The 56,043-nt window shown below is 64.7% G+C and carries 52 protein-coding genes and 1 pseudogene (1 of these 53 only partly in view); 21 read left to right on the top strand and 32 right to left on the bottom strand.

The features are described from left to right. The 3 genes in view from VGV07_RS15435 to VGV07_RS15425 are tightly spaced (at most 28 nt apart) and all read left to right on the top strand, a layout consistent with a single transcriptional unit that may run on beyond the window. Positions 1-1,381, top strand: partial view of a dipeptide ABC transporter ATP-binding protein gene (locus VGV07_RS15435; protein WP_326869610.1) — the 3' portion only. Its footprint begins 239 nt before the window's first position; only the last 1,381 of its 1,620 coding nucleotides appear in the window; its start codon lies off the left edge, out of view; it ends in the stop codon at positions 1,379-1,381. 28 nt (positions 1,382-1,409) lie between these two features. Then, positions 1,410-2,864 (top strand): aldehyde dehydrogenase family protein, encoded by a 1,455-nt coding sequence (locus VGV07_RS15430; protein WP_326869609.1) that lies wholly within the window; start codon positions 1,410-1,412, stop codon positions 2,862-2,864. 4 nt (positions 2,865-2,868) lie between these two features. Next, positions 2,869-3,609, top strand: coding sequence for an SDR family oxidoreductase (locus VGV07_RS15425; protein ID WP_326869608.1), 741 nt, complete (start codon positions 2,869-2,871; stop codon positions 3,607-3,609). Between the two features lie 178 nt (positions 3,610-3,787). Here the strand turns inward: VGV07_RS15425 and VGV07_RS15420 are convergent, their stop codons facing one another. Next, complete coding sequence (locus tag VGV07_RS15420) at positions 3,788-4,564, bottom strand: alpha/beta hydrolase (RefSeq protein WP_326869607.1); 777 nt, start codon at positions 4,562-4,564, stop codon at positions 3,788-3,790. A 221-nt stretch (positions 4,565-4,785) separates the two neighbouring features. On the opposite strand from VGV07_RS15420, the gene VGV07_RS15415 reads away from it, so the two are divergent. Both VGV07_RS15415 and VGV07_RS15410 read left to right on the top strand, forming a co-directional pair. Beyond that, positions 4,786-6,081 carry a tetratricopeptide repeat protein gene (locus tag VGV07_RS15415; protein ID WP_326869606.1) on the top strand — a complete coding sequence of 432 codons (1,296 nt, stop codon included), beginning with the start codon at positions 4,786-4,788 and terminating at the stop codon, positions 6,079-6,081. Positions 6,082-6,240: 159 nt separating this feature from the next. Beyond that, entirely contained in the window at positions 6,241-7,245 is a 1,005-nt protein-coding gene (locus tag VGV07_RS15410; RefSeq protein ID WP_326869605.1) for a P1 family peptidase, read from the top strand. A gap of 252 nt (positions 7,246-7,497) precedes the next feature. Here VGV07_RS15410 and VGV07_RS15405 read toward each other — a convergent pair whose 3' ends face one another. Continuing rightward, positions 7,498-7,953: an L-2-amino-thiazoline-4-carboxylic acid hydrolase gene (locus VGV07_RS15405; RefSeq protein WP_326869604.1), complete on the bottom strand. Its 456-nt coding sequence runs from the start codon at positions 7,951-7,953 to the stop codon at positions 7,498-7,500. Between the two features lie 101 nt (positions 7,954-8,054). Between VGV07_RS15405 and VGV07_RS15400 the strand changes: the two genes are divergently transcribed. Next, entirely contained in the window at positions 8,055-8,429 is a 375-nt protein-coding gene (locus VGV07_RS15400; RefSeq protein ID WP_326869603.1) for a VOC family protein, read from the top strand. Position 8,430: 1 nt separating this feature from the next. On the opposite strand, the gene VGV07_RS15395 is transcribed toward VGV07_RS15400, so the two are convergent. Continuing rightward, positions 8,431-8,868, bottom strand: coding sequence for a hypothetical protein (locus VGV07_RS15395; RefSeq protein ID WP_326869602.1), 438 nt, complete (start codon positions 8,866-8,868; stop codon positions 8,431-8,433). Between the two features lie 85 nt (positions 8,869-8,953). Between VGV07_RS15395 and VGV07_RS15390 the strand changes: the two genes are divergently transcribed. Continuing rightward, complete coding sequence (locus tag VGV07_RS15390) at positions 8,954-9,406, top strand: YaiI/YqxD family protein (RefSeq protein WP_326869601.1); 453 nt, start codon at positions 8,954-8,956, stop codon at positions 9,404-9,406. Positions 9,407-9,524: 118 nt separating this feature from the next. Continuing rightward, the gene (locus VGV07_RS15385; RefSeq protein ID WP_326869600.1) at positions 9,525-10,034 is read left to right on the top strand and encodes an HPP family protein; all 510 of its coding nucleotides are present in this window, start codon (positions 9,525-9,527) and stop codon (positions 10,032-10,034) included. On the opposite strand, the gene VGV07_RS15380 is transcribed toward VGV07_RS15385, so the two are convergent. The 7 genes from VGV07_RS15380 to VGV07_RS15350 all read right to left on the bottom strand — a co-directional run bounded on the left by VGV07_RS15380 (position 10,004) and on the right by VGV07_RS15350 (position 20,151). Beyond that, the gene (locus VGV07_RS15380) at positions 10,004-10,774 is read right to left on the bottom strand and encodes a FadR/GntR family transcriptional regulator (protein WP_326869599.1); all 771 of its coding nucleotides are present in this window, start codon (positions 10,772-10,774) and stop codon (positions 10,004-10,006) included. The two genes, VGV07_RS15385 and VGV07_RS15380, sit on opposite strands and share 31 nt — an antisense overlap. 59 nt (positions 10,775-10,833) lie before the next feature. Further along, entirely contained in the window at positions 10,834-12,039 is a 1,206-nt protein-coding gene (locus tag VGV07_RS15375; protein ID WP_326869598.1) for an aminotransferase class V-fold PLP-dependent enzyme, read from the bottom strand. Position 12,040: 1 nt separating this feature from the next. Continuing rightward, positions 12,041-12,940, bottom strand: a complete 900-nt coding sequence (locus VGV07_RS15370; RefSeq protein WP_326869597.1) for an ABC transporter permease — start codon at positions 12,938-12,940, stop codon at positions 12,041-12,043. Beyond that, positions 12,937-13,869 carry an ABC transporter permease gene (locus tag VGV07_RS15365; protein ID WP_326869596.1) on the bottom strand — a complete coding sequence of 311 codons (933 nt, stop codon included), beginning with the start codon at positions 13,867-13,869 and terminating at the stop codon, positions 12,937-12,939. Before VGV07_RS15365 ends, VGV07_RS15370 begins: the two co-directional genes overlap by 4 nt. Before the next feature lie 13 nt (positions 13,870-13,882). Beyond that, positions 13,883-15,652: an ABC transporter ATP-binding protein gene (locus tag VGV07_RS15360; RefSeq protein WP_326869595.1), complete on the bottom strand. Its 1,770-nt coding sequence runs from the start codon at positions 15,650-15,652 to the stop codon at positions 13,883-13,885. Positions 15,653-15,900: 248 nt separating this feature from the next. Continuing rightward, entirely contained in the window at positions 15,901-17,508 is a 1,608-nt protein-coding gene (locus VGV07_RS15355; protein ID WP_326869594.1) for a peptide ABC transporter substrate-binding protein, read from the bottom strand. Between the two features lie 276 nt (positions 17,509-17,784). Beyond that, the gene (locus VGV07_RS15350) at positions 17,785-20,151 is read right to left on the bottom strand and encodes a transketolase (protein WP_326869593.1); all 2,367 of its coding nucleotides are present in this window, start codon (positions 20,149-20,151) and stop codon (positions 17,785-17,787) included. Positions 20,152-20,253: 102 nt separating this feature from the next. Between VGV07_RS15350 and VGV07_RS15345 the strand changes: the two genes are divergently transcribed. The 3 genes from VGV07_RS15345 to VGV07_RS15335 all read left to right on the top strand — a co-directional run bounded on the left by VGV07_RS15345 (position 20,254) and on the right by VGV07_RS15335 (position 23,395). Then, positions 20,254-20,742: an Lrp/AsnC family transcriptional regulator gene (locus tag VGV07_RS15345; RefSeq protein WP_326869592.1), complete on the top strand. Its 489-nt coding sequence runs from the start codon at positions 20,254-20,256 to the stop codon at positions 20,740-20,742. 61 nt (positions 20,743-20,803) lie between these two features. Then, positions 20,804-22,051, top strand: coding sequence for an FAD-binding oxidoreductase (locus VGV07_RS15340; protein ID WP_326869591.1), 1,248 nt, complete (start codon positions 20,804-20,806; stop codon positions 22,049-22,051). A 324-nt stretch (positions 22,052-22,375) separates the two neighbouring features. Beyond that, positions 22,376-23,395, top strand: a complete 1,020-nt coding sequence (locus tag VGV07_RS15335; protein ID WP_326869590.1) for a TerC family protein — start codon at positions 22,376-22,378, stop codon at positions 23,393-23,395. Between the two features lie 78 nt (positions 23,396-23,473). Here the strand turns inward: VGV07_RS15335 and VGV07_RS15330 are convergent, their stop codons facing one another. Next, the gene (locus tag VGV07_RS15330) at positions 23,474-24,049 is read right to left on the bottom strand and encodes an SOS response-associated peptidase (RefSeq protein WP_326869589.1); all 576 of its coding nucleotides are present in this window, start codon (positions 24,047-24,049) and stop codon (positions 23,474-23,476) included. A 14-nt stretch (positions 24,050-24,063) separates the two neighbouring features. After that, positions 24,064-25,086 (bottom strand): LLM class flavin-dependent oxidoreductase, encoded by a 1,023-nt coding sequence (locus tag VGV07_RS15325; RefSeq protein WP_326869588.1) that lies wholly within the window; start codon positions 25,084-25,086, stop codon positions 24,064-24,066. A 134-nt stretch (positions 25,087-25,220) separates the two neighbouring features. Here VGV07_RS15325 and VGV07_RS15320 point away from each other — a divergent pair, with 134 nt between their 5' ends. Further along, positions 25,221-26,024: a phosphodiesterase gene (locus VGV07_RS15320; RefSeq protein ID WP_326869587.1), complete on the top strand. Its 804-nt coding sequence runs from the start codon at positions 25,221-25,223 to the stop codon at positions 26,022-26,024. A 42-nt stretch (positions 26,025-26,066) separates the two neighbouring features. Here the strand turns inward: VGV07_RS15320 and VGV07_RS15315 are convergent, their stop codons facing one another. After that, positions 26,067-26,486, bottom strand: a complete 420-nt coding sequence (locus VGV07_RS15315; RefSeq protein ID WP_326869586.1) for a VOC family protein — start codon at positions 26,484-26,486, stop codon at positions 26,067-26,069. 116 nt (positions 26,487-26,602) lie between these two features. On the opposite strand from VGV07_RS15315, the gene VGV07_RS15310 reads away from it, so the two are divergent. Continuing rightward, positions 26,603-26,917 carry a DUF1905 domain-containing protein gene (locus VGV07_RS15310; protein WP_326869585.1) on the top strand — a complete coding sequence of 105 codons (315 nt, stop codon included), beginning with the start codon at positions 26,603-26,605 and terminating at the stop codon, positions 26,915-26,917. A gap of 199 nt (positions 26,918-27,116) precedes the next feature. Here the strand turns inward: VGV07_RS15310 and VGV07_RS15305 are convergent, their stop codons facing one another. Next, on the bottom strand, positions 27,117-27,824 hold the full coding sequence (locus VGV07_RS15305) for a gamma-glutamylcyclotransferase (protein WP_326869584.1): 708 nt from the start codon (positions 27,822-27,824) through the stop codon (positions 27,117-27,119). 234 nt (positions 27,825-28,058) lie between these two features. Here VGV07_RS15305 and VGV07_RS15300 point away from each other — a divergent pair, with 234 nt between their 5' ends. Continuing rightward, positions 28,059-28,496 (top strand): PPC domain-containing DNA-binding protein, encoded by a 438-nt coding sequence (locus VGV07_RS15300; RefSeq protein ID WP_326869583.1) that lies wholly within the window; start codon positions 28,059-28,061, stop codon positions 28,494-28,496. A 176-nt stretch (positions 28,497-28,672) separates the two neighbouring features. Then, positions 28,673-29,134: an NUDIX domain-containing protein gene (locus VGV07_RS15295; RefSeq protein ID WP_326869582.1), complete on the top strand. Its 462-nt coding sequence runs from the start codon at positions 28,673-28,675 to the stop codon at positions 29,132-29,134. Positions 29,135-29,166: 32 nt separating this feature from the next. Here the strand turns inward: VGV07_RS15295 and VGV07_RS15290 are convergent, their stop codons facing one another. The 4 genes from VGV07_RS15290 to VGV07_RS15275 are packed head-to-tail and all read right to left on the bottom strand — an operon-like array spanning position 29,167 to position 35,056. Further along, entirely contained in the window at positions 29,167-30,246 is a 1,080-nt protein-coding gene (locus VGV07_RS15290; protein WP_326869581.1) for a response regulator, read from the bottom strand. Beyond that, a complete protein-coding gene (locus VGV07_RS15285) occupies positions 30,233-30,796 on the bottom strand; it encodes a chemotaxis protein CheB (protein ID WP_326869580.1) in 564 nt (187 codons plus the stop codon). The genes VGV07_RS15290 and VGV07_RS15285 overlap by 14 nt, the downstream gene beginning before the upstream one ends. Continuing rightward, positions 30,786-31,634: a CheR family methyltransferase gene (locus tag VGV07_RS15280; RefSeq protein ID WP_326869579.1), complete on the bottom strand. Its 849-nt coding sequence runs from the start codon at positions 31,632-31,634 to the stop codon at positions 30,786-30,788. The genes VGV07_RS15285 and VGV07_RS15280 overlap by 11 nt, the downstream gene beginning before the upstream one ends. Next, on the bottom strand, positions 31,631-35,056 hold the full coding sequence (locus tag VGV07_RS15275; protein WP_326869578.1) for a response regulator: 3,426 nt from the start codon (positions 35,054-35,056) through the stop codon (positions 31,631-31,633). Before VGV07_RS15275 ends, VGV07_RS15280 begins: the two co-directional genes overlap by 4 nt. 185 nt (positions 35,057-35,241) lie before the next feature. Here VGV07_RS15275 and VGV07_RS15270 point away from each other — a divergent pair, with 185 nt between their 5' ends. After that, positions 35,242-35,790 carry an AAA family ATPase gene (locus VGV07_RS15270; RefSeq protein ID WP_326869577.1) on the top strand — a complete coding sequence of 183 codons (549 nt, stop codon included), beginning with the start codon at positions 35,242-35,244 and terminating at the stop codon, positions 35,788-35,790. On the opposite strand, the gene VGV07_RS15265 is transcribed toward VGV07_RS15270, so the two are convergent. From VGV07_RS15265 to VGV07_RS15245, 5 genes are all read right to left on the bottom strand, one after another. Next, positions 35,787-36,173 carry a GFA family protein gene (locus VGV07_RS15265; RefSeq protein ID WP_326869576.1) on the bottom strand — a complete coding sequence of 129 codons (387 nt, stop codon included), beginning with the start codon at positions 36,171-36,173 and terminating at the stop codon, positions 35,787-35,789. The genes VGV07_RS15270 and VGV07_RS15265 overlap by 4 nt on opposite strands. Positions 36,174-36,307: 134 nt before the next feature. After that, a complete protein-coding gene (locus VGV07_RS15260) occupies positions 36,308-36,649 on the bottom strand; it encodes a hypothetical protein (RefSeq protein WP_326869575.1) in 342 nt (113 codons plus the stop codon). A gap of 405 nt (positions 36,650-37,054) precedes the next feature. Further along, positions 37,055-39,127 carry a mechanosensitive ion channel family protein gene (locus VGV07_RS15255; protein WP_326869574.1) on the bottom strand — a complete coding sequence of 691 codons (2,073 nt, stop codon included), beginning with the start codon at positions 39,125-39,127 and terminating at the stop codon, positions 37,055-37,057. A 213-nt stretch (positions 39,128-39,340) separates the two neighbouring features. Continuing rightward, positions 39,341-39,772: a VOC family protein gene (locus VGV07_RS15250; RefSeq protein ID WP_326869573.1), complete on the bottom strand. Its 432-nt coding sequence runs from the start codon at positions 39,770-39,772 to the stop codon at positions 39,341-39,343. A 125-nt stretch (positions 39,773-39,897) separates the two neighbouring features. Then, positions 39,898-40,284: a hypothetical protein gene (locus tag VGV07_RS15245; RefSeq protein WP_326869572.1), complete on the bottom strand. Its 387-nt coding sequence runs from the start codon at positions 40,282-40,284 to the stop codon at positions 39,898-39,900. Positions 40,285-40,989: 705 nt separating this feature from the next. On the opposite strand from VGV07_RS15245, the gene VGV07_RS15240 reads away from it, so the two are divergent. Then, positions 40,990-41,880 (top strand): helix-turn-helix transcriptional regulator, encoded by an 891-nt coding sequence (locus VGV07_RS15240; RefSeq protein WP_326869571.1) that lies wholly within the window; start codon positions 40,990-40,992, stop codon positions 41,878-41,880. A gap of 102 nt (positions 41,881-41,982) precedes the next feature. Here the strand turns inward: VGV07_RS15240 and VGV07_RS15235 are convergent, their stop codons facing one another. The 7 genes and pseudogenes from VGV07_RS15235 to VGV07_RS15205 form a co-directional block, all read right to left on the bottom strand. Continuing rightward, positions 41,983-42,912: an aldo/keto reductase gene (locus VGV07_RS15235; protein WP_326869570.1), complete on the bottom strand. Its 930-nt coding sequence runs from the start codon at positions 42,910-42,912 to the stop codon at positions 41,983-41,985. A gap of 297 nt (positions 42,913-43,209) precedes the next feature. Beyond that, positions 43,210-44,430 carry a DUF4062 domain-containing protein gene (locus VGV07_RS15230; protein WP_326869569.1) on the bottom strand — a complete coding sequence of 407 codons (1,221 nt, stop codon included), beginning with the start codon at positions 44,428-44,430 and terminating at the stop codon, positions 43,210-43,212. Positions 44,431-44,508: 78 nt separating this feature from the next. Further along, on the bottom strand, positions 44,509-44,850 hold the full coding sequence (locus tag VGV07_RS15225) for a nucleotide-binding protein (protein ID WP_326869568.1): 342 nt from the start codon (positions 44,848-44,850) through the stop codon (positions 44,509-44,511). Between the two features lie 190 nt (positions 44,851-45,040). Beyond that, the gene (locus VGV07_RS15220) at positions 45,041-45,643 is read right to left on the bottom strand and encodes a hypothetical protein (RefSeq protein WP_326869567.1); all 603 of its coding nucleotides are present in this window, start codon (positions 45,641-45,643) and stop codon (positions 45,041-45,043) included. Between the two features lie 164 nt (positions 45,644-45,807). After that, complete coding sequence (locus VGV07_RS15215) at positions 45,808-46,545, bottom strand: hypothetical protein (RefSeq protein ID WP_326869566.1); 738 nt, start codon at positions 46,543-46,545, stop codon at positions 45,808-45,810. 123 nt (positions 46,546-46,668) lie between these two features. Further along, positions 46,669-47,298, bottom strand: a pseudogene (locus VGV07_RS15210) (DUF6498-containing protein); the annotation flags it as partial. 28 nt (positions 47,299-47,326) lie between these two features. Next, positions 47,327-47,833, bottom strand: a complete 507-nt coding sequence (locus VGV07_RS15205; RefSeq protein ID WP_326869565.1) for a hypothetical protein — start codon at positions 47,831-47,833, stop codon at positions 47,327-47,329. 250 nt (positions 47,834-48,083) lie between these two features. On the opposite strand from VGV07_RS15205, the gene VGV07_RS15200 reads away from it, so the two are divergent. The 4 genes from VGV07_RS15200 to VGV07_RS15185 all read left to right on the top strand — a co-directional run bounded on the left by VGV07_RS15200 (position 48,084) and on the right by VGV07_RS15185 (position 51,503). Further along, complete coding sequence (locus VGV07_RS15200; RefSeq protein ID WP_326869564.1) at positions 48,084-50,249, top strand: sensor histidine kinase; 2,166 nt, start codon at positions 48,084-48,086, stop codon at positions 50,247-50,249. Next, the gene (locus VGV07_RS15195; RefSeq protein WP_326869563.1) at positions 50,246-50,698 is read left to right on the top strand and encodes a response regulator; all 453 of its coding nucleotides are present in this window, start codon (positions 50,246-50,248) and stop codon (positions 50,696-50,698) included. Before VGV07_RS15200 ends, VGV07_RS15195 begins: the two co-directional genes overlap by 4 nt. A 74-nt stretch (positions 50,699-50,772) precedes the next feature. Next, positions 50,773-51,033, top strand: a complete 261-nt coding sequence (locus VGV07_RS15190) for a hypothetical protein (protein ID WP_326869562.1) — start codon at positions 50,773-50,775, stop codon at positions 51,031-51,033. Continuing rightward, positions 51,030-51,503: a hypothetical protein gene (locus tag VGV07_RS15185; protein ID WP_326869561.1), complete on the top strand. Its 474-nt coding sequence runs from the start codon at positions 51,030-51,032 to the stop codon at positions 51,501-51,503. Before VGV07_RS15190 ends, VGV07_RS15185 begins: the two co-directional genes overlap by 4 nt. A 418-nt stretch (positions 51,504-51,921) precedes the next feature. Here the strand turns inward: VGV07_RS15185 and VGV07_RS15180 are convergent, their stop codons facing one another. Together VGV07_RS15180 and VGV07_RS15175 are read right to left on the bottom strand one after the other, a co-directional pair. Then, entirely contained in the window at positions 51,922-52,293 is a 372-nt protein-coding gene (locus VGV07_RS15180; protein WP_326869560.1) for a DUF4189 domain-containing protein, read from the bottom strand. 29 nt (positions 52,294-52,322) lie between these two features. Further along, a complete protein-coding gene (locus VGV07_RS15175) occupies positions 52,323-56,018 on the bottom strand; it encodes a vitamin B12-dependent ribonucleotide reductase (RefSeq protein ID WP_326869559.1) in 3,696 nt (1,231 codons plus the stop codon). Between the last annotated feature and the right edge of the window lie 25 nt (positions 56,019-56,043).

Here is a 56,043-nt window from a genome sequence, read left to right as displayed (position 1 = left end):
GATCCGCGGCGGCACGGTCGGCATGGTGTTCCAGGAGCCGATGACGGCGCTCAACCCGGTCAAGACCATCGGCGACCAGGTTGCGGAGACTGCAATGGTGCATGGCGGCCTGGGCCGACGTGAAGCGCTCGAGGTGGCCCGCCAGACCCTCGAACGCGTGGAACTACCCACAGCGCGCTTCCCGCTCGATCGCTACCCGCACGAGTTGAGCGGCGGGCAGCGTCAGCGCGTCGTCATCGCCATGGCCATCGCCATGCGCCCGAGACTGCTGATCGCCGACGAGCCGACCACCGCGCTCGATGTCACGACGCAGGCGGCGATCCTGAGATTGCTGCAGAAGCTGGTCGCCGAGGACGGCATGGGGCTGATGTTCATCACCCATGATCTCGGAGTGATCGCCGGGCTCGCCGACAAGGTGTCGATCATGCGGCAGGGCGAGGTGGTGGAAGCGGGGCCGACCGTCCAGCTGTTCCGCAACCTCCAACACCCTTACTCCAAGGCGCTGTTCGAGGCCTCCTCGCACGTTCCGCCGCGCCTCCCGCCGGCAGTGGTCGGTGGGACACCGGTGCTCTCGGTCGAGGACGTGGTGCGTGAGTATCCGTTGCCGCGCCGCGGCCTGTTCGAAAGGCGCAAGGTGCTGCGCGCTGTCGATGGCGTAAGTCTCAGGATCGAGAAGGGCGAGAATGTCGGCCTCGTTGGGGAGTCGGGTTGCGGCAAGTCCACGCTGGCGCGTGCCATCATGGCGCTGGAGCCGACCCAGGGCGGCCGGATCGCCATTTCCGGCGAACAGATCGACCCGAGAAAGGGTGCGAGCTTCGCCACCCGCCGCCACCTGCAGGTGGTGTTCCAGGATCCCTATGGCAGCTTCAACCCACGCCATCGGGTCGATCGCCTGGTGAGCGAGCCGTTCCATCTGCTCGGCTCGGCGGCTCCGTCAGGCGCCGAGCGTGAAAGGCGCGTCGCCCGGGCCTTGGACGAGGTCGGCCTATCGGCCGCCGATGGCGAGAAATATGTGCACGAGTTCTCCGGTGGACAGCGCCAGCGCATCGCCATTGCCCGGGCGCTGATCATCGAGCCGAGCCTGATCATCCTCGACGAAGCGGTGTCGGCGCTCGATGTCTCGGTGCGCGCACAGGTGCTGGACCTGTTGGCCGAGCTCTCCGATCGGCTGCAGCTGAGCTACCTGTTCATCTCGCACGATCTGGCAGTGGTCCGCTCGATCACCGACCGGGTGCTGGTGATGCGGGCTGGCAAGATCGTTGAGGAAGGGCCGACCGAAGAGGTGTTCCGGTCGCCAAAACATCCCTACACGCAGGAGCTGCTGGCTGCGACACCGGATCTCGAAGCTGCCCTTGCCAAGCGCGAGGCCGCGGGCGCATAGCCACGGCCACGGCAGATACGAGTTTCACATGACCGACCTGAACCTGTTCTTCGACCCGACCAAATGCTTTATCGGCGGCCGCTGGGTCGCTCCGCGGGGTGGCGACTACCTGCCGATCGAAAACCCGTCGACCGGAGAGACCATCGGCCAGATCGCCCGTGGCAAGGCCGCGGATGTCGATGCGGCGGTGGCTGCGGCAGAGGCGGCACTGGCCGGCGAGTGGGGGCGGACACCTGCGGCGGAGCGCGGCCGGATTCTCACCCGCATTGGGCAGAAGGTCCTGGAGCGCGTAGACGATCTGGCGCGCATCGAGGCGCTCGACGTGGGTAAGCCACTGAAGCAGGCCAGGGCCGATGCGCTGGCGCTGGCACGCTACCTCGAGTTCTACGGCGGCGCCTGCGACAAGATCCACGGCGAGACCATTCCTTATCTCGACGGCTACACCGTCTACACGCTGCGCGAGCCACACGGCGTCACCGCTCACATCATCCCCTGGAACTACCCGATGCAGATCATCGGCCGCTCGGTGACCGGTGCGCTGGCCATGGGCAACGCAGCGGTGCTGAAGCCGGCCGAGGAAGCCTGCCTTACGGCGATCGCCTTCGCTCGGATCGCCGAAGAGGCCGGGCTGCCGGCCGGCGCGCTGAATGTCGTCCCCGGGCTGGGCGAGGAAGCCGGCGCGGCGCTGACCGCACATCCGGGTGTAAACCACATCTCGTTCACCGGCTCGGTCGGCGTCGGCAGGCTGATTCAGCATGCGGCAGCGGCGAACGTCGTCCCGGTGACGCTGGAGCTCGGCGGCAAGTCACCGCAGCTGGTGTTCGATGATGCCGACCTCGATCGCGCCCTGCCGTTCCTGATCAATGCCGGCATCCAGAATGCCGGCCAGACCTGTTCTGCCAGCTCGCGCATCCTCGTCCACCATTCGATCCACGATGAGGTGCTGGAACGGATGGCCGGGCGTTACCGGGCGCTGCAGGTTGGCCCGGCAGTGGCCGATCTCGACCTCGGCCCGCTGGTCTCGGAGCGGCAGAAGGAGATTGTCGGCGGCTTCCTTGCCGATCTCGGCGGTGCGGAAGTCGCAGGGCAGGGCGCAGTGGTGGGGGATGCCCCGAGTGGCGGGCACTATCAGGTCCCGACCCTGCTTTCCCGAGTGTCGCCGGACAACCGGCTGGCGCAGGACGAGATCTTCGGCCCGGTGCAGGTGGTGATCCCGTTCGAGGACGAGGCCGAGGCGCTAGCCATCGCCAACGGCACCGATTTCGGCCTTGTGGCCGGGGTCTGGACGCGCGATGGCGGACGGCAGATGCGCATGGCCAAGGCGATCAAGACCGGCCAGGTGTTCCTCAACAATTATGGCGCGGGCGGCGGGGTGGAACTGCCGTTCGGCGGCGTCGGAAAATCCGGCCACGGCCGCGAAAAAGGGTTCGAGGCGCTCTACGGCTTCTCGGTGTTGAAGACAGTAGCCGCATGGCACGGGTGATTTCATGAGACTTGAAGGCAAGGTCGCCGTCGTTACGGGCGGCGCATCGGGGTTTGGCGCCGGCATCGTGCGGAAGTTCGCCGCCGAAGGCGCAAAGGTGCTGATCGCCGATATCAACCTCGAAGGCGCCGAGGCGCTGGCGCGGGAGCTGGGCCAGAAGGCCGGCCATGTCGATGTGAGCAAAGATGCGAGCGTCAATCAGCTCGCTGCGGCGGCGCTGATGGCTTTCGGCAAGGTGGATATCCTTGTCAACAACGCCGGCGTCTCGCACCTGCCGGCACCGCTGGACGAGATTTCCGAGGCCGATTTCGACCGTGTCTTCAACGTCAACATGAAGTCGGTCTACCTGACCGCACGGCACCTGGTCCCGCACTTCAAGGCGCGAAAGACCGGCGCGATCCTCAACGTCGCCTCGACCGCTGCGGTGAGCCCGCGGCCGCGGCTCAGCTGGTACAATGCTTCGAAGGGTTGGATGGTCACGGCGACCAAGTCGATGGCGGTCGAGCTGGCGCCGCTCGGCGTGCGTGTCAATGCCATCAACCCGGTGGCCGGCGAGACGCCGTTGCTCAAGACCTTCATGGGCGAGGACACACCGGAAATCCGGGCCAAGTTCCTCTCGACCATTCCGCTGGGGCGCTTCTCGACCCCGGAGGACATGGGCAACGCCGCCTGCTTCCTCTGCTCGGATGAGGCGTCGATGATTACCGGCGTGGCGCTCGAGGTCGATGGCGGGCGGGTGATTTAGGCTCGATCTCTCCGTGATCCTCCCCTGCGAAGCGGGGGAGGGGGACCAGCGAAGCTGGTGGAGGGGGCGACCACAAACACCGGCGAGTCCTGCCGCCCCCTCCACCGCCTTCGGCGGTCCCCCTTCCCCGTTGCACGGGGGAGGATCACGGAGAGGGCGGTGCGCGCGCCGGCGCGCCCTATCGGAGGAACGCGTTGATCTCCCGCGCCACGGCGGCCGGCGCTTCCCAGTGCAGCGAGTGGGCGGCGTTGGCGATCCGCTCGTGGGTGAAGCTCGGCACTTTGCCGTGCAGTTCTTCGACCGCGCCCGGTGGCGCCAGCAGGTCGAGATCGCCAGAGAGCGCCAGCACCTCGCAAGCGACTGAAGAGAGATCGACGATCATGCCGCGATCGATGGCTGCCACCTGGCGGGCGAAATCGCCCGGTGACTGACGGTGCGCATAGGCCGTCGAAGCCGCCGCTGCCGCGGCGACGTTGGCCTCGTCGGCGAAGAACGGCGTCGAAAACAGCCACTGGTAGAGCAGGCGGAACCAATCCGGTGCCGGCACGGTGAAATAGAGCCGCGACAGGTCGCGGAACAGAATTCGCGCCTTGGGGCTGATGGTGCCGGCGCCGATCGTCACCAGCCGGCTCACCCGGGTGGGATGGCTGGCGGCCAATGCCAAACCGAGGAAGCCGCCAAGCGAATGTCCGATCACCTCGACCCGCTCGAGCCCCAGGTGATCGAGCAGCGCCGCGCAATCGGCGACCATCTCGGTGAGTTCGATCGGGCCTTCGACCCGCGTCCGTCCGGAGCCGCGATTGTCGATCAGGATCAGTTGCCGGTCGGGGAGCAATTCCAGCAGCGGCCCCCAGCTGGCGCCATCGCTCGCCGTGCCGGCGATCAGCAGCAGCGGCCTACCTTCGCCGAGGATTTCGTAGTGCACGGTGGCGGCGCCGTTCTGAAACTCTGGCATGCGGCAATCTCGACTGTTTTTTTGCTTGGCCGTGGCGTGGACAGGTTTGGCGCGAGGTTTATATTTGACCGGTTGGACAAATGGCTGGAGCGTGATCAGGAAGGTTGCAGACCTTTCCGGTTCGATCTCGCGACAAAACAAGGACCTGGAGCAGGAGTGCGGTTCAACGAAACGCAATCCGAATCAGTGCGAACATGGCACAGGACGCCCTCGGAAATGAAGTGAGCCGCGCCTCAGCTGTCACGCTGCAGGGCATCGACGACTTCGTCACCGGCTTCCTCGGCTACGAGAAGAAGGCGGCCAACATCATCGCCGCCGCGGACAACGAGCCTGACGCCGTGCTGGCCAATACCTATGCCGGTTTCACCTGGATGTTCCTCGAGGCCGACGGCGCCAAGGCGGCAGCCGGCAGATACCTGGCGCGGGCCGAGGCCGCTGCTGCCGGCGCCACCGAGCGCGAACGCATGCTGCTGGCGCAACTCGAGCGCTGGATCGCCGACGACATCCCCACTGTCCAGGCGATCGGTGACGAGATCGTGGTGCGCTATCCGCGCGACCTCGCCTCGGTGAAGCTGCACCAGTATTTCAGCTTCAACCGCGGCGACGCGCACGGCATGCTGCGGATCGCCAGGACAGCGGAGGCAGCCAACGCCGACAACCCGCACATCCATGGCATGCTGGCCTTCGCCCATGAGCAGTTGCACGACCTCGAGACCGCCGAGCGCGAAGCGCGGCTGGCGCTGAAGCTGAAGACCAAGGAGCCCTGGGCCCAGCATGCCCTGGCCCATGTGATGCTCGGAACCGGTCGGGTTGAAGAAGGCGTGCAGTTCCTCAGCGAGGCGCAGCGGACCTGGGTCGACCTCAACTCCTTCATGTACACTCACAACTGGTGGCACAAGGCGCTGTTCCACATCAGCCAGGGCGACCATGCGGCGGTGTTCGATGCCTATGACAACCACGTCTGGGGCATCGAGCCCGACTATTCGCAGGACCAGGTCGGGGCGGTGTCGCTGCTGGCCCGCATGGAACTCGCCGGTATGGATGTCGGCAACCGCTGGGAGGATGTGGCGAACCACATGCAGGGCAGGGCGCGCGATACCATCCAGCCCTTCCTGACGCTGCAGTATCTCTATGGCCTGGCGTGCGCCGAGCGAAACGAGGCCGATGAGTTGATGCGTGCGGTCGAAGAGAAGGCCGCAACCTCGTCGGCATTCGATCGCGTCGTCTGGCAGGAGGTGGCGTTGCCGGCCGCGCGAGGCGTCCTGGCCCATGCCCGGGGCGACCACGGCGCGGCAGCGAAATGGCTTTCGGTCGCCAACCCGCGAATGACCGAGATAGGCGGCAGCCATGCCCAGCGCGATCTGTTCGGCCAGCTATTGCTCGATGCGCACCTGAAGCTCGGCAACTGGGCGATCGCCCATCAGATGCTGGAAATTCGCCGCACCTGGGATCCCGACGGCGTGCCGGTCAATCAGGCACTGGCGCTGGTCAACGAACGGCTGGGCACGGCCGCGTAACCTCGCCGTCCACCGGGTCATTCCCGCGAAAGCGGGAACCTTCGTTTTCGTGTTCACCGCGACATCGCAAAACGGAGATTCCCGCTTTCGCGGGAATGACCCCGCGAGTGGTGTTGGCTAAGGTGATTCAGCCTGACACTCAGCTACCAAGGAGCCCGGATGCAACCCGGACCGCGCAACCTGATCACCGACGTCGCGGGCCTTCGCGTCGGCAATTCCGAGGACCACCGGATCAAAACCGGTACTACCGTGCTGGTGGCGGACAAGCCCTTCCGCGCTTCGGTCGACGTGATGGGCGGCTCGCCGGGCTCGCGCGAGACCGAACTGCTGGCGCCGGACAAGCTGGTCGAAGACATCGATGCGCTGGTGCTGTCGGGCGGTTCGGCCTTCGGGCTCGACGCCGCCTCCGGCGTGACCGACGGGCTGCGCAAGCTCGGCCGCGGTTTCCGCGTCGAGAACGCGACCATCCCGATCGTGCCGGGCGCCATCATCTTCGACCTGCTGAACAATGGCGACAAGGACTGGGACGAGAACCCCTATCGGGCGCTGGGCGCTGCTGCCTTGGCCAATGCCGGAGAGGACTTCGCGCTCGGCACCACAGGCGCCGGCGTAGGGGCGTTGACGGCCAACCTCAAGGGCGGGCTCGGTTCGGCGTCGCTGGTGATCCCCGGCGGCTTCACCGTCGGAGCGCTGGTGGTGGCGAATCCAACCGGTAGCGTCACGATGGGCGACAGCAAGCATTTCTGGGCCGCGCCCTTCGAGGCGGTGGGCGAGTTCGGCGGTTTTGGTCCACTCGCGGGGCCGATGCCATTCGAGCAAACCTCCCGGTCGAAGCGCGACTGGGTGAACCCGATCGCCAATACCACCATCGCCATCGTCGCCACCGATGCCGACCTCACCAAGGCACAACTGAAGCGCCTTGCCGTGGCGGCGCAGGACGGCATCGCCCGCGGCGCCAGCCCGGCTCACACCCAGGTCGATGGCGACCTGGTCTTTTCGGTATCGACCGGGGCAAAGCCGATCACCACGCCGGTGCTGAACGCGCTGCAACTCGGCCACGCCGCTGCGGTGTGCCTCAGCAGAGCAATGGCACGGGCGATCTACCTCGCGACGCCGGCGCCGAATGATCCGGTACCAACCTGGCGGGAGAAGTGGGGGAGTTGATCGTGGGCATGGTGGCTCCCGAGGACCCCCTCTCTTGCGAAAACTAAGGACTTAGCTGCGCTAAGCCCAAGTTTTCGCTTTCTCCCCCGCCAAGGGGGAGAGTCCCGACTGATACTCAGGTGCAAGTGGAAGGCACCGATCATCTCCCCCTTGGCGGGGGAGAAAGCAAAATCTTAGGTTTAGCCGTTTGGCTAAGCCTTAGATTTTGCAAGAGAGGGGGTCCTTGGAGGGCACAGGCCGTCCACTGCCCATTCAAGGAAAAGGCGCTTCAGCCGCCTTCACGTGATAGCAAAAGTCGCACATGCCATCGCCGTTCATGCAGGTCTTCGTCCGCTCGAGTTTCAACCCGAGCTCATCGGCCATGGCGAAGTCGCCGTTGCAGATCAACAGCTCGCCCAGGTCGCGGGCGCCGATCTGCTCCATGAACTCGGCATAGTCGCAGTGGTTGACCTGGTTGCGCAGCAGCGTGTCGGTTTGCTCCAGCGTCTCGAACTCGTAACGCACGCCTTCGCCGAAGCCGGCGAACTCGGCCGCCAGCGTCGGGATGTCGAGCAATGAGCCGCGCTTTGCGACCATGGCGCGGTTGGCCTCGTCGAGCGCCGATCGCACCAGCGCGTGGGCCCGTTCCTTGCCGAGCGCCGCCTCCATGGCGCGGACCAAGGGAATCTGGGCCCGAACCTCGGTGGTGATGCGCTCGAATGGGGTCATAGGCAGTGCTCCGGCTCCATGCGATGATGGCAGGATCGGCTGGAGCGGGAAACCCCAGCCCAGGCTGGCGCGTTGCCATTTCGTCAACGATGGAGGACGCCATGAATACTCAGAGCAGGGCCACCGCGATGATTCCGGCCCACAATGTCGAGCGGGCCGTATCCTGGTACCGCGACAAGCTGGGGATCGCCCCTGCCAAACAGGACGAGTACGGCGCGAGCTACGAGTTCAACGGGGTGCGCGCTTTTCTCTACAAGTCGGATTTCGCCGGCACGGCCGAGCACACCATCCTGTCGTTCGATACGGCCGACCTCGACGCCGACATGCGCGACATGCGCAGCAAGGGCGTGACATTTCTCGACTACGACCTGCCCGACCTGAAAACCGAGAACGGTGTCGCCAGCTTCGGCCCGGTGAAAAACGCCTGGGCCAAAGACAGCGAGGGCAACATTCTCGGCTTCGTTCAGGGCATGTAGGTCATTTCGAGCAGCGGAACACCGTGCTCGGCTTGGCGTCGCCCACCGCGATGCGGATGCCTTCGCCTGATGGACCGAAGATCGGCGTCAGTTTCAGCTCCTGCTTGTTGCAGGTAGCGCTGAACGTGCCGTCCTTGTTGTCGTTGAGCGCAATATCGCAGCTCTTGCCGGCAGCGGAGTACTTGCTCGCCGACACCACCGTCAGGCTGGTCTTGTCGGTGCAATCGAGCGCCGCCCAGCTGCCGATCAACGGTCGGGCGCCGGGCGGCAGCTTCGCCGTTGCGGCCGGGGCGGCGGGCGTCTTGCCCGTGGCGGGTGCCTTGGCGGGCGTTGCGGCAGCGGCAGGCGCTTCAGCCGAGGGCGCCTTGGGCGTGCTGCCGCTGTCGCAGGCGGCCAGCAGGGGAAGGACGAGGAGGAGAGAGAGCGGCAAAAGGCGCATCGGCGAATCCGGTGTCGTTGCTATTGTCATGGCATGGGTGCGCCGTCATTGCGGCGCGATTGCAGCGGAGTCGTCAAGTTTGGCCATGGCGCAGATCTTTGTGGATGCCGATGCCTGTCCGGTAAAGGACGAGGTGCTGCGAGTGGCGGAGCGGCATGGCATGGTTACCACCTTTGTCGCCAATTTCGGGCTGAGGCCATCGCGCGACCCGATGGTCCGCAATGTCATGGTGCCGCAGGGCGCCGATGCGGCCGACGACTGGATCGTCGAGCATGCCGGCCCCAATGACCTGGTCGTGACCTCCGATATCCCGCTGGCCGGCCGAGCGCTGAAGAAAGGCGCCGTGGTGCTCGGCCCGACCGGCAAGCCGTTCAGCGAGCAATCGATCGGCATGGCGCTGGCCATGCGTGAGCTGAACCAGCATTTGCGCGAGACCGGCGAGAGCAAGGGTTACAATGCCGGCTTCACTGCCAGGGATCGCTCCAACTTTCTCCATGCATTCGATGCTGCGGTGCAGCGAGCCAAACGGTTGGGCTGAGCAGCGCCGGCGCTGCAATAGAGTTTCACTATCAGCCTTAAGTTTGGGCGGTATGCCCTTGAATTGGGCAACAAACTGCGCTTCAAACGTGCACCGTCTTCCTGCCCGAGTGTTCCCCTTGAGCCGTCTTCTCGATTTCATCCACCGGCACGAGCCGCGCGGCCAGACTTTGGCGCACCTGAAATCGGGCATGGGCGCCGTGATCGCCATGACACTGGTGGGCGGCATGGCCGCGTGGACCGGGCTTCCGATGCTGCTGGCGCCGTTCGGGGCCACGGCGGTGCTGCTGTTCGGCCAAGCGGAAAGCCCGCTGGCCCAGCCGGCCAATATCTTCGGCGGCTACCTTGTGGCGGCGGCGATCAGCGTGGCCATTTTCGCGGTGGCGCCTTCGGCCTGGTGGGTCGCGACCATCGCCGTCGGGTTGGTGATCGCAGCGATGCTGCTGCTGCGCCTGACGCATCCGCCGGCGGGCGCCGTGCCGCTGGTGGCGTTCTCGACCCACATGCCGATGGATACATTGTTCCTCGTGGTCGTGGCCGGCGCCGCCTGCCTCGTCGGCGTGGCGGTGATCCACCACCAGCTGCCGCCGCGGGTGACTTACCCGCGCCGCCCGACGCGTCCCGGCTGAACCGCCGCGACCGCCGGCAGCAAGCCGGTTTCGATGATCATCTCGATTTCGTCCCGCACTTTGTCGAGCACATCGTTGATCGCCGCGACGGCCGCTACCGGATCGGCAGCGACGATCGCATCGGCGAGGTCGCGATGCGGCGGGAATGAATCGAGCCCGAAATCGTCGCGCCCGAACGGCGACTCGCTGGAGCGTTCCAGCGCCTCATCCAGCTTGTGCAGGATTTCGCCGAACATCGGGTTGCCCGAGGCTTCGTAGATGGCGCCGTGGAAAGCGGCATCGGCCTTGTGCCAGTTGCGGCGCGCCGCAACTTCTACCAGCAGCACGTCGCACAGCCGCGAGATCTCGGCGCGCTGCGCCTTGGTGGCGTTGACCGTCGCCTTGCGCACCACGTCTTTCTCAAGCGCCCGGCGAACCTCGACCAGGCGGAGCAGCGCCTCGCCTTCGAAGCGGATCATCGTCGGCGCAAGCCCGCGTGAGGTGCGTACCTTGGCGGCAAGGTAGGTGCCGTCGCCACGCCGGCGGCGGATGATGCCGAGCCCTTCCCAGCGGTTGAGCGCCTCGCGGATGGTGGAACGGCCGACGCCGAGCGTGGTGGCGAGCGAGATTTCCGGCGGCAGGCGATCGCCGACGTTCAGGCCGGCCCGCTCGATCATCTCGGCGAGCGCATCCAGCACGGCAACGCCGCGCGTTCGGGTCTCCAGCGGTTCGAGGTAGCTCAGTACTCCGTCCTCAGCCACGCCTGTTCCTCCCGGCCAACTGGCCGTTGCGGCACCACCATCACAATTCGGCGGTCTTGTCAGCCGTGCTGACGTGCCCGCTCAGGTTTTCCCAATTCCAGCATATCGGTCAGCGCTTCGATGAGAATGTCCATCTGCGCCTTCGAGTTATAGCCCTGCACCGAAACCCGGACGATGTGGTGGTCCTGCCATTTGAACACTGGAATCTCGATCGAGTAGCGCGCCATCAGTTCCTTGGCGAACTCGGCCGGCTCGTCGATCTCCGGAACCGGCATCGCCACCATCTGCGGGGCGCAGAACTCGGGCGTGCTGAGCGGCTCGAGGCCGGTAAGCGCCTGCAGGCGGCGGGCGGTTTCCTGCGCCAGATCGCGGCAATCGGCGGCGACCCTGGTCCAGTCGTGCTCCCTGCGGAAATCGATCGCCGCCGGAACGCTGAGCCAGGCTGCCGGATCGCGGGTACCCTGCATCTCCAGCTCGTCGATGAACGGCGAATTGCCGAAGGCGCCCTTGGCGCCGGGCAGCTTGGAATCGGCGGTCCAGCCATGGCTGATGACCAGCGGGTTGATCATGCCCTGCAGTTCCGGTCGCACGTAGAGGAAGGCCGAACCCTTGGGCGTCATCAGCCACTTGTGGCAATTGCCCGAATAGAAATCGACGCCCATGGCATCGAGGTTCAGCGGGATATGGCCGGGGGTATGGGCACCATCGATGACGGTCCAGATGCCGCGCTTGCGGGCCTCGGCGATCGGGCGCTCGATGGGGAACACCAGCGCCGTCGGCGAGGTGATGTGGCTCAGAAACAGCACCTTGGTGCGCTCCGTCATCGCCGCGAGCAGCGTATCGGTGAAGGCGGCCTCCGAGACGAACGGCATCGGCACCTTGACCGTCACGATCTTGGCGCCGGTACGGCGTGCCACATAAGTCCAGGTCTTCTCCAGCGCCGAGTACTCGTGGTCGGTCGTCAGGATCTCATCGCCTTCCTTGAGGTCGAGCGACTGAGCGACGATGTTCAGCCCTTCGGTGGCGTTGACCATCCCGACGATGTTCTCGGACGTGGTGCCGAGAAACGCCGAGAGCGCCACGCGCGGCACCTTGGTGCGCTCGCTGAGATCGCGGCCGAGGAAGGCCACCGGCTGCCGTTCCAGCTCCAGCTGCCAGGCCTGGTAGGTCTCGAACACCGGGCGCGGGCAGGCGCCGAAAGAGCCATGGTTCAGGAAGACGACATCGTCCCGGAGAAGGAAGTGTCGCGCGAGATTGGAGGACAAGTCAGCGGCCTTTCAGTGTGGGATCGAGTGCATCGCGCAGGCCGTCGCCGAACAGCGTCGTGGCGAGTACGGTGATGGCGAGGGCAGCCGTCGGGAACACGGCCATGTGCCAGTAAAAGAACATGAAATTGATGCCGACATTGATCATCTGACCCCAGCTCGGGGTCGGAGGAGCAACGCCGATGCCGAGGAAGCTGAGGCTGGCCTCGAGCATCATGGCGCCGGGCACCGACAGGACGAACCCGACGATGATCGGCGACAGCGAGTTGGGAATGACGTGCCGGCGCAGGATGTACCAGGGCGAGGCGCCGAGCGCCTGCGCAGCCCGTACGAACTCCTTCTCGCGGAAGGATTTCACCTGCGCACGCACGAGCAGGCAGACGCCGAACCAACCGAACAGCGACGCCACCACGATGATGGTGACGAAGCCGCCGCCGGCCAGCGCGCCCAGCAGCATCGCTGCCAAGAGCGGCGGCACCACCGAGAAGATCTCGATGATGCGCATGATGAACCAGTCGACCCGACCGCCGAAATAGCCGGCAATGGCTCCGATAGGGATGCCGATCAACAGGCTGCAGGTAGCGGCGGCAAAGCCGATCAACAGCGACACCCGGGCGCCGTAGACGATGCGGGTGAAGAAGTCGCGGCCGAGATCGTCGACGCCGAACCAGAACTCGGCCGAGGGGAAAGCGAGCGACTGCGTCAGGTAGAGCTGGGCGTCGGGTGCGCTCTTGGTGAACAGCGGCGCAAAGATTGCGGCGAGGATGATGATCGCCAGCACGCCGCCGCCGGTCACCGCTGCCTTGTTCGCGGCGAAGCGCCGCCAGGCGAAATAGGCTGGGCTGTGCTGGGTATGCGCGGGTGGTACGGCGAGTGCGCTGGTGTCGATTTCGGTGGTCATTTCGCGTCGTCCCCCAGGCGGATGCGCGGGTTGAGCCACGCGTAGGCGATATCGGAAATCAGGTAGGCGAAGCAGATGCCGATGGTGAACATCAGCACCAGTGCCATTTCGAGCGGATAGTCACGGTTCTCGATCGAGGAGACGAAGTAGCTGCCGAGGCCGGGGATGCGGAACATCGCTTCGACGAAGATCGAGCCGGTCGCCGTGCCCATGAACATAGGCAGGAACACCGTGACCATCGGGATGGCCGAGTTGCGCAGGACGTGCTGGAAGATGATCCGCCGCTCGCTCAGCCCCTTGGCGCGCAACGCCGTGACGAACGGGCGATTGAGCGTGTCGAGCATGGCCGAGCGGGTGTAGCGGGCATAGGTGGCAAGCGGGATCGCGGCGTAGGCGGCGATCGGCAGGATCCACCGTTCCGGCTTGCCCCAGCCGCTGGCCGGCAGCCAGTTGAGCCAGACCGCGAAGATCAGGATCAGCAGCATCGAGATGACAAAGACGGGGATGGTGAGGCCCAGCACCGACAGGGTCGAGGCGAGGTAGTCGATCCAACTGTTGCGCTTCAGCGCCGCCGCCATGCCGATCAGGATGCCGAGCGCGGCGCCGATGATGACGCCCGATCCGCCGAGGATCAGGCTGGGCACCCAGGCCTGCGACAACAGGCTGATCACCGTCTCGCCCGGGGCTTGGTAGGGCACGCCCCAGTTCCCCTGCAGCACGCCGGCCATGTAGTTCGTGTACTGCACCCAGAGCGGCTTATCGAGGCCGAGGCGCGCATTGAGCGCAGCCTTCACCGCCTCGGACAGCGGCATGTCCTTTTCGGTGAACGGACCGCCGGGCACCGCGTGCATCATCAGGAAGATGACGAGCGAAACGATGAAGAAGGTCACGGCGACCGAGAGCAGGCGCTTGATGAGATAGACGATCATGCCCGGACCTCCATCAGTTGGTGACGATGGCTTCGACGAGGTGACCCGGGGCCACACTGACGAGCTGTGGAATATCGCCGGCCGCCGCTTCAGCCGCGAGGCTGGAGCGCGTGAGGCGCGGGGTGCCGGCGGCGATGTCGTCGGCAGTGATGAATGTCCGCTGCCGACGATCGCCGGGATTGGTCACCGGGATCGCATCGAGCAGCGAGCGCGTATAGGGATGCCGGGGGGCGGCAAAGATGTTGGCCGTCGGCGCCTGTTCGACGACGCGGCCCTTGTACATAACCACGACGCTGTCGGTCAGCGAGCGCACCACGCTGAGGTCGTGGCTGATGAACAGCATCGACAACCCCATCTGCTTCTGCAGGTTTTTGAGCAGCCCGATGATCTGCGCCTTGACCGTGACGTCGAGCGCCGAGGTCGGTTCGTCCGCGACCAGCACCGAAGGGCCGAGGATCAGCGCCCGGGCGATAGCGACGCGCTGGCGCTGTCCACCAGACAGTTCGTGCGGATAGCGGTTGCCGAAGCTGCGATCCATGCCGACGCGCTCCAGCCAGCTCAGCGCTTCCTCGGTCTGCTCGCGTGAGCTTTTCACGCCGTGAATATGCAGTGGCTCGGCAATGATCTGGGCCAGCGTCATCATCGGGTCGAGCGCCGAGTAGCTGTCCTGGAAAACCACCTGCATGCGGCGGCGGAACGCCTTGAGCGCGCTGACATCGAGCTTGGAGATATCGGTGCCGTCGACGAAAATCTGTCCCGCGGTCGGCTCGAGCAGGCGCATCGCCATCATACCGGTGGTCGATTTGCCCGAGCCGGACTCGCCGACGAGTCCGACGATCTTGTTGCGCGGCAGCACCAGGTTGACGCCGCGCACCGCGGGGAAGTCGACATAGGTGGAAAAGATCCGGCCGCGACGGCGCAGCGCATAGACCTTGGTGAGGTTCCTGAGCTCGAGGGCAGGGGCGATCGGCTCGCCGGTGCCCGGCTCGGCCCGGCGTGACTCGCCGGCCCTGAGGCTTGCGAGCAGCGACTGGGTGTAGCTGTGTTTGGGGCTGTCGAAGATCTGCTCGACCGTTCCTTCTTCCATCACGCGGCCGCCATACATGACGACCACCCGGTCGACGGTTTCGGCGACGACGCCGAGATCGTGGGTGATCATGATCAGCGCCATGCCCATCTCGGCCTGTAGGCCCTTGATGAGTTGCAGGATCTGCGCCTGGATGGTGACATCGAGCGCCGTGGTCGGCTCGTCCGCGATCAGCACCTTGGGCCGGCAACTGAGCGCCATGGCGATCATCGCGCGCTGCAGCATGCCGCCGGAGAGCTGGTGCGGGTAATAGCTCAGCACATCCTTGGCGTTCTTGATCTCGACCTTGAGCAGCAACTGCTCGGCCTCATCAAGTGCCGTTTCCTTGGAGACATCACGGTGCGTGCGGATGGTTTCGACCATCTGGTGGCCGATGGTGAACACCGGATCGAAGGTCGTCGCCGGGTCCTGGAAAATCAGGGCGGCAACCTTGCCGCGCAGTGCCGCCATCTGCCGCGGCTTGGCCTTGAGCACGTCGACACCATCGAGCTCGAGCCGGTCGGCGGTGATGGTCGCCGTGCTCGGCAGCAGCCGCATCAGGGCCAGGCACGAGACGGACTTGCCCGAGCCGGACTCCCCGACAATGCCAAGGCTTTCGCCTTCCGCAAGCTGGATATCGACGCCACGTACCGCGTCGATCTGGCCGCCATGCTGACGGAAGCTGACCTTCAGGCCCTTGATATCTACGAGAGTCATGCGCGGTTCCAGGCTGTGCACCCTCGACCGGAGCCGGGAGCGCTGATTTCTGCGGCTAGTTCTTGGTAACGGCGGACACTCATGGCCGCCCAGTTTCCTGCACCTGTTCCGGCGAGCCGGCCGTGCACCCCCTGGCTGAAGGTGCGTGGTCGACGCCCTTCGCGCTCCGTTGTGAGACGTCACGGGTTACCCGACCGCGCCTCAGGGCAGGGTGTTCCCCGGCCGGTGGCCGGGGAACCTGATTGACACTACTTCACCGAGATGTGCGAGTAGAGGAAGTTACCGATACGCCCGAGCGGGGTGAAGCCGCGCGAGTTGGGCGTGACGCCCGGTCCGGTGATGTCCTCGCTGACGGCGGCAGTGATGAGCGGGTGCACCAGCGGCACGATGAGGCCCTGGTCGATCATCACCTGTTCGGCCTGTTCATAGAGCTTCACGCGCTCTTCCCAGACCGGGTTCTTGTCGGCCTCGGCGACGAGCTTGTCGTACTCGGCCACATGGTAGCTGTGGCGGCCACCATTATAGAACAGGCCATAGAAGTTCGACGGATCGAGATAGTCGTACTCGTACGGCGCCAGGTAGATGTTGTTCTTGCGGGCGAGCATCCCCTCCATCCAGTCCTTGCCCGGCATCACCTTGATATTCATGGTGATTCCGAGGATGTCCTTGAACTGGGCCTGGAGGTACTGGGCCATCGGCGGCAGGATGGCGCCGTTATAGCCGCCCTCTTCACGGAACCACACTTCGATGGTCGGGAAGCCTTCGCCGTTGGGGTAGCCGGCCTTGGCCAGCAGTTCCTTGGCCTTGGCGGGGTCGAACACGGCCTGCGCCGCGACCTTGTCGCTGTAGCCAGGGTAGCCGGGCGCGAGGATGGAGTGCGCCGGAATGGCGATGTCCTTGAGCACGGTAGCGGTCAGCTCGTCGCGGTTGATGGCGTAGTAGAGCGCCCTGCGGACGTCGGCATTGTCGAACGGCGCCTTCTCGAGATCGAAGGCGAGGTAGGACGTGGCAAACACCGCTTCCTTGCGGATCGAGTCGGGGAAGCGCTGCTTCACCACCGGGATCTGGCCGGCGTTGAGCGTGGTATAGGCGAGGTCGCCGGCGAGGAAAGCGGGCATGCCCACTTCGGGCAGGCCGACCGACGGATCGACGGTCAACTCGTCGACCTGCGCGACCCACGGGCCGTTATAGTCGGGGTTCTTGGTCAGGACGACCGAGTTGTTCGACTTCTCCCAGCTCTTGAGCAGGAAGGGGCCCGAAGAGAGCACGTTCTCGACGTTGCTCGCCCAGTCATCGCCGAACTTGTCGAACTGGTGCTTGGGGACCGGGTACCACAGCGAGACCACGCCCGGCAGGTAGGGCTTGGGAGCCGCGGTGGTGACTTCGATGGTCTTGTCGTCGACGGCCTTGAGGCCCAGGGTCGAGACGTCTGCCTTACCGGCCGACACGTCGTCCCAGTTCTTGATGCCGGAGGCAAAGCTCCAGTACCAGGCGAAATCGTAGCCGGTGGTGGCGGCGCGCTGCAGCGCGAAGATGTAGTCGCTCGCTTTGACCGGCTCGCCGTCGCTCCACTTCATGCCGTCACGCAGGTGGAAGGTCCAGGTCAGGCCATCGTCCGACTGTTCCCAGCTGGTCGCGGCCAGCGGAGTCAGCTGGTACTCGTTGTCGAAGCTGGTCAGCGGCTCCTGCAGCAGCTCGGCGCCGGAAGCGCGCGCATAGACCGTCTTCATGTAGTCCATATACGTGCCGGTGGTGGATCCGCCCGGTACGGTGAGTTTTGTCTGCGCCAGCGCTGGGACGGCGGTTAGACCCGCCGCCAGCGCGACCGCGCCGACAAATTTCAGCAACGCGTTCATTTCAGCTCCCTCCTTGTTGCAGAGCTACTGCTTGACGTCCCCTGTGCCCCGGCCGAAACCTCGGCGTGCCGCGGTCCGAACGGGCCTCGCATGAGCGGTTTCCGGGCATAGACGCCCCACCCGGAACCGATGCATCGGCTGACTGCAATTCCCCTCGCAATCGGCCTTATGACATATGTCTGACAACTCCAGATTGGCTTGGCAAGCCGTTTGTGGCCTGCAGATGACAAGGTTGGCATAGTTTTGCCGTGATACCGTTCAACCGGGCGAACACGCTCATCGGCGCCCCCCGAACAGGCTCTGCGCAGCGTTGGCGATCGCCGGCGCGTCGATACCGAAATGCCGGTAGAGATCGGTTACCGTGCCGGTCTGGCCAAAGTGCTCGACCCCGAGCGTAATCGCCCGGTGCCCCTGCACGCTGCCGAGCCAGCCGAGCGTCGCCGGGTGGCCGTCGATGGCGGTGACGAGTGCGGCGCTGTCCGGCGCATCGGCCAGCAAGGTTTCGATGTGGCAGGTGGCGTCGAGATCACCGTGCAGCCTGGCGCGCTGCGCGCCGTGCCAGCCGGCATTGAGCCGGTCGGCTGAAGTGACGGCCAGCACCGCGACGTTGCGGCGCTCGCCGCCGATCATGCCGGCCGCGGCGATCGCCTCGCTGGCGAGCACGCCCTGGTAGGCGATAATCGCCTCGCAGTTCGGCGTCGGCGGCACCAGCCAATAGGCGCCGCGGATAATGTCGCTGGCCAGTTGCGGCGTCACTTCGCGGGGCGGCTGCTCGATCGAGCGCGTAGAGAGGCGAAGATAGACCGAGCCGCCCGACACGTCGCGCGGCCAGTCGGCGAGATCCGCCCGGTCGCTACCATCGCGCTGCATGTAGTCGAAGGCCCAGTCGATGATCACCGAGAGCTCATCGGCGAAGGCCGGCTCGAACGAGGCGAGCCCATCCTGCGCCATGCCGATCAGAGGCGTGCCCACCGATTGATGCGCGCCGCCTTCGCCGGCCAGCGACACGCCTGACGGCGTCGCGACCAGCAGGAACCGCGCATCCTGGTAGCAGGCATAATTCAGCGCATCGAGACCGCGCGAAATGAACGGGTCGTAGAGCGTCCCGATCGGCAGCAACCGTTCGCCGAACAGCGAGTGGCTGAGGCCGGCGGCGCCGAGCAGGAGAAACAGGTTCATCTCGGCAATGCCCAGCTCGATATGCTGGCCGTCCGGGGTGAACTGCCACTTCTGGGCGCTCGGGATTCGTTCCTTCTGGAAGATGTCGGCCATCTCGCGGTTGGCGAACAGGTGGCGCCGGTTCACCCAGGTGCCGAGGTTGGTGGAGACGGTGACGTCGGGCGAAGTGGTGACTATACGGCGCGCCAGCTCGCTGTCGGTCTTGGCATAGGCATCGAGAACCTTGCCGAACGCTGTCTGCGTGGAGGTAGCGCCGGGGCCGACAAATTGCGGCCCCAGCGCCGGGACGGCGGGGTAGGAAAGCCGTCGTGACCGAGTGGTGTTGAACGGCACGGTATCGAGGAAGGCGGTGAGCTCGCGCTCGCTGGGCTTCAACCCCTCGAAACGCTCCCACTCGTGGCCCTCGCGCACCTGCATCGAGGCCTTGAGGCTCTCGATCTGCGCGCCGGTCATCTGCCCGGCATGGTTGTCCTTGTGGCCGGCCAGTGGCGTACCCCAGCCCTTGACCGTATAGGCGATGAACACCGTCGGCCTGTCGCTCGTCTGGCCCTCGAACTGCTCGATCAGGCTCTCGATGCAGTGGCCGCCCAGATTGGCCATCAGTTCGGCCAACTCGGCGTCGCTGCGCCGCCCGAGCAACGCGCTCACCTCGCCCTGGTCGCCGATCTCATCGGTCAGGCGCTCCCGCCACGCGGCGCCGCCCCGGAACATCAGCGCCGAGTAGAGCGCGTTGGGGCAAGCATCGATCCAGTCGCGCAGCCGCTCGCCACCCGGTTCGGCAAAGGCGCGGCGCTGCTTGGCGCCATATTTCAGCGTCACGACGTTCCACTCGAAGGCGCGGAAGATCGCCTCGATCCGGTCGTAGAGCCCCTCGCGCACCACGCCGTCGAGGCTTTGACGGTTGTAGTCGATGATCCACCAGGTGTTGCGGAGGCTGTGCTTCCAGCCTTCCAGCAGGCACTCGTAGACATTGCCTTCGTCGAGCTCGGCATCGCCGACCAGCGCGATCATCCGGCCCTCGGCGCGTTTGTTCGCCCACGGCTTGGCCCGCACGTAATCCTGGATCATCGAGGCGAAGGCAGTGAAGGCAACGCCGAGACCGACTGAGCCGGTGGAGATGTCGACGTCGTCCGTATCCTTGGTGCGCGACGGATAGGATTGTGCGCCGCCATAGCCACGGAACGCCTTGAGCTTGTCGAGGCTCTGCTTGCCGAACAGGTATTGGATGGCATGGAACACGGGCGCGGCATGCGGCTTGACCGCCACCCGGTCTTCGGGCTTGAGGATGCCGAAGTAGAGCGCAGACAGGATCGCCGTCATCGAGGCGGAGGAGGCCTGGTGGCCGCCGACTTTTACCCCGTCCGGGTTGGGGCGAAGATGGTTGGCGTGGTGGATCATCCAGTTGGATAACCACAGGGCCTTGCCAGCCAGCGCCTCGATCAGGGCGATCCGCTCCGTCGACATGTCCCCTCCCAAATGTCTGACATTAACGGTGCACTAGCCGGATGGGTGTTTCCTGCCTATTGTGACCATTCTGTCATCCCGTTGCGCAGGATTCCAAGCGAAATGCCATCAAGACAGGTGAATTCTGCCAAAACGGAACTTACCGGAATCGACCGACGCATCCTCCGGGCGCTGCAGGAAGATGGGCGCATGACCATTCAGGCCATCGCCGATCGGGTGGGGCTCTCGGCCTCGCCGTGCCTGCGCCGCATCCGCCAGATGGAGGAAGCGGGGATCATCGCTGCCTATAGCGCCGTGGTCGACCAGAAGGCAGTCGGTCTGCCGGTCTCGGTGTTCATCTCGATCAAGCTGGAGCGCCAGCGCGCCGAAGAGCTCGATCGCTTCGGCGCGGCCATTGCGGGCTGGCCCGAGGTGATGGAGTGCTACCTGATGACCGGCCAGTTCGATTTCCTGCTGCGCGTCGTCTGCGCCGATCTTGCCGCTTACGAGGCATTCCTGCGTGAGAAGCTGACCCAGGTGGCCGGCGTCAGCTCGATCGAGTCGAGCTTCTCGCTCGGCCAGGTGAAATACTCCCGCGTGCTGCCCATCTGACGCAGTTACGGCGCAGCCGAAGATGGGTAAAAGCGAGCCGACAGTTTTCTTCGGGTGAGTCATGCAGGCCGACAGCATCGTTCTGGGCGCGGGTATGGTGGGCGTCAGCGTTGCGGTGCACCTGCAGATGCGGGGCCGGGCCACCGTGCTGGTCGATCGGCGCGGCGCCGGCGAGGAAACCTCCTATGGCAATGCCGGGCTGATCCAGCGCGAAGCGGTGATGCCGCACGCCTTCCCGCAAGGCCTTGGCGACCTGTTCCGCTACGGGCTGAACAACCGCACCGACATGCACTACCACCTCGGCGCGCTGCCGCGCATCGCGCCGTTCCTCGCACGCTACTGGTGGAACTCGCGGCCCGATCAGTACCGCCGCATCGTCGAGACCTATGCGCCGCTGATCGCCCAGTCGATCAACGAGCACGCGCCGCTGATCGAGCGGGCAGGGGCGGGTTACCTGATCGAGAAGAAGGGCTGGTACCAGCTCTTTCGCGGCACGGAGAAGCGCGACGAGGCCTTCCGCAAGGCGGAGAGCGTGAGCCGCGATTTCGGCATCGGCAGCGCTCAGCTTTCGAGCGATGAGATGCACCGGCGCGAACCCGGCCTCGGTATCGCGCTGGAGGGTGCGCTGCACTGGACCGATCCGTGGAGCATCCGCGATCCCGGCGCCTTGGTGGTGAAGTACCGCGAACTGTTCGAGCAGGTCGGCGGCGTGGTGGTCAACGGCGACGCGCTGGACCTGCAGCAGGCCACCGCCGGCTGGCGCCTGCCGGTGGCCGGCGGCGTGCTGGAAGCACGCGAAGCGGTGATCGCGCTCGGGCCCTGGGCCGACGACCTTACCAGCCGGCTCGGCTACCGGCTGCCGCTCGGGGTAAAACGCGGCTATCACATGCATTACGGCCAGCCCACGACGCAGCCGCTGAGCAACTGGGTCTTCGATGCCAGCTACGGCTACCTGCTGACCCCGATGGCCAAGGGCATCCGCCTCACCAGCGGCGCCGAATTCGCGCTGCGCGATGCGCCCTCGACCCCGGTCCAGGTCGATCGGGATGAACCCTTTGCCCGTGAACTGTTTCCCGGCCTCGGGCAGCGCCTCGAAGCCCAGCCCTGGCGCGGCGCCCGTCCGGCAACGCCCGACATGATGCCGATTATCGGCCCCGCGCCCCGCCACAAGGGCCTGTGGTTCGCCTTCGGCCACGCCCACCACGGCCTAACGCTTGGCCCGGTCACCGGCCGGCTGATCGCCGAAATGATCACCGGCGAAGCGCCGTTCGTCGACCCGACAGCGTTCTCGGCGACGCGGTTCATGTAGAAGCTGGCGCCGGATCACCTCTCCCTTGGGGGAGAGGTCGGCCCGCAGGGCCGGGTGAGGGGGCCTTTCCCACGATCAGCGTCTTCGGCAAGGCCCCCTCACCCCGACCCTCTCCCCCAAGGGAGAGGGGGCGACCGACCGACCATCAGGCGTTCCAGACAACCACCGAGCCACCACCTGCCGCATTTTGCCGCTGCCCCGGGGCTTGAACTCAGCCGATAGCTCGCTACGTTTTGCGGGCGGTACCGGGCCCCTCTGACGGCAGCACTTCTAGGCTCCGTGATGTCGGAGCTGCTCCAACGTTCACATGGAGAGGTCCGGCATATGGATATGCTGCTCAGCGCCCTTATGGGCGATTTCCTTGGTACTCCCGTCTATTTCTGGGTGGCGTTCCTCGCCATCGTCATTGGCCTGTTGGTCTTCGACCTGGGCATCCTCAACCGCAATGCGCATGAAATCTCTGCCCGCGAGAGCCTGACGCTCTATGCCGGCTACGTTACCGTTGCCGTACTGTTCGGCGTCTGGGTGTGGTTCAGCCGCGGCGCTGAAGCCGGGCTCGAATTCTATACCGGCTATCTGATCGAGCAGAGCCTCGCGATGGACAACATGTTCGTTATCGCGACCATCTTCGGCTTCCTCGCCATCCCCAGGCTCTATCAGCATCGCGTGCTGTTCTGGGGCATTCTCGGCGTCATCGTCTTCCGGGCGCTCCTGATCGGCCTCGGCGCCGCTCTGGTGCACTCGTTCAGCTGGGTGCTGGTGCTGTTCGGCGCTTTCCTGATCTTCACCGGGGTGCGGCTGTTCTCGCATCAGGACAAGGAGCCGGACATCGAGGCCAACCCGATCCTCAAATTCCTGCGTAAGCACTTCCGCATCTCGCAGAACCTCGACGGCAAGAAGTTCCTGACCAAGCTTCCCGATACCAAGACCGGCAAGATCGTCACCTTCCTCACCCCACTCGGCGTGGCGCTGATCATGGTGGAGACGGTCGATCTGATCTTTGCCGTCGACTCGGTGCCGGCAGTGTTCGCCGTCACCCAGGACACCTTCATCGTCTACACCTCGAATATCTTCGCCATCCTCGGGCTGCGCGCCCTCTACTTCGCGCTCGCCGCGGCGATGAACCGCTTCCGCTACCTGCAGGTGTCGCTGGCGATCGTCCTGGTGCTGATCGGCATCAAGGTGGCGCTCGTGCCGTTCGACGTGAAGATCGACACCTTCCTGTCGCTCGCCGTCACCCTGGGCGTGCTGGCCGGCGGCGTCTTCTACTCGCTGTGGAAGACCCGCAACGATGGGGACGTGTCGGCCGATGCGCAGCCGGAGCAAGGTCGGCTGGAGCCGTAAGGGGGCAAACGGGGCCAGCGGCTAATCTCCGCTTGGCCCCTCCCACCGGGCTGAGACATCTGGGCGACTAGGCCGCCCCTAAGGCCGAACCGTCACCACATCCAATGTCCCGGCCGGCAGCGGCCTCAGCAGCTCCTCCTCGGGCTTGGTGAGGAACAGCCAATGCGCCCAGTCCTCGGGCAGGATCACGCAGACCTGCCGATCATGGATGGGCGCGATATCGGGCCCCGGTTCGGTGGTGAGCATGGTGAAGCTCAGCGCGCCGTCGGCGTCTTCGCTCCACAGGCCCGCGATCGCCATGATCGGCGAGCCCTTCACGCTGAAGCGATGCTTGGTCTTGGGTGACTTGCTGCCGGTGAACTCGAAGAAGCCCGAGAGGATGACGAGGCAGCGCTTCGACTTGTCGAAGTGCCGCCCGTCGGATTTGAAGTTGAACACCGGCGGTGCCTTGGGGCGCGGCGGAGGCCAGCCGAACCGCATCGAGACCAGCTCGACGCCGTTGCCGGCCGCGCGCAGCACCGGCCCCATATCGCCGATGCGGATATCGTCGGCCTGCGGCAGCTCTGCCGCAGCGCCCGTCGAATCCAGCTCGAGCGCCTTGATGGCCTGCTGGTACTGCTGTTGGGTGACGTGCTGTTCGTAGTCGTTACACATCACCCGGACTCCAATCAGCGCCAGCCGAGCGCCGGCGCCACGTGCTTCAGCACGGCTTCGATGACGTGCGCATTATAGGCGACGCCGAGCTGGTTGGGCACCGTCAGCAGCAGCGTATCGGCCGCCTTGATCGCCTCGTCCTCGGCGAGTTCCTTGATCAGCTGCTCCGGCTCCGCCGCATAGCTGCGCCCGAACACGGCTTGCTTGCCCGGTTCGATATAGCCGAAATGATCCTGGCTGCGCCCCTCGCCGCCGAAATAGGCGCGGTCCATATCGGTGACCAGCGGAAAGATGCTGCGGCTCACCGAGACGCGCGGCGTACGCGTGTGGCCCGCCTCGGCCCAGGCGGCGCGGAAGGCGGCGATCTGTTCCGCCTGCTGGATGTGGAACGGCTTGTCGGACTCGGCCATCACCAGGGTGGAGCTTTGCAGGTTCATTCCCATCTTGCCTGTCCACTGCGCCGTGGGCGTGGTGGCGGCGCCCCACCAGATGCGATCGCGAAGACCGGGCGAATGCGGTTCGAGCCGCAGCAGCCCCGGGGGATTGGGGAACATCGGGCGCGGGTTGGGCTGGGCAAAGCCTTCGCCGCCGAGCAGGTCGAGGAATACCTCGGCATGGCCCCGCGCCATGTCGGCATCGGTCTGGCCTTCGGCCGGCACGTAGCCGAAATGCCGGTAGCCATCGATCACCTGTTCGGGTGAACCGCGGCTGATGCCCAGCTGCAAGCGTCCACCGGCGATCAGGTCGGCGGCGCCGGCATCTTCGGCCATGTAGAGCGGGTTCTCGTAACGCATATCGATGACGGCGGTGCCGAGCTCGATCCGGCTGGTCTTCGCGCCGGCGGCGGCCAGCAACGGGAACGGCGAGGCAAGCTGGCGGGCAAAGTGATGGACGCGGAAATAGGCGCCGTCGGCGCCCAGTTCCTCGGCCGCCACCGCGAGGTCGATCGACTGCAGCAGTGCATCGCCCGCCGAGCGGGTCTGCGATTGCGAGGAGGGCGTCCAGTGCCCGAACGAGAGGAAACCGATCTTCTTCATGGCTGTGGGTCTCAGAGTCTGCCGGGACCCCTAGATGTCACGGCAAAGGGGGAGGGGGCAACGTTGGTGGCAGCTGTCACGCGCCGGTCATCCGGCGCAGCTAGCAGGGCGCCATCAACCATGGGGCCACTGCCGTGACACTGAAATTCATCGTGATGAGCGACCTGCATCTGGTGCCGGAAGGCGAGCTGTCGATGACCCTCGATACCGCCGCCAGGCTGGAGACCGCCGTTGAAACCATCAACGCCCGCTACGCCGACGCCGATTTCTGCATCCTCGCCGGCGATCTCGCCGATCTCGGCCAGGCTGCGGCCTATCGTCGGCTGCAGGCGATCCTCGGCAAGCTGAGCATCCCGGTGCACATCACCCTCGGCAACCACGATGACCGGCCCACCTTCCTGGCCGTGTTCGGCCAACAATTCGCGGGCGAAACCGGACATCTCGACAAGGTCATCGACATCAAGGGCTACCGCATCATCCTGCTCGATTCGTCCGAGCCGGGTCGCGTCGATGGCGTGCTCGAGGCGCAGCAGATCGATTGGCTGAAGGCCCGCCTGGCGGAAGCCGCCGACAAGCCGGTGATCGTCATCCTGCATCACAACGCCAACGCGCTGCATATCGAGTCCGATACCATCCGCATCCTCGAAGATGGCCCGTTCCTCGCGGCGCTCCTGACCCACGACGATATCCGCCAGGTGATCGCCGGCCACGTCCACATCACCTCGACCGCCACCTATCGCGGCATTGCGTTCACGACGCTGGCCGGCGGCCACTACTCGGTGAGTTTCAACGTCGATCAGCCGGGCAAGCCGATCCGCCGCCTCACCGGCCCCGGCCAGATGGCCGTGGTGATCGGCACCGAAGACCGCACCACCGTGCTGTTCGAAGATTTCGTCGACGGCAATGAAGAGATCACGCTGGCGGCGGCCGCCGAGTGATGGGTGAGCGGGGCGGCTCGAGCCGCCCCGCCGCCTGGTGGTTCAGGCGTTGCCCGCGCCGGTGATGTTGACCATCCAGGGCGTGCCGAACTTGTCGGCCAGCATGCCGAAACTGTCGCCCCACGGCGCCTTCTCGAGCGGCATCATTACCGTGCCGCCGACGGCCAGCTTGTCCCAGTAGCCGCGCAACTCAGCTTCGTCGTCGCCGCTCAGCGACACACTGATGGTGTTCCCGGGGCTGAACGGCATGCCGGGCGGCGTGTCGGACGCCATCAGCCAGTAGCCACTCTTGGAGATCAGCTGGCCATGCATGAGCTTGTCCTTGTCGGCCGGATCGTGCGGCATGCCGCCCTCGGCGAAGGTGCTGGTGGTCAACTCGCCGCCGAACACACTGTGGTAGAATTCGATCGCCTGTCGGGCGTTGCCGTTGAAGTTGAGATAGGGATTGAGACGTGTCGGCATGGTTTCCTCCCGTGCTGCCTTGCCCGAGGCTAGTTGGCGGCCGTGACCGGAACAAGACGTATGGACTTGCGAGCGCCTTGGCCGTCCGCTCTATTTGCGCGGCGAAGGAGGCCGGGATGGAGCTGCAGTTCAGGGCAACGGTGATTTACTGGCGCGGACCGGCGCCGTTCTTTTATGCCCGCATCCCAACCGACATCGGCGCCGAGATCGCCAAGGTGAAGAAGGCCGCGAGCTATGGCTGGGGCGTCATTCCGGTGGAGGCGACGATCAACGGCGTCAGCTTCACCACGTCGCTGTTTCCCAAGGACGATACCTACCTGCTGCCGCTGAAGCAGGTGGTGCGCAACAAGCTCGGCGTCACGGCCGATGATCAGGTCGATGTCGAAATGACCATCGGCGGCGGCTACGTGCCGCTGCAGTTCCGGGACTGAGCGCCGCGCCATTGGGCCGGTCCGGCCCCGGTGGTGGGGCTCGATCTCTCCACACCCACCGGTGTCGCCCCGGCGAAGGCCGGGGTCCATCCTGAAATGATGCGGTCAGCGCTGAAGCCGGACGATCTCAGGATGGATCCCGCCTACGCCGGGATGACACGGCGTATGGTTTGGATCACCCGCGAGATATCCCGGATCCTCACGCCGCCAGCGGCAGCATCAGCCCCCGGATTTCCTCGGCGACCCTGGCCTGCAGGGCCCAGAGGTTCCGGTCGCGGATGCCGTGTGCTTCGAGTTGCGTCACCGTGTTGTAGAGGTATTGCGCTCCCGACCCCCAGTGCCCGGCGGCCCTGGCCAGGGTCCGCGCCACCACCGAATGGGGCAGCCGGCCCGCATAGTTGGACCCCCTGGGCGAAGCGACGAAAGCCAGGGCATGGAGCGGGCCATCCGGCGTCGTGAGCCGCATCCAGCGCGGCACGTTGGTCGGCTGCCGGCTGTCGGTCTCACGGATAAGCAGCCGCACCAGTTGCCCATGCGGGTCGGCATCGGGCAGCCGATAGGCGAGCCCGGCGCACGAGCCGCCGCGATCGAGCGCCATCATCAGCCCCGGCACGTCGCGGGTGCCGCGCCAGCGGGTCAGCCGCATGCAGAAGCGGCGGTGCCAGCCATGCGCCAGCGCCTGGCGGGTCTCGAGGTGGGTCAGCTCGGGCTTCCAGATCAGCGAGCCATAGGCGAACAGCCAGAGCGGGCCAGCCGGACGGGTGGCAAGCAGGGCGCTCGCGGTGGCATCGAGATCGGCGGCGGTCGGGTCGGGCAGGCCGGGCGTCGGGCCCGGATCGGGCTCGGTGCGCTCGACCAGCGCAACCAGTTCTGCGGTCAGCTCCATTGCGGAGCGGGGTAGGGACATCGTCCAACTCCAAGCGGTCGCCCCCCGCTGGAGCGCTCTCAGGAAAGGTTGCAGACCTTTCCGGTTCGAAAGCGCGACGAAACAACGTTGGTTGGCGATATGCCGGTAGCGGCGCGGGGGATCAAGTGTACCGGTGGTACGGAACTGCCTTCGGCCGGACGACCCGGTTTCGACGCCGGTCGCAACCGAAGCGGCCGAGCCGGCGTTGCCGAAGGGCAGCGACAGGAGACCCCAATGCAGACACGGCGCATCCACGAAGTAGCGGGTCAGGCGACCTGGGTGATGGTGCTCGAGACGGGCGACGAAGCCATCGACTGTCTCAGCCGCTTCGCCGACGCAGAGGGCCTCGATGCCGCGAGCTTCACGGCGATCGGCGCCTTCGAACGGGCGACACTGGCCTTCTTCGATTGGGAGTTGAAGGAGTATCTGCCGATCCCGGTGGAGGAGCAGGTCGAGGTCGCATCCCTAAGCGGCGACATTGCCCTTGGGCCGGATGGACACCCGGCAGTGCATGCGCATGCGGTGCTGGGACGCCGCGACGGTAGCGCGCTGGCCGGACATCTCAAATCCGGTTTGGTGCGACCGACATTGGAACTGGTGCTGACGGAATCGCCCGGCGCGCTGCGCAAGCGCCTCGACGCGGAGAGCGGTGTGGCGTTGATCCGGGTGTAGGATGGGCCCTTGGTGTCCACCATGACCGCCGCCTACTCGGTGTTATCCCTGCGAAAGCAGGGACCCAACTCTCCCATGGTGCGGCCCGTGACAATCCCTGCTTTCGCAGAGATGACATCCAGCGGGGGCGGCGACACTGTGGTTCAGCTCAGCTGAGAAGGCCAAGGAGCGAAGACATGCCCAAGATCTCCGCCGGCATTCTGCTCCACCGACTTGGCGTCGCGGGTCGCGAACTGCTGCTGGTGCACCCGGGCGGCCCGTTCTGGACTGGCAAGGATCTGGCAGCCTGGTCAATTCCAAAGGGCCTGATCGAGCCCGGTGAGGATTACGAGGCGGCAGCCAGGCGCGAGTTTGCCGAAGAGGTGGGCGCGATGCCGACGGGAGACCTTGTTCCGCTTGGCGAGTTTTCCTTGTCGGGCGGCAAGCGGCTGGTGGCATTCGCGCTGGAGGGCGATTTCGACCCGAGGACCCTGGTCTCGAACAGTTTCGAGATGGAATGGCCGCCGCACTCAGGTCGCCGCCAGACCTTTCCCGAGGTCGATCGGGCCGAGTGGTTCGGGCTCGATGCGGCGCGTACGAGGCTGCACCTGCCACAGCAGCCGCTGGCTGATGCCTTGCGGGTTGCGATTGATCGATAGGCAGCGTCCGCCAGGCTGGCGCCGGACCCGGATCAGGGCGAGAGCCCATCCAGTGGCAGCACCAGGCTGAGGCGGAGGCCCTCGGGTCTCCACTCCCTGATGATCTCGCCCCCCAGGCCCTGCAGCGCGACCTTCTCGAGCGTTGTGCCGAAGCCTTCTCTGTTCGCTGTCGATTTCGGCGGCGATGCAGCCTTCTCGTCCCAGACCAGGTGCAGCGATTGGCCCTGGTTGGCGAGCGAGATGTCGAGCTGTCCTTCGGGCGATGCCAGCGCCCCATATTTCACCGCGTTGGTCGAGAGCTCGTGCAGCAGCAGCGCCAATGAGGTCAGAGCCGAGCCGCGCAGCGGCGCATCGTCGCCGGCAACGCTGATCTGCGCCGCGCCCGGATGACGATGTGGGTCGAGGATGGCCTCGAGCAGTTGCATCACTGTGGTGCTGGTCGGCGTCGGTTCGGCGGATTTCGACAGATCCGGCAAGGTCAGGTCATGAGCGCGGGCGAGCGCCCCCAGGCGCGAGCGAAGGTCCGATGCAAGCTCCGTAACCGTGGTCGCGGAGCGCGCGCTCAGCGATATGAGGCCGGCAGTGAGGCTGAACAGGTTCTTGATCCGGTGGTTGATCTCGCGCAGCAGGATATCCTTGCCGCGTGCCGCCTCTTCGAGCGCCGCGGCGTGAGCCGCCAGTTCATCCCGTTGCGCGGCGAGCCATTGCCGCTGCACGTAGAGTTCGAAGAACACATGGACCTTGCTGCGCAGGATGTCGGGTTCGATCGGCTTCTGGATGAAATCCACGGCGCCCGCCTCGTAGCCGCGAAAGCGGCGTGCTCCGTCCGCCGTGCCCGCCGTGACGAAGATGATCGGCACGCGGCGCGTGCGCTCGTTGCCCCGCATCAGTTCGGCGAGCTCGTAGCCACTGAGCCCCGGCATCTGCACGTCGATCAAGGCGAGCGCGACGTCGTGTTCGAGCAGCAGCTCCAGCGCCTCGTCTCCGGAGCGCGCCTTCAGCAACAGGATGTCGTCACGCCTCAGCAGCGCCTCCAGCGAGAGCAGGTTCTCGTCGAGGTCATCGACCAGCAGGAAGGGAACCGGGGCCTTGGGGTGCTCAAATGTCTTCAAGATATGCTGCAATCGCTTGGAGTGTCAGGGGTTTCGCAGTTGGGCTCGCCTGCAGGGCAGCCTCGGGCATGGCAGAGGCAAAAGCCGAAGAGGGCGTCTGGACTATTCCGATCCCGCCCTCGTCAATAATCGCTTTCAGCCCTCGGGCGCCGTCGGCATTGGCGCCGGTCAGAACGACCCCGACCAGTTGTGGACCATATGCATCGGCGGCGCTCTCGAACAGGACATCGATCGAAGGTCGCGAGAAGAGCACCGGAGCATCGCACGACAGCGACAAAGTCCTATCGGCTTCCACGAGCAGATGGTAGTCGGGCGGCGCGAAATAGATGGTCCCTGCGGCAATAGGGTCCTTGTCCTCGGCCTCGCGAACTTCGAGGGTACATTTTGCGCGGAATAGCTCTGCCATGGCGCTGCGGCGATCCGCGGGCAGGTGAACCACGACGATCACCGGCAGTCGGAAGCCGGGTCGCAACGACGGCAGGAGCGCCGTAAGCGCCTCCACCGCGCCCGCCGAGGCGCCGATGACGATAGCCTTGTGCTCAGCCCCCATCGTTCGATCGCCTCTGGTAGATCTTCTCCTCGCGCACGAAATCGACGAAAGCCGCGCTGTGGCTTGAAAAGCGAAGGGTCTCCTTCGAGCCGATGCCGAGGAAGCCCTTTCGTGACAGCGAGTCCCCGAACAGGCCGATGGCCCGGTCCTGCAGCTTGCGGTCGAAATAGATCATCACGTTGCGGCACGAGATCAGGTTCATCTCCCCGAACACTGCGTCGCTGACGAGGCTGTGGTCGGAGAAGACGACGTTGCGGCGCAGGCTGGCGTCGAAGCGGGCGCGTCCATACGCTGCCTGGTAGTAGTCGGACAGTGATGACCTGCCACCCGACTTGCGGTGGTTCTCGGTAAACAGCTGGATACGATCGAGCGGATAGACCCCGGCCTCGGCCGCTTCCAGCGCCTGATGGTTGATGTCGGTGGCGTAGAAGATGGTGCGGTCCTCGAGGCCTTCTTCCCGAAACAGGATAACGAGCGAATAGAGCTCCTCACCCTCGCTGCAGCCGGCGATCCACACCTTGAGCGAAGGGTAGGTCCGCAGGTGCGGCACCACCTGCTCGCGGATGGCCTTGAAGTAACTGGGGTCGCGGAACATTTCGCTGACCTGGATGGTGAGATAGCCCAGCAGCCGCGGCAGCATATCCGGATCGTGCAGCAGCCTGTCCTGCAGGGCGGAGAACGTGGCGATGCCGAGCTGCTGACGCGCCTGTCGCAGGCGCCGCTTGATCGAGGCCATCGCATAGTTGCGGAAGTCGTAGTGATACTTGAGAAACAGCGCTTCGAGCAGCAGCCGGATCTCGATGTCCTCGACCTTTTCGAGCTGAGACCGGTCGCTCACTTGGGCATCCAGACCCGCACCAGCGACAGCAGCTTCTCCACATCGAGGGGCTTGGCCATGTAGTCGTTCGCTCCGGCTTCGATGCAGCGCTGCTGGTCGTCGGGCATCGCCTTGGCGGTAAGCGCGATGATGGGGAGCTTCTTGAGGGCCGGGTCCTTGCGGATCTCGCGGGTCGCCGTAAGGCCATCCATCACCGGCATCATCACGTCCATCAGCACCAGGTCGATCTTGTCCTCGCCGGCCCCGGACAGGGCGTCGAGCGCTTCCTTGCCGTTGCGCGCGATCCGGATACTGGCGCCACGCGGCTCCAGGATGTTGGTCAGGGCGTAAACGTTGCGCACGTCGTCCTCGACGACGAGGATGCGCCGGCCTTCGAGCAGGCTGTCGCGATGCCGCGCCTTGCGGATCATTTTCTGCTGCTCATCGGGCAGATCGGAAATCACCTGGTGCAGGAACAGGCTCACCTCATCGAGCAGCCGCTCGGGCGACTTCGCGCCTTTGATGATGATCGAGCGCGAGTATTTCCTGAGTTTCTCCTCGTCCACCGGCGACAGTTCGCGGCCGGTATAGACGATGACTGGGGGGAACGAGTAGGCGCCCTCCTGGCTCAGCTTTTCCAGTAGCGAGTAGCCCGAGGCATCCGGCAGCGACAGATCGAGCACCATGCAGTCGAAGGTCTGCTGCTCCAGCAGGGCCAGGCATTCGGCCGCCGTGCTCGCCGTCACCGTCTCGACATCGCCCGAGCCGAGCAGTTTGGCCACCGCTTCTCGCTGGATGGGGTCGTCCTCGACCACCAGCACGCGATGCATGCGCTGCGCCAGCTTGGTCTCCAGCTTCTGCAGCACGGCGACCAGTTGCTCGCGCGTCACGGGCTTGTTGGCGAAGCCGACTGCGCCCAGCGAATAGGCGCTCTCGGTATGGTCGCCCGCCGACACGACGTGGATCGGAATATGCCGGGTCCGCACGTCCTGCTTGAGCCGGTCGAGCACTGCGAGTCCGGATTGGTCGGGCAGCCCGACATCGAGCACGATGGCGCTGGGCATGTAGTCTTTGGCGAGGCGCAGCGCTTCCTCGGCCGTGCCGGCGACGATCGACTGGAAGCCCATTTCACGCGAGAGATCGCGGACGATCCCCGCAAATGTCGTATCGTCTTCGATAACCAGCAGGATGCGGCGGTCATCCGACGCCAGGGCGTCCCGATCGTCGTCGATTGTCCGGACTATCGGTCCTGCCTCGGGGCGGCGGGCGGCAGCCGGGGCGACCTGGTGCGACGGGGCAGGGGCGGGGGGCTCTCTTGGGGCAACTCGCTGCGGGTCGTAGCCCACGGGCAGCTTGACTCTGAACGTGCTGCCGCGGCCGGGCTCACTGTCGAGGGTGATGGCGCCGCCCAGCAGCCGAACCAGTTGGCGCGAGATCGAAAGGCCCAGACCCGTCCCGCCGTATTTCCGGCTGATGGTGCCGTCGGCCTGCTGGAAGGCTTCGAAGATGCTCTGTTGCTGGTCTTTGGCGATGCCGATGCCGGTGTCGTTCACGGCAAAGCTCACCGTTCCGTTGTCGCCGGGCTCGATCGACAGGGTAACCCGTCCGGCTTCGGTGAACTTGATCGCGTTCGAGAGCAGGTTCTTCAGCACCTGCTCCAGCCGCTGCGGATCGGTCTCGATGGTGCGCGGCAGCGTCGGCGCCATTTCGAGCACGAACTCGAGCTGCCTGTCGGCCGCAAGCGGTTGAAACACTTGCCGCAAGTTTCCCACCAGCCGCTCGACGGCCACCGTTTCGGGCCGGATTTCCACATGCCCGGCTTCGATCTTGGACAGATCGAGGATGTCGTTGATGAGGTTCAGCAGGTCGTTGCCGGAAGACTGGATGGTCTTGGCGTATTTGACCTGCTCCGCGGTGAGGTTGTCCTCGGGGTTGTCGGCGAGCAGCTTGGCGAGGATGAGCGACGAGTTCAGCGGCGTGCGGAGTTCGTGCGACATGTTGGCGAGGAAGTCGGACTTGTACTGGCTCGCCTGCTCGAGTTCGCGGGCCTTCAGCTCGATGGCGATATTCGTCCGCTCGAGGTCGTCGCGCTGCGTCTCGAGCTGCTGGGCCTGTTCCTCGAGCTGGGCATTCGTCTGCTCCAGTTCGACCTGCTGCTGCTCGAGCCGCGCCTGCGATTCCTTGAGGGCCCGGCTCTGTTCCTCGAGCTCCTCGTTGGCGACCCTGAGTTCTTCGCTCTGGGTCTGCAGTTCCTCGGACTGGCGTTGCGTCTCCTCGAGCAGGTTCTGCAACTCCCCGCGATAGGCGGCCGAGCGAACGGCAATTGCCACCGCCTCTGATGCGCGATCGAGCAAGGCCACGACACGCTCGTCGAGCGCCGTGAGAAAGCCCAGTTCGAGCACGGAGTTTACCTGCTCGTCGACCAGCGCCGGCACGATCACGAGGTGCCGCGGTTTGTCCTGCCCCAGCGCAGAGCCGAATGCCAGGTAGCCGTCCGGCACGCCATCCACCACTACGGGCCGGCGTTCGTCGGCCGCTCGGCCCAGCAGGCCTTCACGTGGTCCGAACTTGCTGGGAATGGCCGCGTCCGCGGGTACCCCATGTACGGAGGCGCGCAGGAAGCTGTCGCCGCTGCTGACGAACATGGCGCCGGCAACCGCACCGGTATAGCTCGCAAGGAAATCGAGGATGCTGTTGCCCAACTGCTCGAGCGGGCGATCGCCCATCATCGCGGCGCCGAGGCCGACCTCGCCCGACTGCAGCCACTCTTCGCGGCGACGCGCCGCGGTTGCCCGCCTGACCAGCAGGGCGATAACTCCGGTCAGCAACAAGCCCAGCACACCCGACAGCAATGTGCTGAGGAACGCACGCTGCTGCGCTCCTTCCATTTCTGCAAGGCGCTGGCTTCGAACCCTGACTTCTTCCTGGGCGATGGCAGCGATCTGCGCCCGGATCGCATCCATGTCCAGCTTTCCGGCATCCGAACGCACCACGGCCAGCGCCGCTGCATCCTCGCCGCCCCGCTTGAACTCGATGGTTTTTGCGAGCTCCGCCAGCTTGGTTTCGACGGCTTGGCGCAGCAGGACCAGCCGGTCGTCCTGCCCGGCATTCACCGAGGTCATCCGGCCGATTTCGTCGAGCTGCCCGGGGATCGCGCGAAGCGCGGTCGAGTAGGGGGCGAGGTATGGTTCTTCGCCGGTCAGCAGGTAACCGCGCTGGCCCGTCTCGGCATCCTGCACCTGCGACAGCAGCGTATCGAGTGCCACGATCGCCTGGTGCGTCTGCACGATGCGCTGGTTACCCATCCGCAGGGCGTCGAAGTTGAGATAGGCGATGATCCCGCTTGCGATGAAGAACAGGAACGCCGCGACAAGGCCAAGCGCAACGCTGGGCTCGAGTCCGAAGATTTGCTTCGAGGGTTGTTGGACTTGCCGGCGATTCATGGGGGCACTCGGGTAGGGGTAGAATTGGCCCAACGGAGATACACGTTGGACAATCGTCGCGATAGTCGCCGGGGCGTCGTGCTGGGGATTGCCCGCTCACGTTTGTACAGGCCGCGCCGTCTGGCGGAGTCCGGTGGACTTTCAGCCTCGGCGATGGCAGGGAGGGCCAAAGGGCAGGGGGCTCGATGCGCATCGCGGTGACCGGCACGCACGGTAGTGGCAAGACCACGCTTGTAGAGGATTTCGTTGCAGCGACACCGCGCTACGAGGCGGTGCCGGAGCCCTACTGGCTGCTGGCGCAACAGGGCGTGGTGTTCGCCGACGGGCCATCGGTCGCGGACCTTGAGGAGCAGCTGAAGCAGAGCTGCGCGCTGCTCCTCGCCACCAGCGAGGCGAATGTGGTGTTCGACCGCTGCCCGCTCGATTTCCTGGGCTATCTCGAGGTGCTGAGCGCCGCCGAGGGCTTTGAGTGGAGCCCCGACGGCAAGCTTCTGAAACGCATCGAGGATGCGCTGGCAACGCTCGATCTCGTCGCCTTCGTGCCGCTCAGAACCCCGGACGAGATCGAGGTGGCGATCGAGTATCCCAAGCTCAGGAAACGGGTGGATGCACGGCTCAGAACCATGCTGCGCGAGGACGATCTCGGGCTACTGACCGAGAGGCCGCGCGTCGTCGAGGTGACCGGCACGCGCGCGCAACGGGTGCAGCAATTGACCGGCGAGCTGTCCGGCTAATCCTCGCTGCGCCCGCCACCCTCGCGGTTGCGCTGGTAGCTGTGCCTGAGCGGGAAGGGCGGCAGCCACCCCTCGCGGCGGATGGTCCAGAGCTCGTAGCTCGGCTTTGACTGGTCCGGTGCATCGAACGCCCCGACATGCACTTCGACCTCATCATCGCTCACCGAAAACACCGACGAGCCGCAGCGTGGGCAGAAATGCCGCCCGCGATACTCGTGCGTCGTGCCCTCGATGGTCATGGCGTCGGCCGGAAAGATCGCAAACACCCCGAACAGGCTGCCGGAATGTTTGCGGCAATCGAGGCAGTGGCAGATCCCGGTGCGATAGGGGTCGGCCGCGGTGGTGAGGCGGACATTGCCGCAGAGGCAGGAGGCGGTGGGCATGAGTTGGCTCCCAGTGCGCGACGGCGCATGGCCGCAAGCACCCCACTTCTTAGCGCCAAATAGCCGTCCCGGCGAGAAGCGCGGGCAGGGGCCGTTTCCCTGTCTCCCGCCCGCGCTCAGCCGCCCGCCTGCGGTCAGCGGGCGGCGATCAGTGTCGCGTCGCGCAGCTTGCCCTTCGGCGCCCACTTGATCGAGACCCGCTCGCCGACCTTGAGCCTCGAGAAGTCGCAGCTGGGGCCGAACTGGTAGACGTTCCGGCTGGCGAGGGTGATGGTGCACGCCTTGGCGTCGATCAGCTTGATGGTGCCGCGGGAAAGCTTGAGGTGGAGCGGCGTCGCCATGGCGAGCGCGTGTGCTGCCGGCGCATGCATCGCGGGGGCGACCATGGTGGCGCCGCTGCCATAGCCGGCAGCCATGACTCCGGACGAGGCGCCGAGGGCGGCAACGAGCAGCAGGGGAAGGACGAGTTTGCGCATGACAACTCCAATCGGTTGCGGCCTGGTCGACCAATCGTCGACCTCCAGAGGCCGGAACAGACCCTGAGCTTCGCTCCTTACGCAGCCCTGTCCGCCACCTTACATCCGCGCAAGGTTGGTCGGCTGATGTATCACCCTTGCTGGCTCGGTGCTGCAGCGTTCACGATCGGACTGGATGCTGCACACTGGCATCGCCGATCAAGGCGTTCACCACAGACAGCGCCCTAAACTCGATGTCATCCCGGCGCAGGCCGGGACCCATCCTGAGATTTTTCGGCGCCACCGATGGATGGAAAGACCTCAGGATAGGCCCCGGCCTTCGCCGGGCTGACCTCGTGGATGATGGCACCCCGCGCAAGAGCCACCTGCTCGGCTCGGACCAATCCAAGATTGGCCGCCGCGGCCCTAGAGCCGGATCCCCTTCTCGGCCAGCCCCGCCAGCATCCGGCCATTGAACGCCCGGGCGATCTCGGGCTGCCGTACCGGGCTGGTGCGGAGCGAGCCCGACACCACCACCGATCCGGCATTGATCTCGTCGATCCCGAGGTCATGCATGTCGCTGGTAATGGCTTTGGCGAATTTCGGGTCAGCCCTCAGCGCCGTGGCGGCGGTCCGCATCTCGTCCATCACGGCCGAGGGATCCGTGCCGCTCGGCACGGTGAAGCGCGGGCGGAGTACGCCGAAATTGCGCGAACTGTTCTTCAGCGCCTTCACCGTCGAGAACGGGATCGAGTGCAGCGCCCCATCGCTGTCGCGCAACCGCATGCTCCTGAGCGACAGGCTCTCGACCACCCCGGTGCGATCGCCCGTGCTGATGGTGTCGCCAACCGCGATGGTGTCCTCGGCTAGGATGAAGAAGCCGGTGATCACGTCCTGCACCAGCTGCTGCGAGCCGAAGCTCAGGGCGAGGCCGAAGACGCCGGCGCCGGCGATCAGCGGCGTCACGTCGACCCCGATATTGGCGAGCACCGCAATGCCGCCCAGCACCACGAGCAGGATCAGCACGCCGTTGCGCATCAGCGGCAACAGCGTCTGCAACCGCCCCGAGCGCTGCGCCGAGCTGCGGCTTTTGTCGCTCGGCGCCAGCGTCGTGGCGATCCAGGCATCGAGCGTCACCCAGATCAGCCAGGCCACCGCAACGACCGTTGCCGCGGCAAAGAACGGCCCGACGATGACGCGCCCGTCCCTGGTCAGCCAGCCCCAGATGTCGAAGCCCCAGATCCCGGCGACGATGATCGCCATGGCGAGGAGCGTTGCCAGGTCCGCCGCGACGCGCACCATCTTGAGCATCTTGGCGGCAAGAATCTGCCGCAGCGTCTGCCGTTCGTAGCGGTAGCGCGGCGAATTGGGCGTCGTGAGCCGGTGCAGCACACCAAAGGTGATGAGGCCACCCAGCACCACCGCGAACGACCACAGCATCTGGCCCAGCACGTCATTGTCGCGCTGCCCGGCCCACAGGCTGAAGATGCTGAGGATCAGGAAGCCATAGGCGATGATGTGCCAGTGTCGCGCCAGGCGCCGCGTGGCGTTGCGGATCGGATTGTCCGAAACCGGGGCCCGGGCTGCACTGCCGAAGATCAGCCGGCCCAGCGCCATCCGGTGACGCGAGACGAATGCCAGCATGGTGAGCGCCGCAATCGAGTTGAGGATCAGCGCCGCGAAGTCGGCCGCCGACCAGCCGACCACCTGCCGCAGCGTCGGGTCGGCAGCGAGCGCCGCGAAGGTGGCAAGGCTCGCCACCGTCAGCCACCACGGATAGAACCGCCGCTGCCCATAGCGGATCAGCCGTACGCTGCGAATGCTGCCAAAGGCCGAGAGCACCGACGTCGCAAGATCGGCCGTCAGCATCGACAACAGGATGCCGACCGTCAGGCTGGTGAAACTGGTGCCAGCCACTTTCGACACCGGCAGAAAGTTCACCAGCACGGCGATTGCCAGCACCGCGGCGGCTGACAGCACCACCTTCAGCATCAACCCGATGGCGAGCTTGCGCTTGCGCACCGGCTTGGTCGGCTGCACCAGCCCGCGCGTGCCCCGGCCAATGCCAATGCCGATCCCGACAACGATCATGAGGCCCGGCAGGGCCCAGGCGATAAACTGCAGCAATTGCCCATCACTGAGCCCGCCCTGCACCCGACTGCCAATCTGCGCCCCCGCCTGCGCCAGCTTCCGATCGATCGGCACGCCAAAGGTGGCGCTGGGCAGCGAGGTGACGAAGTCGTCGGACCACCGGTAGAGGGCGCCCACCAGTCCGTCGCCGCCGCTGGTATCGGTTTGTTCGGCTGTGGGTGCGGTGGTCGCAGCCGCTGGCGTCGATCGCAGATGCTCGAGCAGTTGTTCGCGTAGCACTGGATCCTCGAGCACGACGATGAGCTGCTCGACCGCGTCAGGTGGCGTTGCCGAAGTTGGCTTGGCTTGCTGGGCAACGGCACTGCCGATCGACAGCACGACGAGAATGACGGCGATCAGCTGCTTCAAGGTGAGGTCTCCGTGTCCGGTCCCGGGGCCCGATGCCCGGAATCGAAAAACCCGTATAGCAGCCCTTGGGCGATCAAATTGTCAGCATCGTGCCCGAGGTTTAGCGAAAAAAGATGCGGGGACGGCAGGGGCAGCCCGCCATCCCCGGGGCCGGCAGGGACTTCCTGCCGTCCGCGACCCACCGCCGACCTGGCGGCGTTTGCGCTGGCCGCCTCAAGGGGCAGGGGCGGGATAGCGTTCCCAGAAGCCGTCGGCCGGTTGGGTCTGCTGCACCACATCGACCAGCACTCCGCTCGGGTCGCGCGTCATGAAGCGGCGCTGCCCCCAATCCTCGTCGGTCAGCGGATGAACGATGGGGGCGCCGGCCCCGCTCAGGCGCTCGAACACGGCGCCGGCATCCTCGACCTCGACGGTGAGGATCATGCCCAGCCCATTGAAGGCTTCCGGCCCTGGCGGGTTGGAGGGATGGTCCGGTGACATGAACGCCAGGGTCGCGCCACGCGTCCCGTCCTCGGCCGGCCCGGAGAGGTAAACGAACCAGGCGGCCTCGAAGAGCACCTTGAAGCCGAAATGGGCAACGTAGAAGTCGCGCGCCTGGAACAGCGCCGGGGTGGTGATTAGGGGATAGAGATCGCGAACTTTCATGTCGTGTGCCTCATCGGCGGGTGCGGGTGGGGTTTGTGCCGCGGCCGGGGCCGTTAGCCCCATGGACAAGGCGTGGGCTACGGCGACGGCAGCTGCCGCTGCGGTGAAACGGGGCAGCCGGATCATCAACGGCCCCCCTGCATAACGCGGGCCCGGTAGCGCGACGGCATGGCGTTGAGCTCGAGCACGGTGAGGGTGGAGACCAGAGCCCCCTGCAGCAGGATGAAGCCGACGCCGAGGCCGTTCGGCATGGTCACCATGATGGCGACCAGACTGCCTGCCACCCACGCGGCATTGCCGAGCACCACCAGCCACACGCCGGCGGTGGAGGGCTGCGTCTGGCGGGAGAGCAGGGCCATGAACAGCGCAACGGGAAACAGCGCCAGGCCAGACCAGAACAACAATCCGTGCGGCAGTTGCAGCAGGCTCGCGAGGCCCGGTGTTGCCACCAGCAGCACAGCGCCCATAAGGACGCAGGTGGCGGCGTCGATAGCGAGAAGTCGGTTGATCATCTTGTGTTCGCTCCACAGTGTTTACGGGAGCAAACTGCCGTCGGTGGTCGGGCTGGTCGATTACCTGAGAGGTACAGATTTTGGGTAAGCCGATCTCCCACATCGTCAACCGCGCCGTGATCGCCGAAGTCGTGCCCACCGGCGAGGGTGACCTGCACGTCAGGCTGGCCGACGGATCGGAAGGCAGAGGGTCACGCCGCAATCCCGACCACCTGGGTCTGTACCGCCAAATTATCACACGGCGCTCGTCCCGAAGTCCGGTTCGATCCTGGCCCTCCCACCGGCGTCATCCCCGCGCGGGCGCATAGGCGCTAGCTAGAGGACACCTACTGCCCTAGTGCCGCGCCCATCGACGAACCTGCACCCGCCAGCGCCTCAAACTCGGTGTCATCCCTGCGAAAGCAGGGACCCATTCATCCCCTTGCGCGGGCTGTGAGTTGGGTCCCTGCTTTCGCAGGGATGACAGCCGGTGGGTGGCGCATGATCCCGAGCTAAGGCCTATCCGCGCAGGCGGGGACCCAACACGACGACTCGGCCTCCACCCGCGCTGCGGTATCCACCCAGGCTCCCGCCGGCGCGATGCGCTCGACAAGTGAAACGCCTCAGCCGCCGCCGCTCGCCCCGCCGAGCCGCCGCTCGTCCCCCGACACTTCGCCGGGCGCCGGTTCCGAACTACTGCGCTTACCCGCCCCCGCGGATCGCGCGGTGGGCAATCGCGCAAAGTTCGGAAGGCAATATCTGGTGGCAGAGGCAAAGCGACAGGAGGCAGCGCCAGAGGAGCGGCCGCAGCAGACCCCGGCCAGTTCCACTCAGTTCCTGCGCCAGGTGCTGCGCGACGCCCGCAAGCAGCGCGGCCTGAGCCAGATGGAGCTGGCGCTGCGGCTCGGTTTCTCGCCGCGCCACATCAGCTTCGTCGAGGTTGGTCGGTCCCGGCCCAGCCGCAGCCTCATTGAGCGCTGGCTCGCCGAGGTCGGCGCGCAACCGTCAGTCCGCCGCGCCGCCCTGCTGCATGCCGGCTTTGCGCCGACAGCGGACCGCGCCGAGGCCGACCCAATGGCGCCGGCCATCGACCACCCGACCGAACTGATGGATCGGCTGCTCACCGTGCACGACCCGTTTCCGGCCTTCGCCTTCGATGCCGATTGGCGCATCCGCCGGGCCAACCGGGCCGCCCGCTGGTTGATGGGGCAGGTGATGCCGGACTATTTGCGCACCGTTCCAAACGACGGCGGCCTCGACATGGTCATGTGCTGCGCCCATGCCTCGGGCCTCCTCTCCAACATGCACAACGCCGCCACCTTCGGCTATGCCCACCTGGCGCAGCTCGAACTCGAAGCCGTGGCCAATCCGCTCCTTCGGCCAGGCGTTGAAGCGCTGGCGCTCTCGCTTGCCGCAAGGTTCGGCGAGCGCCCCATCGAGCCCGCCCCGTCCGCCCAGGTCCACTTCAGCTTCTCCACCCCCCACGGCCAACTGGATTTCCTCCGCTTCCAGTGCCTCATCGACCTGCCGCAGGATGTCACCCTCCGCTCCATGCGCGTGGAACTGTCGCTGCCGCTGAATGATTTGACGCGCGAGGTGATGCGCAGGGCGGTTTGAGGGGATGCGAGTGGAGCGGCCGGTCGCCGCGGAAGGCTGTCCGAGTTGGTGAGGTGGACATCACCGCGGAGGCAGCAAGCGGTGGCCGGTCCCCGGTCCCGGTTACGGGAGAGTGTGCCCCGCGGCACGGAACAGTCGGTACCATTCCTCGCGCGTGAGGGTGATGTCCGAGCCGGCGGCGCTCTCGCGGACGCGCCCGGGCTTGGTGGTGCCGAGGACGACCTGCAGGTTGGCCGGGTGCCGGGTGATCCAGGCGATGGCGATGCCCATGGGGGTGATGCCGTATTTTTTCGCCAGTTCGTCCATCACGTCGTTGAGCTCGGCGTAGTCCTTGCGATCGCCGATGAACACGCCCTCGAAGAATCCCTTCTGCACCGGCGACCAGGCCTGCAGCGTCATACCCTTCAGGCGCGAATAGTCGAGCAGCCCGATATCGCGCGAGACCGATTGCTCGAGCCCACCCATATTGGCGGCGATGCCCTGGGCGAAGAGGTTGGCATGGGCGATCGAGAGCTGCACCTGGTTGAACAGCAGCGGTTGCTTGATTGCCGATTTCAGCAACTCGATCTGGCCGGGCGTGTGGTTGGAGACGCCGAAATGGCGGACCTTGCCGCTGGCGTGAAGCGTGTCGAAGGCTTTTGCGACATCGTCGGGCTCGACCAGCGTATCCGGCCGGTGCAGCAGCAGCACGTCGAGATATTCGGTACGCAGCGCCTTCAGCGAGCCATCGACCGAGTTAAGGATGTGCTCGGAGGAAAAGTCGAAATAGCCGCGACGGATGCCGACCTTGCTCTGGATCTGGATCTTCGCCCGGTCAGACGCCGAGAGTTTCAGCGCATCACCGAACCGCGCCTCGCAGACATGCGGCGCGCCGCCATAGATATCGGCGTGGTCCATCATGGTGACGCCGACCTCGAGGGCCGCGTCGTAGAGCGCGCGAACCTCGGCGTCGCTCATCTTGGCGATACGCATCAGGCCCAGCACAACGCTCGACACGGTGACGTCGGTATGGGGGACGATGAAGGTTTTCATGTCGGGAGCCTGTGCTGGCGGATGGGTCGGGAGAGGGTGTGTATCACAAGCCGCGGTTAGCGTCGGCAATACGACGCTCGTCGTGGGTCGGGCCGGAACGGGACGTGGCGATGCGTCCAGCGCCAGGGACCCCGAAGGATATCAAAGCGAAGGACCGAGAGACGTCTACCCCTCGGGGGGGCCGTAGGGGGCGTTGTGGGTCTGAGCTGCGGATTGGCCGGCAAGGCCCGCTGCGTAACCCCCGTGGCGGGACCCAGGACCGGCGGATCGCGAGTTTGCGGCGGATGGTAAGTGTTACTAGACCGGCCGCGCTTGGGCGTCTGATTGCATTTCAGTGTCGGGTGATGCTGTGGATCCGCGTCGCAATAGGTCAAATAGTGCCTGTTTAAGTTCCTGAATAAGCAACTCAGAATTGTTGTATCGAACTATGACGTCGCCCATAGTGCGCTGAATTCGCTTCCTCGCGGTATTTAGTTCACGAGTTACCGGCGGCCATATCGTTGCTATTGCTTCTGTCTCGGAAAGCTTGACATGATAGTCGCGAATTGATTGCTGAACATCGTCCATCACCTGCACAAGCTGCAAGACCGCTAGCCTGTCGTTCTCGCTAACGGTAGGTTGCATCTCCACGAACTTAATGACCGCATCCACTCCAGCTTCGAAATTCTCTAGCGTCCTGTCGGATTTAGCTTTGAAATCTCTTTCAAAAGACAGCAACTCAGATGCAATAGCGGCAATCTTCGCGCGAGCTCGCTTGTAGTCGGAAGGATTTGACGCCCTTGTTAATACGCCAAGGTTGTTGCCCATGGACTGTAGGCGGCCGCCGGAAGTCTCCATCAGTTCATTGGTTTCCCGCATCGTTTCCGCAGCTTCGTTGAAGCGGTCCATGAACTCGATGATATAATCTAGTACTCCACGGTCATCATTCTCGTCGTCTATTGGTCCCAACTCGCGAGGTGAGGCGGGGGTTGGCACCTCAACTATGGGGCGCTGCCACTCCTGTACGACGCGCTGAAGATGTATTCGCACCAGTTTCTCGAAATGGTCTGAGTCTTCAAATGACCAGTGCAATGATCCAGCAGCTCCGAGCGTGCGCCTGAACGCTTGCACCTTTGCCATCTGTTCAAGGTCGATCTTGCTGGGTGCGACCGGTGCGTCCTTGAAGTAGAACATCACTCTGACAGATCGTGGATCTGAATCGTGGCGCGCCTTGGCACGGTGAAACTCCTCTTCGGTTCCCGACGAGAACCGTTGCGTGGGGCTTCCAAATCGTTGCCACATCACGCCAACAAATACGTCGTAGTCATCGCCGATCTGGTGGTTGATTACGTCTTGGGCATCCTCGCCGAGAGCGGGGTAAGCGTGCGTCTCCCATTTCACGAGCTCGAGTCGAATGCCTGCGCTGCGGCTCCATGTGTCGTTGATTTCGCTAATTGCCAATGCGATGCGGCTGCGCTCTTCTTCGGTATCTGAAGGTGACGCCACGAAGACAGAAAGAACTACGTCGTTTCTGGGCATTCTTTGCCTCTGCGTGTATTTCGATCGGCCTCGTCAAGGGCCGCCGGCGCCATCGTGTTCAGCGAGCCCGAGGAACGATCAGCCCCACAGCTTGTTTGCATCCAACTCAATCCGAGCTGCCTTAAGCTCCTGCACGAGGCTAAACTTCCAACTTTCGCCAGCGTCAAGCTCCTTATAGATAACGCCACTTAAGTCGGAGGGCATCTCCACTTGCCCCTTTCGAAGAAGGCATACCTGCCCCCGACCCAATTGACCCACGAAGAAGCCAAGTTCAAAGATAACGTTTTGCCGGGCACGCTCCCGTTGTGCATCTGAAGCGGTCGAGCCGCCAAGGTCATCTGGTGTCAAGAGAACGACAGCAAACGCAGCCTGCCCTGCGTACTCAACGAACTTCTCGATGATCGTGAGACCCCTGCTCATCCAGGCAAAGAAAAGCCCCGCCGAAGCGGGGCCGTTTTGATGATCAGGGGGCTGGGAGGAGGGGTGGTCCCAGCGCTGAAGTCACCTCGTCGCGCAGGTAGATGGGATATCGGCGCCGGTCGATAGGCATCCGCGATCAGTTCGTCTGGTAATGACTGCATGGGGCCTAACAAAGCCACCGACCACCTGATCAACCGGTGATCCTCAGGTTCGCGAAATAGCCGACAGTGCCAGCTTCGATCCAAAGGCCAACCCCGCCCTTTTGCGCCGGTCCGAGTTTGAGGTCGGTTACCATAAAAGCTGGTCGTGGAGCGCTGTTAAGAAAGAGCTCGGCCCGGGCGTCTTTCACCACGACGCGTATGTTGATCCACTGCTCTAGGTCGATGTCGGCATACGCTTCGTACTTGCCTGGCTCTTCCTGACGGAGCCGTGGGAAGGTGAAATCGGGGTAGGCAACATATTGAATGGTGCGATTGCGGCGGATCTGATCGTCGACCTGACTGTTGGTCGGTCTAAGGTAGATGCTCTCGAAGCGTTTGGCAGCGTCGATGCGAAAGGCCAATCCTATGAACCCGCGTGCGTAGGCCGGCGCGTCTGGTGCAAGGACGCTCGCCACATCCACCTCGATAGTACCATTGTGAAAATCCACTGGCTGCCAAGCCATGAAGTCTCGATCGATCAGAGCTTCCTTGGACGGGTCTTGGTAGGCCGAACTTGGCATCGTGACTTGAACAGCGGGACGGCCCTTGTAGGCCGTGTTCGAAATCGTCACTCCGTTCGGGATCAGGTCCATTCTGCTGAGTCTCGTTTGCGTTGGCCCTCCTAGCATGCCTTCGTCGCAACACCTCGACAATGCAGCGCGGAGCTCAATGCGGAAGGGGTGAGGCGACTGGCTCGTTTGACAGCGTCTCGATCCAGATCGATGAAGGTGCCACCTCTGGAGTATCGGCCGTTGAGCTAGAACTGGATGGACTCCAGCGCCTCGATCGGGTTCGCCGTATTGCATGGTGCCGTCTCGTCCTGCTCGCGCGCCTCTTCCATCGCGGGGAGGAGGGAACCGGTCATGAAAGCGGAGTATTGCGCGGTGTCAGGCTCAATAGTGCTGAAGACCTCGCCGGTAGCCATCAGTCGTGCGCTGAAGCCTTCGTTCTCCAGCAGCTTGCGGTGAATTGTGCTGGAGGTATCGTGGTCGAAGCCAAGCACAGGGGTGTTCGAGTCGAACTCGTTCTTACGCAGTTCCATCTCCCCAAGTGGGTTGCCCCCCGAGCCCATCACCAGCCCGATCGGGGCGCCCTTCTCATGGGCGATTGCAATGATGCTGTAGTATTGGCCGTTCTCCTTGATGACGGTGTGCGGCCAGTGGATCTGCAGCCTGTCCATGATGATGGCGCCGGTGCTGTCGCGGAGCAGCACACCTTTCAGTGCCGCATAGCCCCTGGTCAACTCTCCGCCCTGTTCCTCGGCGTAGAGCAGGACGTTTTCGGCTACCGCTCGCATCGGGGCGAAAAAGACGAACTCGGCCCGGTCGGCACCCGCCCGGAAGTTCGGCTCGAGGTTCTCGAAATCCCCAGTCGTGCGGATGATCTCGCAGGCGACCGTGGCTGCGTCCTCTGCCAGTGCGCCGCCCGCTGAGGCGGGCGTAAACCCTGCCATAAACATTGCGCCGAGAAGGGCCTTCCACAGACTTCTGCTCATACTCACCCCCTGCGGCGTTCAAATGGTCTCGCGCTCAAGAGGTTATCCACATGAGCAGAGCGGTCTCCATCCCCGGAACAGGGGAGTGACCAGGTCTTCGCCAAAGGGTTGCCCCGGGCTTGGTCACCCACGGCGGTGCGATGGCATCATGCCGGCGAGTTTTAGGGCGAAGGCGATGATGCGGGGCCAGTAGAGGTCGAGCACGGTCTTCATGGCGACCAGGAGCAACAGCCCGAACAGTCCGCTGCCAAGCATCAGGACCCCCCATGAGCCAAAGATGATGACCATCTGCATGACTACGATGCGCAGGTAGAGGCCAACCGTCGCCGCCGTCACGCTGTTGGCTCGATGGTCCTCCCAGAAGACCAGTGCTCTCTGCAGGAACGACCCGGCCAGCATCGGCCAGAGATTCTGTCCGATGATGAAGGTGTCGACGAAGGCCCCCAACGAACTGAGGTGGCCCGGCCATTCCTTTCCGTAGAGCGAATTCATCAGAAACAGGTGGATCGCCATGAAGAACCCGGCATGAAGGGCGACGATCACAGTCGCGGCACTGCCACCTTGCCGCCGCGCGTCAGGGCGCCAAGGGGCATTGGCGTCACTGTCGCGATGGAAACCGATCGTGACCACGGTCCAGAAGCCGAAGATCATCGTCTCGCACCAGTAGAAGATGAGCAGCGTGTAGATATCCCAGCCGACCAGCATGACACCAAGCAGGGGCAGGGCGTTGCCCAGGATGGTCAACGCCACGGCATGGGCCCTTTCCGTCGGCTGGCAGGCACTACTCCTCCCACACCAGTTCGCCGGACGACGCGTTCGCCTTGTGCAGTGCCTCGATCCGGAAGGTGACGTCCCAGCACTCTGGACTTATCCCCATCGTCGAGTCCGGCACCTCGATCTGGATGCGCCGGTTGAAGCGGATGGTGAGGTAGTCCGCCCAGAAGGCGTACCCTTGCTCATAGGCTGCGTTGGTCGCCAGCGAGTCCATGCCGTACCCGGGATGGTCCAGATCCTCGAACAGCGCCGCGGTCGTGTCGGCGAGCGTCGAAAGCTCCACTGCCCGCGCTCGCGCCATCCCGATGATCTCTGCGCTTTCGCCCTCGGGCTCGGGATAGGCTCGCTCCCAGCGCATGAGATCGTCGGCCAGACCGTTGGCCGCCCCGACCTGCTGCCCGTAGCAATAGGCAAAGCGGTTGTAGTCGGCCTGGGTAGCCCTTTCGAAGCCTGCGGCCGGCGCGGCCAGGATGAGCGTCGGAAGCACCGTCGCCAGCACGCGTGGCATCCGCATTGGTCGTCGAAGGTCTCTCGCTGCGTTGTTCATCGCCCCTCCCGGACCGGAGACGATAGTCCCTGGCGACCATAGGACCACCCCCCGAACGGGGGAGTGACCTGCCGCACCCATGTGGCGAGCCTGTCCAGCACCACCGCATCGGTACGGCCACCTGGAGCGAAGGGTTGAATTGAAGCCCCGCAACTTTGCACGACAGACCACGTGCCTCTACATTCAGCCGAAAGGGCGGAATGGGGAGATTCAGTCGGTGCCGGCAGCACTTGTCAGGCTCGCGCCTGGGGCGGGCTTCTATCTGGGCGTGGTTCTCAGCTTGATCCTGGCAACAGTCGCATTGGGACTGGCCGTCGAGCAGCGTTGGCTCGGCCTGACCCTGTCGGGCCCGTCTGCAGGCTCAGGGCTGCAGGTGGATATTGGCGAAGGGCCGTCGGCTGGCATCCCGGCTGGTGGACGTATCCTCGCCATTATCGGTCTCGACGGAGAACGGATCGAACTCGCCGCCTCCGACCTGATTGCCGAGCCTGATGGCCTCGGATCGTTCGAGCAGATGTGGTTGTTCTTCGAGCGGCAGACCGCAATCGCCGCCATGCTGCGACAGCCGCGGGTCGAAGCCGAAGTGCTCCTGCCCTCCGGTGGTGTCACGGTTCACCGCCTCAATGCCGAGGCGCAGCGGCCAATCTCGGCGCTGCCCTTCGGGTTCTGGTTGCAGATCGGTGTCGGGCTGGCCGGCTTCTGGATCGGAACGTGGGTGTGGACCCTGCGGCCCAAGGAGTGGGCGACCCGGCACCTGGCGCTCGCCGGTCTCGGGCTGATGATGTCGACTTTCCCGGCTGCGATCTACAGCACGCGAGAACTGGCCCTCGATGGCGGGCTTTTCGCAGTGCTGTCGGGGATGAATGCCGCTGGCGCCCTGATCTTCGGCGTTGGCATGATCGGCCTGTTTCTTGCCTACCCGAAAAAGCTTGTGCCCACGGGATGGTTGGCGGTGCCAGCGATCGTGCTCGGTGGATGGCTATTGGTCGACCTGACGGCGCTGGTGGAGAGCCCGGCCATGGGGCGTCACCTCGCCATAGTGTGCGCCATGGCCGCGATCGTCGTGCTGGTCCTCTCGCAAGCCTGGCTAGCTCGACGCAGCCCGGTCGATCGCGCTGCGCTCGCCTGGCTCGGACTGGCCGTGGTTGTAGGAGCCGGGTTGTTCGTCGCCACCACCATCGTGCCAGCGATGCTTGGACTGGAGGCGGTGCTGGCGCAGGAGCAGGCCTTCCTGTTCTTTCTGCTCACCTTTGCCGGCATTGCGCTTGGCGTGGCGCGCTATCGCCTTTTCGAGCTCGATGAGTGGGCCTTCGGCGTGTTCTTTTACCTGTTCGGCGTGCTGCTGCTCATCGCGCTCGACGCAGTCCTGATCTTCACCATCGTTGATGAGCGCGCCCCGGCCTTTGCCCTGTCGCTGCTCGTGGTTGTGTTGGTCTGGCTGCCGCTGCGCGACAGGATCGAACGGCGATTGCTGGGGCGGCGGAGGATCGAGACGGAGAACCTGTTCAGGCAGGTCATGGACGTCGTCCTGGCGCCACCCGACGCCAGTCCCGGGGAGCGCTGGAGAGGACTGCTGCATGGAGCCTTCAAGCCGTTGCGCGCGGTCGAAGTACCCGATGTTGCTCAACCAGCGCTGAGAGACAACGGCATGGTCATGGAGTTGCCGGGCGCGGGAAGGTTGCCCGCGATGCGGCTCGAATATGCAGATGGTGGGCGCAAGCTCTTTTCGTCGCGCGATCTCGAACTGGCGGCCGAACTCGTGGCAATGCTCCGCAATGCCGAGGAGAGTCGGATTGCCTATGAACGGGGCGTCCTGCAGGAGCGTGAGCGTATCGCCAAGGACATTCACGACAACATCGGCGTGCAGCTGATGGGGGCGCTTCATAGTCCCGATGTCGTTCGAAAGGACACCCTGGTTCGTGAAACGTTGGCGGACCTGCGCGAGATCATCAACAACGCGTCCCACCCGGATCTGTCGCTGGAGGAAGTGCTCGCAGATCTCCGCTCGCAGATTTCGGAGCATCTCCACACCGCAGGCATGCAGCTCGATTGGTCCGTCCGCCACGAGGCCAGCGCCATGCCCTCGCCGCAGGTGGTCAACGCGCTGAGGGCCTTCCTGCGCGAGGCCGTCCAGAACGTGCTCAAGCACTCTGGGGCGACGCGAGTGTCCATCACGGTAAGTCACGATCAGGCAGGGATCGGGATCGAGATCGTCGACGACGGCATCGGCTTCGATCCGGCCACCGTGCCGGCCGGCAATGGACTGGCCAACATGCGCTCGCGGGTCGAGGCGCTTGGCGGAACCTTCCATCTTGTCACTGGCGGCTCGACTACTCGCATCCGGGCAGCAATCCCCGAGGTCAGCCTGGTGAGCGTCTCATGACTGAAGTTCTGATCGTCGAGGACCTCAAGGAAACGCGCACCTGGCTGGCCGAGATCGCTCGCGCCGCGTTTCCGGATTGCCAGGTCGTCGAGGCCTCCAGTGTTCGCGAGGCGATAGTCAGACTTGATGCAACCCGGGTCGACATCGCCCTTATCGACCTCGGCTTGCCTGATGGCTCGGGGCTGGATGTGCTTCGTCGCCTGCGGCACGACCAGCCGCAGGCGACCTGCATCGTGACTACGGTCATGGCCTTTGATGCGATAGAGACCGTCGAATTGGCTCGGCGTTTCGCGTATCAGATCACTTTTGTGCCGCGAAAGGGCCCCTGGAGTTTCAGCGCCAACTTCGCCAGCAGGTCCGCGGCCAGCGAGGTGCTGGCAGCCCTGTCGTCACGAGGCGTGCCACTTGCCGCCAGTGCCGGACAGTTCCTTGGCGAAATGCAATCCTGATGGGCGACGGGCCCGCATCGACCGCGCGACAGCTCTTTCGTACAGCACTAGTCGTGCTGCCCTTGGGGCTGACGATGTATTTGGTGATGAGCCTTCTGGCCGGCCAAGCCGGTGCGCAATGGGCAATAGCTGCCGTACTCACCCTGCCGCTGGCCTTGATTGGCCTCGCGCATGTCGTCTCCAGTGCTCGTAGTGGCAGCTTCATCCATGTCCGGCCTGCAGTGGAACGATGTGCATCGCCGGTGCTGTTCTGGGCATGCGTTTGCCTCGAGGCGGCGTTGTCGACGATCCTGGCTTTGATCGGCCTCTGGGCCATAGCGCAACTGCTCTCATGAGCGGCGCGAACTGGGTCGTCCTGCTGCTGGCAGGCATTGGGCTGATGTTGACGAATGCGGCGATCGGCTCATGGACAACAGGAGATCCGCCACCGGCCAGTGTGTTTGGCCAGCGCAGCGCGGCCCGCGTCGTCGAGGCGCGTGTTGTCTCAGCAACGCAGAACGGCAGCCTGCGTCACGTTCCCCTCGTCTTGGTGCAGTGGGACGGGCAGGTCACCGAACTGCGCGGATTGACCGGATCGTTCTACGACTATCGCAACGGCACCGCGGAGACGGCAATCCGCGGCATCGTCATCGGCCAGGCGGTGGCGGTCAGGGTCGTCGAGGGTGCACTGTACGTGGACCGAACGGATTGGTTGCGGCTCGGAGGAGCGATATGGCTGAGCCTCTTTGCCCTTATTGCCTGGGGCGCCGGTGTTGTACTGTCGTTGCCAGGTAGGTTCAAACGTCTGGGCAGGCCGCGATCATAGACGAGACGCAACAGCATCTCACCGAAACATTGAGGGGAATCCAATCATGAGACTGTCCTCATCGGCCACAAGGGTAAATGCGAAGGCCCCGTAAATCCGGGGCCTTCTTGTTTGTCAGATAGCCTGAGCCACACTGTTGCTTGTGATTGAGCCACATTGTGGATGGCATATGCCTATCCTTTGTGGGCAATCACAGAAGAGGAGGAGTCGCCCAGCCTCAGCTACACCCAGTCGTCGTCCCGCAATCCTCGCAAACCATGCAGTGCCCCGACACCTTCATCCGCATCGAATTACAGTTCGAGCACTGATCCCCCGTATAGCCCTGTATCAGCGCCTGGGCCCGGAGCTGCCCCGCATTCTGCTGCGTCGGCGCGCTCGGGATCGGGTTGAGTTCCGCTTCGTTCGGCACCGCCAGCGCCTACATCCCGCAGAACTCGTGCACGACTTTGCACTGGCCGGCGCCGGCGATGGCCTCGCAGCTGGCGATGGCGGATTGTCGGGCGCGGGGTTTCGTGTGGCTTTCGCCAAAACCCCATTTCGTCGATTTCGTGCCGTAGTTCGCGAGTGCAGCGCAGCCTTGCGGATCGGCGAGGACGATCTTGCAGTTCTGCGTGTACTTGGCGCAATCCCTCAGCGCTTGGGCGCGGGCTCCGCCCTCTACGGGATACTGACGGGAGACGATGGGCTTGCCGTCGTCTCCCTGCGCAATAGCCCAGGCTGCCTGGCTGGCCGAGGTTGCCGCAATGGTCGCGGCGAAGATCAGTAAGGCGCAGGCAAGCTTGCTGCTCATGTTGGCTCTCTGGAGATTACGGAAACGCCTCAGCTACACCCAGTAGTCGTCCCGCAATCCTCACAAACCATGCAGTGCCCGCTGACCTTCATCCGCATCGAGTTGCAGTTCGAGCACTGATCCCCCGTATACCCCTGCATCAGCGCCTGGGCCCTGAGCTGGCCCGCATCCTGCTGCGTCGGCGGGCTCGGGATCGGGTTGAGTTCCGCCTCGTTCAGCACCGTCGGGCTCGGTTCGATCTTCAGCGCCGTCGCAGCCTTGAGCGCCGTGACGGTTGAGGTCTGCATCGAGGCGACCGGGTTGTAGGCCTGGGCGGCGGTGAGGCCGCCGGAGACCAGCATCAGGTTCTGGTCCTTCACCTTGCCGCGGGTCATGCCGCGGGAGACGAGGTTCTGCGCCGGGATCGGGGCAGGGCGCTGGCCTTCGCCGCTCTGCGACAGCGCCGTCGGGCTGTCGGCGTGGACATGCGCCAGGTCTTCGCGGTCGAGATAGGAGACGGCGAGCTCGCGGAAGATGTAGTCGAGGATCGAGGTGGCGTTCTTGATCCGGTCATTGCCCATCACCATGCCGGCCGGTTCGAACCGGGTGAAGGTGAAGGCCTCGACATACTCGTCGAGCGGCACGCCATACTGCAGGCCAAGCGAGATCGAGATGGCGAAGTTGTTCATCATGGCGCGGAAGGCAGCGCCTTCCTTGTGCATATCGATGAAGATCTCGCCCAGGCGGCCGTCGTCGAACTCGCCGGTGCGCAGATACACCTTGTGGCCGCCGATATTGGCCTTCTGCGTATAGCCCTTGCGCCGGTTCGGCAGCTTTTCGCGCTCGCGCGACACCCGCTCGATGATCTTTTCGACGATCTTCTCGGTGACGACAGGCACGCGCGCCATCTGGTTGGCGGCGTTCAGCAGCTCGACGGCATCGTCCTCTTCGTCGTCCTCATCGGAGACGAGCGAGGAGTTGAGCGGCTGGCTGAGCTTCGAACCATCGCGATAGAGCGCGTTGGCCTTGAGCGCCAGGCGCCAGCTGAGCTGGTAGGCCTCCTTTGCGTCGGCGACCGTCGCGTCGTTCGGCATGTTGATGGTCTTCGAGATAGCGCCCGAAATGAACGGCTGGGCTGCCGCCATCATCAGGATGTGGCTCTCGACCGAGAGGAAGCGCTTGCCGGTCTTGCCGCAGGGGTTGGCGCAATCGAACACCGGCAGGTGCTCGTCCTTGAGGAACGGCGCGCCCTCGAGCGTCATCGAACCGCAGACATGGGTGTTGGCCGCGTCGATTTCCTTCTTCGAAAAGCCGAGGAAGGCGAGGAGGTCAAAGCTCATGTCGCCGAGCTGCGCGTCGGTGACGCCCAGGCTCTTGAGGAAATCCGCGCCCAGCGTCCACTGGTTGAAGATGAACTTGATGTCGAAGGCCGATTTGGTCGCAGCGTTGAGCGCCGCGATCTTTTCGTCGGTGAAGCCCTTGGCCTTGAGCGAGGCGGGGTTGATGCCCGGCGCCTGGTTCAGGTTGCCGTGGCCGACGGCATAGGCCTCGATCTCGGCGATCTGGCTCTCGGAATAGCCGAGGGTACGCAGCGCCGGGGGCACCGCATTGTTGATGATCTTGAAGTAGCCGCCGCCGGCCAGCTTCTTGAACTTCACCAGCGCGAAGTCGGGCTCGATGCCGGTGGTGTCGCAGTCCATCACGAGGCCGATGGTGCCGGTCGGGGCAATCACCGAGACCTGCGCGTTGCGGTAACCGTGCTTTTCGCCGAGGTTCAGCGCATCGTCCCACACCGCCTTGGCGCGGGTCGAAAGCGTCTCGTCGCCGATCGAGGCATGGTCGAGCGCCACCGGGTTGATGCTGAGGCCCTCATAGCCGTCGGTCTTGCCATAGGCGGCAGTCCGGTGGTTCCGGATGACGCGCAGCATGTGCTTGGAATTGCGCGGGTAATCCTGGAACGGGCCGAGCTCGCCGGCCATCTCGGCCGAGGTCGCATAGGAAACGCCGGTCATTACCGCAGTGATGGCGCCGGCAATGGCGCGACCCTGCGCCGAGTCATAAGGGATGCCGGAGGTCATCAGCAGGCCGCCGATATTGGCGTAGCCGATGCCCAGCGTGCGGTAGATGAACGAGCGCTCGGCAATGGCCTTGGACGGGAACTGCGCCATCATCACCGAGATTTCGAGCACCACGGTCCAGAGCCGGGTGGTGTGCTCGAACGCTGCGACGTCGAACGACGAGTCGGCGTTGCGGTAGGGCAAGAGGTTTACCGAGGCGAGGTTGCACGCCGTGTCGTCGAGGAACATGTATTCCGAGCACGGGTTCGAGGCGACGATCTCGCCGGCTTCCGGGCTCGTGTGCCACTCGTTGATGGTGGTGTGGAAATGGATGCCCGGATCGGCCGAGGCCCAGGCGGCATAGCCGATCTGTTCCCACAGGTCGCGCGCCTTGACGGTCTTGGTCACCTTGCCGGCCTTGGTGCGGCTCAAGAGGTTCCAGTCGCCATCGGTCTCGACGGCCTTGAGGAAATCGTCGGTGACGCGGACCGAGTTGTTCGAGTTCTGGCCCGAAACGGTCAGGTAAGCCTCGGAATCCCAGTCGGTGTCGTAAACCGGGAAGTCGATATCGGTGTAGCCCTGCCGCGCGAACTGGATGACGCGCTGGATGTAGTTCTCGGGAACCAGCGCCTTTTTCGCCGCCTTCACCTCGCGCTTGAGGGCAGGGTTCTTGTTGACGTCAAAGCAGTCGTCGCCGGTGCCTTCGCAGTTCACCGCGGCCTTCATGATGGCCTTGAGCGCCTTCGACACCACCTTGGAGCCGGTGACGAGCGCGGCCACCTTCTGCTCCTCCTTCACCTTCCAGTTGATGTAGTCCTCGATATCGGGGTGATCGATATCGATCACCACCATCTTGGCGGCGCGGCGGGTGGTGCCGCCCGACTTGATGGCGCCCGCAGCGCGATCGCCGATCTTGAGGAAGGACATAAGGCCGGAGGACTTGCCGCCGCCCGAAAGCTTTTCGCCTTCACCACGGAGCTTCGAGAAGTTCGAGCCGGTGCCCGAGCCATATTTGAACAGGCGCGCCTCGCGCACCCACAGGTCCATGATGCCGCCCTCGTTGACGAGGTCGTCGGTCACCGACTGGATGAAGCAGGCATGCGGCTGCGGATGCTCGTAGGCCGATTTGGACGAGGTCAGCTTGCCGGTGAAGGGGTCGACATAGAAGTGCCCCTGGCCGGGGCCGTCGATGCCATAGGCCCAGTGGAGGCCGGTGTTGAACCACTGCGGGGAATTGGGGGCAACCCGCTGCGTGGCCAGCATGAAGCAGAGCTCGTCGAAGAAGGCGCGCGCATCTTCCTCGGTGGCAAAATACTTGCCCTTCCAGCCCCAGTAGGTCCAGGTGCCGGCGAGGCGCTCGAACACCTGGCGGCTGTCGGTTTCCGAACCATAGCGCTCAGCCTCGGGGAGCTTGGCGAGCGCCTTCTCGTCGGGAACCGAGCGCCACAGCCAGCTCGGCACGTCGTTCTCTTCCACCTTCTTCAGGATCTTGGCGACGCCGGCCTTGCGGAAATATTTCTGCGCAATGATGTCCGCCGCCACCTGCGACCAGGTCGAGGGGACCTGCATGCCTTCGAGCTTGAACACGATCGAGCCGTCGGGGTTCTTGATCTCGCTCGTCACCGAGCGGAATTCGATCCCCGCATAGGCGCTGTCGTTGGCTTTCGTGAACCGGCGTTCGATGCGCATTTGTCTATATATTCCCCAATAAAGC

The sequence above is a fragment of the Devosia sp. genome, from assembly GCF_035944845.1.
GTDB lineage: Bacteria > Pseudomonadota > Alphaproteobacteria > Rhizobiales > Devosiaceae > Devosia_A.
The sequence above is the reverse complement of the archived record's forward strand: the minus strand, read 5'-3'. Positions and strand labels throughout refer to the sequence as shown.

Coding starts and splice junctions, on each gene's coding strand:
- VGV07_RS15430 (WP_326869609.1), top strand. CDS start 1,410: ATGACCGACCTGAACCTGTTCTTCGACCCGACCAAATGCTTTATCGGC.
- VGV07_RS15425 (WP_326869608.1), top strand. CDS start 2,869: ATGAGACTTGAAGGCAAGGTCGCCGTCGTTACGGGCGGCGCATCGGGG.
- VGV07_RS15420 (WP_326869607.1), bottom strand. CDS start 4,564: ATGCCAGAGTTTCAGAACGGCGCCGCCACCGTGCACTACGAAATCCTC.
- VGV07_RS15410 (WP_326869605.1), top strand. CDS start 6,241: ATGCAACCCGGACCGCGCAACCTGATCACCGACGTCGCGGGCCTTCGC.
- VGV07_RS15405 (WP_326869604.1), bottom strand. CDS start 7,953: ATGACCCCATTCGAGCGCATCACCACCGAGGTTCGGGCCCAGATTCCC.
- VGV07_RS15400 (WP_326869603.1), top strand. CDS start 8,055: ATGAATACTCAGAGCAGGGCCACCGCGATGATTCCGGCCCACAATGTC.
- VGV07_RS15395 (WP_326869602.1), bottom strand. CDS start 8,868: ATGCGCCTTTTGCCGCTCTCTCTCCTCCTCGTCCTTCCCCTGCTGGCC.
- VGV07_RS15390 (WP_326869601.1), top strand. CDS start 8,954: ATGGCGCAGATCTTTGTGGATGCCGATGCCTGTCCGGTAAAGGACGAG.
- VGV07_RS15370 (WP_326869597.1), bottom strand. CDS start 12,940: ATGACCACCGAAATCGACACCAGCGCACTCGCCGTACCACCCGCGCAT.
- VGV07_RS15365 (WP_326869596.1), bottom strand. CDS start 13,869: ATGATCGTCTATCTCATCAAGCGCCTGCTCTCGGTCGCCGTGACCTTC.
- VGV07_RS15360 (WP_326869595.1), bottom strand. CDS start 15,652: ATGACTCTCGTAGATATCAAGGGCCTGAAGGTCAGCTTCCGTCAGCAT.
- VGV07_RS15355 (WP_326869594.1), bottom strand. CDS start 17,508: ATGAACGCGTTGCTGAAATTTGTCGGCGCGGTCGCGCTGGCGGCGGGT.
- VGV07_RS15350 (WP_326869593.1), bottom strand. CDS start 20,151: ATGTCGACGGAGCGGATCGCCCTGATCGAGGCGCTGGCTGGCAAGGCC.
- VGV07_RS15345 (WP_326869592.1), top strand. CDS start 20,254: ATGCCATCAAGACAGGTGAATTCTGCCAAAACGGAACTTACCGGAATC.
- VGV07_RS15340 (WP_326869591.1), top strand. CDS start 20,804: ATGCAGGCCGACAGCATCGTTCTGGGCGCGGGTATGGTGGGCGTCAGC.
- VGV07_RS15335 (WP_326869590.1), top strand. CDS start 22,376: ATGGATATGCTGCTCAGCGCCCTTATGGGCGATTTCCTTGGTACTCCC.
- VGV07_RS15330 (WP_326869589.1), bottom strand. CDS start 24,049: ATGTGTAACGACTACGAACAGCACGTCACCCAACAGCAGTACCAGCAG.
- VGV07_RS15325 (WP_326869588.1), bottom strand. CDS start 25,086: ATGAAGAAGATCGGTTTCCTCTCGTTCGGGCACTGGACGCCCTCCTCG.
- VGV07_RS15315 (WP_326869586.1), bottom strand. CDS start 26,486: ATGCCGACACGTCTCAATCCCTATCTCAACTTCAACGGCAACGCCCGA.
- VGV07_RS15310 (WP_326869585.1), top strand. CDS start 26,603: ATGGAGCTGCAGTTCAGGGCAACGGTGATTTACTGGCGCGGACCGGCG.
- VGV07_RS15305 (WP_326869584.1), bottom strand. CDS start 27,824: ATGTCCCTACCCCGCTCCGCAATGGAGCTGACCGCAGAACTGGTTGCG.
- VGV07_RS15300 (WP_326869583.1), top strand. CDS start 28,059: ATGCAGACACGGCGCATCCACGAAGTAGCGGGTCAGGCGACCTGGGTG.
- VGV07_RS15295 (WP_326869582.1), top strand. CDS start 28,673: ATGCCCAAGATCTCCGCCGGCATTCTGCTCCACCGACTTGGCGTCGCG.
- VGV07_RS15285 (WP_326869580.1), bottom strand. CDS start 30,796: ATGGGGGCTGAGCACAAGGCTATCGTCATCGGCGCCTCGGCGGGCGCG.
- VGV07_RS15275 (WP_326869578.1), bottom strand. CDS start 35,056: ATGAATCGCCGGCAAGTCCAACAACCCTCGAAGCAAATCTTCGGACTC.
- VGV07_RS15270 (WP_326869577.1), top strand. CDS start 35,242: ATGCGCATCGCGGTGACCGGCACGCACGGTAGTGGCAAGACCACGCTT.
- VGV07_RS15265 (WP_326869576.1), bottom strand. CDS start 36,173: ATGCCCACCGCCTCCTGCCTCTGCGGCAATGTCCGCCTCACCACCGCG.
- VGV07_RS15260 (WP_326869575.1), bottom strand. CDS start 36,649: ATGCGCAAACTCGTCCTTCCCCTGCTGCTCGTTGCCGCCCTCGGCGCC.
- VGV07_RS15250 (WP_326869573.1), bottom strand. CDS start 39,772: ATGAAAGTTCGCGATCTCTATCCCCTAATCACCACCCCGGCGCTGTTC.
- VGV07_RS15245 (WP_326869572.1), bottom strand. CDS start 40,284: ATGATCAACCGACTTCTCGCTATCGACGCCGCCACCTGCGTCCTTATG.
- VGV07_RS15235 (WP_326869570.1), bottom strand. CDS start 42,912: ATGAAAACCTTCATCGTCCCCCATACCGACGTCACCGTGTCGAGCGTT.
- VGV07_RS15230 (WP_326869569.1), bottom strand. CDS start 44,430: ATGCCCAGAAACGACGTAGTTCTTTCTGTCTTCGTGGCGTCACCTTCA.
- VGV07_RS15225 (WP_326869568.1), bottom strand. CDS start 44,850: ATGAGCAGGGGTCTCACGATCATCGAGAAGTTCGTTGAGTACGCAGGG.
- VGV07_RS15220 (WP_326869567.1), bottom strand. CDS start 45,643: ATGGACCTGATCCCGAACGGAGTGACGATTTCGAACACGGCCTACAAG.
- VGV07_RS15215 (WP_326869566.1), bottom strand. CDS start 46,545: ATGAGCAGAAGTCTGTGGAAGGCCCTTCTCGGCGCAATGTTTATGGCA.
- VGV07_RS15205 (WP_326869565.1), bottom strand. CDS start 47,833: ATGCGGATGCCACGCGTGCTGGCGACGGTGCTTCCGACGCTCATCCTG.
- VGV07_RS15195 (WP_326869563.1), top strand. CDS start 50,246: ATGACTGAAGTTCTGATCGTCGAGGACCTCAAGGAAACGCGCACCTGG.
- VGV07_RS15190 (WP_326869562.1), top strand. CDS start 50,773: ATGTATTTGGTGATGAGCCTTCTGGCCGGCCAAGCCGGTGCGCAATGG.
- VGV07_RS15185 (WP_326869561.1), top strand. CDS start 51,030: ATGAGCGGCGCGAACTGGGTCGTCCTGCTGCTGGCAGGCATTGGGCTG.
- VGV07_RS15180 (WP_326869560.1), bottom strand. CDS start 52,293: ATGAGCAGCAAGCTTGCCTGCGCCTTACTGATCTTCGCCGCGACCATT.
- VGV07_RS15175 (WP_326869559.1), bottom strand. CDS start 56,018: ATGCGCATCGAACGCCGGTTCACGAAAGCCAACGACAGCGCCTATGCG.